The following is a 57671-nucleotide window of genomic DNA, read 5'->3' as shown; positions in this document are numbered from 1 at the left end:
AAAAAGTAAGGGATTGCGGTAACTTTGTACAGATTTTTAGCGTTACTCATTGCTGAAACCATTTCCGTGTTATGAAGCTATTCAAAATATTATCGCTGTTTTTGGCCGTTGGACTGTTCGTAAACGCGACAACGGACGCCCCGAAAGTGGCCGATCCTGCTAAGATTACCTGGGAGAATCTGAAGGATGTGAAATTTCAGAAGAAGTGGTATCCTGAAGAGAAAATGTATATTCTGTACCCGAACTTCGGTCCTGGCGTACAGAAACTCAGTAATAAGGAAGTCATCATCAAGGGCTACCTCGTACCGGTAGACATTACGACCAATACCTTCGTACTTTCGGCCTACCCGAATTCCATGTGTTTCTTCTGTACGGGTACGGGTCCGGAAACGATCATGGCTCTCAAAATGAAGAAAAACCGTCGGTTTAAAGTGGATGAAGTACAAACGTTCAAGGGTACGCTGAAACTTAATGCCAGCGACATCTACGAACTTAATTACATTCTGGACAATGCCGAGATTTACAACGGCGAATAAGTCCAGCTACGTTCCTTTCTATCTTTGCCCCACCCCTAGCGGTGGGGTTTTTTCTTTGCTTTAACGGATTGTTCATGAAGTTCCTACGCCTCATTACCAAGATTTCCCTGGCTCTTATTGTTCTCATTCTCCTGATTTTGGCGGTTACTATGACGACCGTTGACGAAACGCCCTATACCGCCACCGAAGCGTACCAGCAAACCCAGCAGAATCTTCAGCAGGTGGATCAGCAACTGGCCTTGCAGCGGGTGGATACGGCCGGACCTACCCTGAATGTTGGGTGGGCGAAGGCGAACATCACACCCAGCTACGCAACCCCGTTGGCGGGTTACGGCACCCGCCGGGGCAAAGTGTCTACGGGGGTACGGGATTCCCTATGGGTACGGGCGTTCGTCTTTGACAATGGGAAAACGCGTACGGCTCTGATTGCCTCCGATTTACTCATCGTCCCCCCCACGGTAGTAGCAGCCGTGCAGGCACAATGGCCGAAGAACCTGGGCTTCCCGGCGGATCGCATTTATTACGGAGCCATTCATAGCCACAATAGTGCGGGCGGCTGGCAGGCAGGCGTGGGTAGCGAACTGATTGCGGGAAACTACAATCCTGAAGTAGAAGCGTTTTTAGCTAAACAAATTATTACGGCTATTTCGGAGGCTACGCAACGACTGGCTCCTACCGAAATAGGGTACGGAGCAATCAGTGAGCCCGATCGCATTGAAAACCGTTTAGTAGGAAATGAAGGTACAGTCGATAGTCTCATCCGGATGCTTAAATTCAAGAAGGCTACGGGTGAAACGGCTCTGCTGGTGACGTATGCCGCTCATGCGACGCTGATCAATGACGATAACCTGGTGGTATCGCGGGATTACCCCGGCATTCTGGTGGATTCTCTGGAAAAGGAGACCGTGAATTTCGCAGCCTATATGGCCGGAGCCGTAGGTTCCATGCGACCCAAGACCGAGGGCCAGACCGACGATGAAGAAATGAACAACCAGGCCCGGGCCTTACTCAGCGATATTGAAAAAGCGTACGGGACCCTACCTACCCAAAAGGCTCGTGCACTGGAATTTGTCACCCTTCCCCTCGGATTACGCCAACCCCAGCTTCAAATTGCCAAAGGCTGGAAACTTCGCCCGTGGGTTTTTAACTGGCTCTTTGGAAAGGCTGAAGCCGATCTGAAGGCCTTACGCATTGGTCAGACGGTATTGCTGGGAATGCCCTGCGATTTTTCCGGCGAACTGGTCACTGACTTTTCAGCAGTAGCTCGGCAGAAAAACCAGCACCTGATCGTTACCAGTTTCAACGGCTATTACATCGGTTACGTAACGCCCGACAAGTACTGGACCCGCGACACCTACGAGAGCGTAGCCATGAACTGGTTCGGCCCCAATACGGGTAGTTATTTTGTCGAAATGGGTCGTAAACTTTTAAATAAACTGTGAAAAAGTAGCAATTTCCTGTAGCGGGGTTAGAATAATCTAATATTATTTAGAAAGATTCTAAAATCCTCAGAAGATTGGGAAAGATGCCGGGAAATGCGATTTTTGTAAGTAAAGAAAGTACAATTTTAATATCGAGCCGGACATAGGCTTTACTTATAATCACCCGTACCTCGTTTCCTATGGCTTCACTTCCCGCGGATTTTGCACCCGTCGTAGTACAATTTATTGCGGCTTCCGGATTCATCGGAATGACGATGCTGGCGACTCACCTGCTTACGGGTCGTCGTAAAACCAGTAGTACACTTCGAAAAGAAGATCCCTGGGAGTGCGGTATCCCCGTTTACGGTGATGCCCGGGCTCCTATTTCCGTTAAATACTTTTTAACGGCTATTCTTTTCGTGCTTTTTGATGTAGAAATCATCTTCATGTACCCCTGGGCGGTCAATTTCCTCAAGTTTCGAAATGAAGGGTTAGGGATGCTGGTATTTGGAGAAATGATCGTTTTCATGCTCCTGCTGCTGGCGGGTTTCTATTACGTAATTAAAAAGGGCGTATTGAAGTGGGATCAGGACTAAGGTCTTGTCCCTGGGCTACGTCCCCTGAACAGTATTCCAACTATGAGCGATAGACCCAATACTATCAAAATTGTAGATGCTCCGGACGGCTACGGCGGTTCGGGTTTCTTTGCTACTTCGTTTGAAAAAGTAATTGCTCTGGCCCGCAGCAACTCGCTCTGGCCGCTTCCTTTTGCTACCTCCTGCTGCGGAATCGAGTTCATGGCTACGATGGGTGCTACGTATGATCTGGCCCGCTTTGGGTCGGAACGTCCGAGCTTCTCACCCCGGCAATCGGATATGCTGCTGGTGATGGGTACCATTGCCAAGAAAATGGCTCCGATTGTACGGCAAACGTACATTCAGATGGCCGAACCTCGCTGGGTCATTGCCGTGGGAGCCTGTGCCTCTTCGGGTGGCATTTTTGATACGTATTCGGTGCTACAGGGCATTGACCGTATTGTTCCCGTGGATGTCTACGTCCCGGGTTGCCCACCCCGGCCCGAGCAGATTCTGGATGGGGTTATGCAATTACAGGAGATTGTTAAAAACGAGCCGTTGCGTCGTCGGGATTCTGACGAGTATAAGGCACTGCTCGAATCGTACGGAATTATCAAATAGCTACGGCTTCATTCCCTCGTTGAAAACTACTTATGCTTAGTAATCAGGAAATTGCCGACGATCTGTTGGCTCAATACGGTGATAAGATTGCGGGGTTTGAAGAGCATCACGAAATCATGAGTGTCTTTACGACCGTCGAGACGGCCAAGCCCATGATTGCGTATTTGTATAACCATCCAACGTTTAAATTCCAATATCTTACCGATTTAGCCGGTATTCACTACCCGGATAATACAGGTGGTGAACTGAGCGTGGTCTATCACCTCCACAGCTGGACGCACAATCATCGCATTATGATCCGGATTTTCGTTCCCATCGAAGCTCCAGACGTTCCTACGATTGTTGACCTGCATAAGAGTGCCAACTGGATGGAGCGGGAAGCGTATGATTTCTTCGGTATCAATTTCGTGGGTCACCCGAACCTGATTCGGATTCTGAACATCGAGGAAATGGATTACTTCCCCATGCGGAAAGAATTTCCGCTGGAAGACGCGACCCGTCAGGACAAAATCGACGCCCTTTTTGGCCGCTAGGCGGATTCCCACGGGGGATGCTCCCCTGGAACTCCACTGACCTCACTGCAGCGAACTGCTAAAAAGCCTAATCCGATGAGCGAAACCAACACAAATAATACATTAACCCAGCGGGATCAGCCGGCCGTTATGGGTCCGCAGGTAGGAAACCTGGCCCTCAAGGATGGTGTACCCCTAATTGCGGAAGATGGTCGCGAACTTACCACCCTCAACCTCGGGCCAACGCACCCTTCCACGCACGGGATTTTCCAGAATATTCTAACGATGGACGGTGAGAAGATCGTTTCGGGCGTACCGACGATTGGCTACATTCACCGGGCTTTCGAAAAAATAGCCGAACGCCGCCCCCTGTACCAGATTACCACGCTGACCGACCGGATGAACTACTGTTCCAGTCCCATCAACAACATGGGCTGGCACATGACGGTTGAGAAATTACTCGGCATCGAAGTTCCCAAACGGGCCCAGTATATCCGGGTAATTATGATGGAACTGGCCCGCATTGCCGATCACCTCATTTGTAACTCCATTCTGGGCGTAGATTCCGGAGCCTTTACGGGCTTTCTGTACGTGATGCAGAAACGCGAGGAAATTTACGAGATCTACGAAGAAATGTGTGGAGCCCGTCTGACGACCAATATGGGTCGTTTCGGGGGAATGGAGCGGGATTTGTCCAACGAAGCCATTCGTAAAATCCGTGAATTCATTCGCAGCTTCCCACCCGTGATGCAGGAGTTTGAGAAGATGCTGAATCGCAACCGTATTTTCATTGATCGTACGGTGGGTGTAGGTCCGGTATCGCAGGAGATGGCCCTTCAGTACGGCTTCAGCGGGCCGAACCTGCGGGCCGCGGGCATCGATTACGACGTGCGGGTGATGAGTCCGTATTCTTCTTACCAGGATTTTGACTTTGATATTCCGGTTGGTTACTCTGGCGATACCTACGATCGCTTCATGGTACGCAACGGAGAAATCTGGGAGAGCTTTAAAATCATCCAGCAGGCCGTAGAAAACCTGCCTGAAGGCCCCTTCCACGCCGATGCTCCGGAGTACTACTTGCCTCCTAAACAAGAAGTATACCGCAACATGGAAGCTCTCATCTATCACTTCAAAATTGTCATGGGTGAAATTCCGATTCCCGTGGGCGAGGTGTACCATGCCGTTGAAGGCGGCAATGGAGAGCTGGGCTTCCACCTGATTTCGGACGGTGGCCGGAGTCCTTACCGACTGAAAATGAGGCGACCCTGCTTCATTTTTTATCAGTCTTACCCTGAATTATGCAAGGGCGTTACGTTGTCCGATGCCATCATTATCATGAGTAGCATGAACGTAATTGCCGGTGAATTAGACGCTTAACCTCCCATGCTTGAAACAAAACCCCGCATCGAATTCACGCCGGAACGGCTGGAACGAGCTAAAGAAATACTAACCCATTACCCCGAAGGTCGGCAAAAATCGGCCCTACTCCCGCTCCTGCACCTGTTACAGGAACAGGAAGGCTGGACGCCCGCGGAAGGGATGGATTATGTTGCAGAATTGCTGGGTATACAACCCATCGAAGTATACGAAGTGGCGACGTTTTACACCATGTACCACCTCGAACCCGTCGGCAAGCACGTCATCGAATACTGCCGAACCGGTCCTTGTATGCTGATGGGGGGCGAAGAAGTCTACGCCCATTTGAAGCAGAAAATCGGTGCTCAGGATGGTGAAACTTCGGCCGATAAGCTGTTCACGATCAAGCCCGTGGAATGCCTGGCCGCCTGCGGCTGGGGCCCCTGCTTCCAGATCCGCGAAAAGTACTACACGCACCTGACGATTGAGAAAGTAGACGAAATTATTGATGAACTCAAGAAATAGTTTTCAGTCTTCAGTTTACCGTTTTCAGTGCAAACGCACACTTCATCGAAAACTAACAACTGAAAACCGAAAACTGAAAACTATGCATTATGTCGCTTCCTAAGATACTTACGGCTCATACCCACCTTCCGGGGATTGAGACCTTTGATGTATACCGCAAAAACGGAGGTTATGCCGCCGTAGAAAAAGCCATCCAAACCATGACGCCCGACGAAGTGGTGGAGGAAGTAAAGAAATCGGGCGTTCGTGGTCGCGGCGGGGCGGGTTTCCCGATGGGTATGAAGTGGTCGTTTCTGGCGAAACCCGAAGGCGTTCCCCGCTATCTGGTTTGCAACGCCGACGAATCAGAACCCGGTACCTTTAAGGACCACTGGCTGATGAAAACCATTCCGCATTTGCTGATTGAGGGCATGATCGTCTCCAGCTACGCTCTGGGGGCCAATGCCAGCTACATCTACGTGCGGGGCGAGCTGATGTACGTGGTTCGCATTCTGGAAAAAGCCATTGCAGAAGCCAAAGCGGCCGGTTTTCTTGGAAAAAATATTCTGGGTTCGGGCTACGATCTCGAACTCTACGTGCAGCCCGGCGGTGGGGCGTATATCTGCGGCGAAGAAACGGCCTTGCTCGAATCGCTGGAAGGTAAACGGGGAAATCCACGGAATAAACCGCCCTTTCCGGCAGTCAAAGGTCTGTACCAATGCCCAACGGTAGTTAATAACGTCGAGTCCATTTCGACGACATCCTGGATTGTCAATAACGGAGGCGATGCTTACGCCGCCATTGGCATTGGCCGTTCAACGGGTACGAAACTGATTTCGGCTTCCGGTCACCTCAAAAAACCGGGCGTTTACGAAATCCCACTGGGTCTGCCCGTACAGGAATTCATCTACTCCGACGAATGGTGCGGCGGGATTCGCGACGGTCACCATTTAAAAGCGGTGGTAGCGGGAGGTTCGTCCGTACCCATTCTTCCCGCCGCAATGTTACTAAAAACGGCGAACGGTGAAGATCGCCTGATGTCCTACGAATCGCTGGCCGACGGTGGCTTTGCTACGGGTACGATGATGGGTTCAGGTGGATTTATTGCTATGGACGAAACGACCTGTATTGTGCGGAATACCTGGAATTTCAGCCGTTTCTATCACCACGAATCCTGCGGGCAGTGTTCACCCTGCCGGGAAGGTACGGGCTGGATGGAAAAGGTCCTCCACCGGATTGAGCACGGCCACGGCTCCATGCACGACATTGACTTACTGGTGGATGTAGCCAAGAAGATTGAAGGCAATACCATTTGTCCGCTGGGGGATGCAGCAGCCTGGCCCATCGCCTCGGCCATCCGGCACTTCCGGGACGAATTTGAATGGCACATTACCAATCCGCAGGAAGCGACGCGTCCCGGTGCGGTATTCAAAGGCCACATGGAACTGGTTTAATGAATGAATGAGTGAGTGCCTTATCCTATCATTCGCTCATTCATTCATTCATTCATTCAAAATTGTAATGACATGAAAGTTACGATTGATAATATCACCATTGAAGTCGAACCGGGTACGACCATTCTTCAGGCGGCCCGGAAGATTGGTCCAGAAGTAGCTCCGCCGGCCATGTGTTACTACGAGCCATTAAAGGCTTCGGGTGGCAAGTGTCGGGCCTGTCTGGTGAAAGTAACAGCGGGCTCTGAAAAAGACCCCCGCCCGATGCCCAAGCTGGTGCCTTCCTGTATCACGCAGGTTCAGGATGGTATGATCGTGGAAAATACCGTGAACGAACAGGTTCTCGAAACGCGGAAAGGCATCGTTGAATTTCTGTTACTGAATCATCCCCTCGATTGTCCCATTTGCGATCAGGCGGGGGAATGCCACTTGCAGGACTTTTCCTTCCAGCACGGCGTTCAGCAAACGCGGTACGAAGAAGAACGCCGGACCTTTGAAAAACAGGATCTCGGGCCGAATATTCAGTTGCACATGACCCGCTGCATTCTGTGTTACCGTTGCGTATTCACGGCTGATCAGATTACCGGCAAACGCGTACACGGGGTACTGAATCGCGGCGATCATGCGGAGATTTCAACGTACATCGAAAAAGCGATTGACAATGATTTTTCCGGAAACGTAATCGATGTGTGTCCCGTAGGTGCATTGACGGACAAGACGTATCGCTTCAAAACCGGGTCTGGTTTACAAAACCCGTTGATGCTCACTGCGACTGCGAAAAGTGTTCGGGGAAAGTCACGCTCTGGTACCGGGGCGATGAGGTGATTCGGGTGACGGCTCGTAAAAACCAGTGGGGTGAAGTACTGGATTTCATCTGCAACACCTGCCGATTCGAACGCAAAAACACGGCGGACTGGACCATTGAAGGCCCTACGAAGGTAGCCCGCCATTCGGTAATTTCTGCCAACAAGTACGGAGCCAACAAGATCGTTCCGGAGTTTGCCCGTCGTCTGGCGGCTTCGCAGTACAAAGACGTTCACGAAGCACGTGATACCAGCCAACTGAACATCAAGCAGTTGCCGGAAGAACGTTTCAAAGCATTAATTCCACCCGCGGGCGAATCCGCCGTCGCAGGTATACGGTCAATTCAAAACTGGGCAGAGGACAAGTAATGTTGTTCGTTGATTGTTTTTAGTTGTTGGAAGTTGTACGTATGACAAAATCGTCATTGCCTCAAGAATCCTTAATGGATCACTCAACCAATAACAGTCAACCAATAACCATCAACTAGAAAAAAGATGGATATATTCTGGATCAAAGCAATCATCATTCTGGTCATTTTTGGGCTTTCGCTCTTTGTGGCTATGTATTCGACCTGGGCCGAGCGTAAAGTAGCCGGTTACATGCAGGATCGTCCGGGACCGAACCGGGCGGGTTGGGGTGGTTTGTTACAACCCCTCGCCGACGCCGGAAAGATGTTTTTCAAGGAAGATTTCATTCCCGCACAAGCCAACAAATGGCTCTTCATTGCGGGCCCCTGTCTGGCGATGTTGACCGCCCTGTTATCCTCTGCGGTCATTCCCTTTGGGGATACCCTCCGCATCGACGGTCAGGAAATTCAGGTGCAGGGTATCGAGGTGAACATTGGCATTCTCTGGGTGTTCGGTATTGTTTCGCTGGGCGTCTACGGCGTGATGGTGGGAGGTTGGGCTTCCAACAACAAATTCTCACTGCTGGGAGCTATTCGGGCTGCTTCACAAAACATCAGTTACGAGCTGGCCTTGGGCTTATCGCTCATTGCGGTCATCATGATGACGGGTAGTTTATCGGTTCGGGATATTGTTAATACTCAGCACGGCGGAGGCTGGAATATTCTGTTTCAGCCGCTGGGTTTCGTTATTTTCCTGACCTGTGCCTTTGCCGAATGTAACCGTACGCCCTTCGACTTACCCGAATGCGAGGCCGAGCTGATTGGCGGTTACCATACGGAGTATTCGTCGATGAAACTAGGTTTTTACCTCTTTGCCGAATACGTGAACATGTTCGTATCGTCCTGCGTGGTATCGGCTCTGTACTTCGGTGGTTTCAACTATCCGTTTATGGATAAAGTCGCGGAAGCTCTGGGCAACGACGCCACGGGTCATAACATCGCCACGGCTATTGGGTTCTTTGCCTTCATCGCCAAGGCTTTATTCTTCGTATTCTTCTTCATGTGGGTACGCTGGACCTTACCACGTTTCCGCTATGATCAACTCATGAATCTGGGCTGGAAGAGTTTGATTCCGCTTTCCATCCTTAACATCATCGTTACGGGTATCGGCCTGATGTTCAACCTTCGCTGGTTCAGCTGGGTAGCCGTCGTCATTATCGTAGCCGTCGTAGCCGTACAGGCTGCCATGAAGCCCAAAGCTGCCCGAGGTATTCTGGAAGCCGCACCTGTGCGATAGATCGAGTTTAGGGTTTTGAGTTTAGTGTTAAATGTTAACGCTCAGACAACTCTTAAAAACTCAAAACCCTAAACCCTAAACTCATTCCTCTCATGCAACTCACTAATCGAGCAAAGAAGATAGATAAGAGCGAAATGACGCTGGCCGAACGGATGTACCTTCCGGCCATTGCTGGCGGCATGGCTATTACGCTCAAACACTTTTTCAAGAAAAAACCGACCATTAATTACCCCGAACAGAAACGATATCTGGGTCCCGTATTTCGGGGACAGCACATTCTGAAAAAGGACGAAGCTGGTCGCGAACGCTGTACCGCCTGTGGCCTTTGTGCGGTAGCCTGTCCGGCGGAAGCCATTTCGATGGTAGCAGCCGAGCGGAAAGCCGGGGAAGAGAATCTGTACCGGGAAGAAAAATACGCGGCGGTTTATGAAATCAATATGCTCCGCTGTATTTTTTGCGGTTTCTGCGAAGAAGCCTGCCCCAAACAGGCCATCTACCTTCGTCACGACCAGTTTGTACCCGTATTCATGAGCCGGGATGAGGTGATTTACGGAAAAGATCGCCTGGTGGAAGATATGAGTAGCCGGTATTTGCGGGAAGGCTGGAAGTAATTTGTTTATTCGTTAAAAATCGATCCTTCGTTACGCTATGTCAGCTGATAAAATCTGGTACCTTCTGACGGCCCTGACCATCGTTTTTGCCTTGGCGGTCATTCTGGTCCGAAATCCCATGTACAGTGTACTTTGTCTGGTATTAACTTTTCTGTGCCTTTCCTGTCACTATATCTTACTCAATGCTCAGTTCCTGGCCGTAGTCAATCTAATTGTCTACGCTGGAGCCATTATGGTACTCTTTCTCTTCGTAGTCATGTTCCTGAATCTTCGGGAGTATAAGGAAGAAACCAAGAGTACTCTTCAGCGGGTGGCAGCCTTTGTAGTCGGCATCGCCATTTTGGGAGCGATTGTCATGGCGGTGCGTCGTCTGCAATATCCGATGCCCTCAGCCGAGAAGTTTGATATTCGCACTGGTTACGTAGAAGTCCTGGGGGAAACCTTATTCCTGGATTATCTACTTCCCTTTGAGCTGGTTACCATCCTGTTCTTTGTAGCGATGGTTGGAGCGGTCATGCTCGGCAAACGCGAAAAAGGCGAACGGCATTTTTAAAATTATACGGGAACCCTTCCCTAAAGACCTCGTAACCCCCATCGGATTACGGGGTTTTTCTTTTATTGCTCGGTCCTTTTTCGGTTTTTTGCGATTCCTTATTAGACAATACGTTAAGACTGAAAGTCTTGACCGCTAAACTTTCCAGCATTACGCATGAAATTGTGGCAAAAAGAAGGCGTTTCGACTTCTGAAAAAATAGAAAAATTTACCGTAGGCCGGGATCGGGAGATGGACTTGTACCTCGCTCCCTTTGATGTCCTGGGTAACCTGGCTCACGCCCGTATGCTGGCTTCCGTGAACCTGCTGGAACAAGCCGAGCTAGTAGATCTGGAGCGGGAGTTGAAAGTCATTTACGCTCAGGTTCAGGCCGGAAATTTTGAGATTGAAGACGGTATTGAAGATGTTCATTCGCAGGTGGAACTTATGCTGACGCGAAAGCTCGGTGACGTAGGAAAGAAAATTCACTCCGGTCGCAGTCGGAACGATCAGGTACTGGTGGATTTGAAACTCTTCACCCGGGACCGGCTGGAACTGATTACTAAGGAAACCAAACGCGTTTTCGACGTACTGATTCAGCGATCTGAACAGCATAAAAACGATCTGTTACCGGGCTATACGCACCTTCAGATTGCCATGCCTTCGTCCTTTGGGCTGTGGTTTGGGGCCTACGCCGAATCACTGACGGATGATGTGGCTTTACTCCAGACCGCGTACCATTTTGCCAACCGCAACCCGCTGGGCAGCGGAGCGGGGTACGGCTCTTCCTTTCCGCTGGATCGCCAACTGACGACTGATTTACTGGGATTTGAAGGCTTACATTACAACGTCGTGTACGCTCAGATGAGTCGCGGTAAAACGGAATGGATGGCTCTGACGGCGATTGCCAATCTCGCCCAGACGCTTTCCCGGCTGGCGATGGATGTGTGTCTGTATAACTCGCAGAACTTCGCTTTCCTGACGCTTCCCGACGCCCTTACGACGGGCAGCAGCATCATGCCGCACAAGAAAAATCCGGATGTGGCTGAACTGTTACGCGGGAAAACGAACCGATTGAAAGCACTACCGATGGAAATGACGCTGGTCCTGAGTAACCTGCCTTCGGGGTATCACCGCGATATGCAGTTGCTCAAAGAAATCCTGATGCCCGCCATTGAGGAAATTCTGGATTGCCTGGACATTACGGCTTACATGCTGGAAAACATTCAGGTGAAAACGGATTTGCTGGAAGACAAAAAATACGATCTGCTTTTCAGCGTAGAGCGGGTAAACGAACTGGTAATCGAAGGCATACCCTTCCGGGATGCCTACCGTCAGGTGGGTAAGGAAATTGGCGAGGGTTCGTACGCGGCTTCCCGGGATCTGAAGCATACACACCTGGGCAGCATCGGCAATCCGGCCAACGAGCAGATTACGGCTTTGATGGATGCTCAGTTACAAGGCTTTGGTTTTGAACGGGTACGAACGGCCCTGGATGCTCTCCTTCAGTAACCCTACGCTTTTGCTTATGAAACTTCCACCGTATCTGATCCTTCTTTTCTGGCTGCTTACTTCCGCAGGTGCCTACGCCCAGATCAGCGGCGATAGTTTGCAAACGGATTCGCTGACGCAGGCAGTAGTACTTCCGCTCTCGGAAGACTCCGCCCGCCGGTACGAGCCGGTAAAACCGAACTGGACTTACGTCAAAAGCTACTGGTACGACACCAAAGCGGTGGTGACGAGTCCCTTTCGCTGGAAGGGTCAGGACTGGGCTAAAGCCGGGACTATTATCGGCGTGGCGGCTTTGTCGTACGCCTTTGCGGACGGCCGAATTCAGAAGTTTTCCCAGGAACATAAATCACATTTTACCAATGCGGCTTCTGAAATCGTGGATCCTTTGGGCAATGGACGGTACTTGTGGATTACTTCGGGGTTGGTTTTCCTACACGGTCAGATTTTCCATAATGACAAAACGACGCGTGTCGGTCTGTTGATTCTGGAAAGTCAGCTGATCAATGGTGTACTCGGACAAGTGGTAAAACTCGCGGCCGGACGAAAACGGCCCTGGGATGGTGCTCGTCCGCACGAATGGGCGGGGCCGCAGTATCCGCCCTTCCATTCCTTCCCGAGTGGTCACGCCCAGACGTCTTTTGCTTTGGCGACGGTCATTGCGGAAGAATTTAAGGACATCAAAGCCGTACCGATCATTTCCTATTCGCTGGCAACCCTTACGTGCTTATCCAGACTCAATGCGAATGCTCACTGGTTTTCGGATTTGCTCGTCGGGGCGGCTATGGGCCATTTTATTTCCAAAACCATCGTCCGCCGCCATCCCGAACATCCGCTGAAAAAGCGTTCAAAAGTAGCTCTGGATTTTAATGGTCAGGGAGCTACGTTGCGGTTTTAATAGGGTTTCGTTTCTTGCTGGTTATACTCATTCAAAACCGATGAAATATGTACTTATGGGCCTGTTTATATTAGGCCCCTTTACGTCGTGGGGAGTCATGGATTTTGGTAACTGGCAGGAACAAACACCTTATGGAGATTTGATGGAAAATAACGAAGGGAAACGTCTTTGGGCTTGCGGAACTACTATTCAATATCTCGAAAAGTGGTATTTCTACAGAGGTTACACCATGGGAGCCTATCATAGGGAACGATGGAATCACAGCACTCCACCTGTTTATTTCATTATTCGCTCGCAGGATAAGCTTTTCCTTGAGTTTTCCAATGAGACCACCTGGCAAGCTGAACTAAGTAAGCAAAACCTGATTCCTTACTGGATTAGGTGGCATACTAATGACTGGCATAGCTTACCCTCTATTTTATTCTTCCTTTTCTTCGGTATCATTATCTGGCTACCCATTTCCTTAGTCCTAGGATTTCTTTTGTACGTGTATAGAAAAGACATTCCTGCCTTCGTTTACAAAGGCTTGTTGAGTATGGGTGTTATTTTGGTAGTTTATATCGTCATCCATGATACTTTTCCGCAAAGCTTTTTTTGAATCTCCTCTCTAGTATCAAGCTTTGAACAATGTTTGATAGCATTGTTGACGTTATTCTAAGAAAACCTGTTTAATTCTAGTATGGCTTTAATCTTACCCGTTCAGGATCATACGCCCCAATTGGGGCAAAACTGCTGGCTGGCTCCTAACGCCACCATCGTTGGTGACGTTAGTATGGGCGATGACTGCACCGTCTGGTTCAATGCCGTCATTCGCGGCGACGTCAACGCCATCCGCATTGGCAATCGTACCAATATCCAGGATGGAGCCGTTATCCATTGTACGTATCAGAAAACGCAAACCATCATTGGCGACTCCGTAAGCATCGCCCACAACGCCGTGGTGCACGGCTGTACCATCGAAGATCGCGTACTGGTGGGCATGGGGGCTATTATCATGGACGGAGCCGTGATTGGTACGGGTAGCATCATTGCCGCCGGAGCCATTGTTACGCAGAATACCGTCGTCCCCCCCGGCAGCATTTATGCGGGTAATCCGGCTAGATTCCTCAAACCCGTGTCGGAAGCGGCGGAAGAAGTGTTCGACCGTACGGCTAATAACTACGTCATGTACGCGGGCTGGTTCAAGGAGCAGGATTGGTAATCGTAGGCGGATTGAAAATCAGAAGTAAAGGACTTTGGATTTGTTCTGAAATTCTCCCCGAAAATCGCCAACTTTGCAGCCAAGTATCCGGCGATTCATTTTTGCCTGAAAACAATAAGAAAGTAATAGTCCGTTTTTCCGTTTCCAATGCCTTGATCGATAACTGTCCTTCACTGGTAACAAACCTGATTTTCACAGCCTACTACTTTCCTTCTTTACTTTTTAAGTAACATTTTAAAAGAGGCGTAACGTTTTTGGTGAATAAGTTATCCCCCGCTGGTACAGCTAACACGGAAACCTAACCTAAAACGGCCATTGCTACTACACACATGGAGTTGTATCTTGATTCTGCCGATTTAAAAGAAATCAAAGAGGCATTTCAACTCGGTTTTCTGACCGGTCTTACCACAACCCCCACGTTCATGCACCGCGAAGGTATTCGCGACCTGGATGCAACGATCGTGGAGCTTTCTAAAATTGTACCCGTTCTTCAGATTGAAGCACTGGGTGAAACCGCCGCCGATATTGTAGCCGACGCAGAACGCCAACTGGCTCTGGGTCTGGACCCTAAGCGTACGGTATTTAAAATCCCCGTGTCGCTGGAAGGTGTTAAGGCCTGCCGCACGTTGGTTGACAAAGGACTGAAAGTAAACGTTCACCTGGTATACACCATCCAACAGGCGTACATGGCAGCCGTAGCCGGTGCTACCTACATTTGCGTACTGGCCGGACGGATGCAGGATCAGGGATACGATGCCCTGACGCTGATCGGTGATGTAGTAGAACTGGTAGAAGCCTACGGTTTCGATTCAAAAGTAATGTTCTCGTCAGTACGGAATACCGAACACGTACGGAACGCCATCGATCTGGGTTGCCACACCATTACTGTGCCCTGGAAACTGATGAAAGCCCTGACGGAAAACAACTTCACGGCTATCGGTACGAACCAGTTCATCGAGCATACGCGTTTGATCACGGTCACGGTAGGTCAGGCGATCAATACCATCAACCCAACGGTTACGACGGATATTTCTCTGACGGAAGCCATCGTAAAAATGACTGAATACGGCTTTGGCTGCGTTACGGTTGTTGACGAAGCCGGTAACCTCAAGGGCGTATTTACTGACGGTGATCTTCGCCGGAAACTGGCTGACGGCGGTCGCGATGTACTGTCGAAGAAAATGGGAGATTTTGACTACGGAACGCCTATTTCTATCGAAAGTACCGAATTGCTGGACGCCGCTGCGGCTCTTTTCAAGAAAACCAGCGTAGACACGATTCTGGTAACGGAAAACGGCAAGCCCGTAGGGATGCTGGATATTCAGGATTTGAAGAACGATTAATTAAATTCAGTTTCTTGCTCCAGCAGGAAGTAACTGAACTATGCATATCCTTGTTGCCTCCTGAACGAATTTGTTCAGGAGGCAATTTTACTATTAGCCTTTAAACCAAACGAAGGTTTAGTAGTAAATTCAATCAATGGCTTCATTTTTGAATAGCCCGTAACCAAAACTATGGTATTAGGAATCATTCCCGCCCGTTATGCTTCGACCCGTTTTCCGGGTAAACCCCTGGCCTACATTCAGGGCAAAAGCATGATTCAACGCGTATACGAAGCCGCTCAGGCTTCGAAACTACTGGATGTTATTGTTGCTACGGATGATGTACGTATTGCCGAACACGTACAGAATTTCGGCGGCAAAGCCGTATTAACGCGTGAAGATCACCCCAGCGGTACGGATCGTTGCTGGGAAGCCTTCGCCAGCTGGAAGGAAACGCATCAGGATCCCGAATCCGTACAATATGTTTTGAATATTCAGGGAGACGAACCCTTCTTAAATCCCGTTCAGATCAATGAACTGGTGGACGTGCTGGATGGAGAAGTAGAATTGGCTACGCAGATGATTAAAGTTACGTCGGCGGAAACGCTGCACGATCCGGGCGAAGCGAAGATTGTACTCAACAACAAGGGCGAAGTGATGCTGTTTAGTCGTCAGGCGATTCCGTTCCTGCGTAACTATCCACCACAGGAATGGCATTTGCACCATACGTATTACCGGCACGTAGGCATGTACGCGTACCGTACGGATATTCTGCAGGCCATTACCCAACTTACGCTTTCATCCCTGGAAAAAGCCGAGTCGCTGGAGCAACTCCGATGGCTGGAAGCTGGCTATAAAATTCAGATGGTAGAAACGACCTACGATAGCCCCTGCGTAGATACACCCGAGGATCTGGAAAAGGCTTTGAAGTACTTAAATACCTAACCCGACAGTACATTACGGGTAAAAGCCGGGCGGATGCTTTCTATTTCCACGCAGTATTGTACCTTTGCAGCCCTATTAACATCGTTTCATACTGAATATCAATAGTCTCATGCTTAATTTGGTACTCTTTGGCCCTCCGGGAGCCGGGAAAGGAACCCAGAGCGAAAAGTTGATTGACAAATACAAGCTCGTCCATTTATCTACCGGCGATCTGCTTCGCTCTGAAATTAAAGCAGGTACGGAACTGGGACTGAGAGCCAAAGCTCTGATGGACCAGGGATTGCTGGTGCCTGATGAAGTGGTAATTGGCATGATTGACAATAAACTGAAAGAAAATAAACAGGCCGCTGGCTTTATTTTCGACGGTTTTCCCCGGACAGTCAACCAGGCCGAAGCTCTGGATACCCTACTCGAAGAAAACGGTACGGCGATCTCAGCGATGGTAGCACTGGAAGTAGAAGCCGAAGAATTAACGCGTCGTTTGCTCGAACGCGGAAAAACTTCTGGTCGTCCCGACGATCAGAACGAAGAACTGATTCGTAAACGGGTACAGGAATACAACGAGAAAACGTTGCCCGTAGCTAACTACTACCAGGGACAGGGTAAGTTCACCTCGGTCTACGGAATTGGAGCCATCGAGGAAATTTTTGAGAAGATCTGTACGGCTATCGAAAAAGCAGCCGTTTAGTACATACGTTCGCATTACTGAAATAGGCTATTTCGGAACGTCCGAAATGGCCTATTTTCATTCAGGCTTAGGCCTTAAATAGCCCGATTATCCGGGCCTTGCTTCGTCCGAATCCAGCCGTACTTGAGCGAATCGCTACTGGCTAGGCAAAACATTGCTTTACTTTGCATAAATTTAGGAGAAGGACGACCATACTCACTCAAGCTGTGTACTGACACGGATTAGATTACCTACTAGGGCTGTGACAACAAACTTCATTGATTACGTAAAAATTTGCTGCCGTTCAGGACCCGGAGGTGCCGGATCATCGCACTTCCGTCGGGAGAAACACGTTCCGCTGGGCGGACCGGATGGTGGCGACGGAGGCCGGGGAGGCCATATTATTCTGCGGGGTAGTACCAATGTCTGGACATTGCTCCACCTTAAATACCGGAAACACGTTATCGCCAGCAAAGGCCAACCCGGCGAGGGTGGCCGCCGTACCGGAGCCCGGGGCGAAGATGTGTATCTGGACGTACCGCTGGGTACCATTGCCAAAGACGCCGAAACGGGCGAAGTACTATTCGAAATTACGGAAAACGACCAGGAGATGATTCTGCTGGAAGGGGGCCGTGGTGGTCTGGGTAATTCCCACTTTAAAACCTCCACGAACCAGGCTCCGCACACCTCTCAGCCCGGCGAAGATGGTCAGGAGGTATGGTTTATTCTGGAGCTGAAAGTACTGGCCGATGTCGGTTTGGTAGGTTTTCCTAATGCCGGAAAATCCACGTTGCTTTCGGTAGTATCGGCTGCCAAACCCGAAATTGCGGATTATCCCTTTACGACGATTGTTCCGAACTTGGGCGTAGTCCCCTACCGCGACTTCCGCTCCTTTGTTATGGCCGATATTCCGGGCATTATTGAAGGAGCTTCGCAGGGTAAAGGCCTGGGTTTACGCTTCTTACGACATATTGAACGGAACTCTATTCTGCTTTTCCTCATTCCGGCTTCTTCCGAAAATCCGGGTGAAGAATACGCAGTTCTACTGAATGAGTTGCAGGAGTACAATCCTGAATTAATGGATAAATCCCGTTTATTAGCTATTTCTAAAGCTGATTTATTAACGGAAGAAGATAAGCAAACCTTTATTGAGCAATTACCCGCTGACGTTCCTCACTTGTTCTTTTCATCGGTTACGCGAGAAGGGCTAGATTCATTGCTTGATTTGATTTGGCAAGCGTTGAATCCGCCGACTCAAGCCTGATTTTAAAATACAGCCTCTTAACGGGGGCTGTATTGTTTTAAATGATTGCGTTCAACCAATTACTTTCAAAAAATGCCTTCTACTATTTCCAAGAATAGTATCTCCTCCACATGGATTGTCTTCGTTAGCCTGATTCCGATTAGTCTTTTCTTTTATACCTTCTTTGCGTACGTAACTAATATTCCTTTTCAGGATGACTACGACGCTCTACTAGAACCAGTTACCAAGCTTACGCAGCTTTCTCCTTTTTCCTGGAAAGAATTCGTTCATGTTATTTGGGTACAGGATGACGAACGGCGGATTGTGGTAGATCGGGTTGCGGCTACACTCATTTACCTGATTAACGGGCACCTGGACTTACGGATTCAAATGTTCGTTGGTCTTCTTTCGCTACTGGGCTTTTTATATCTTTTCTATACTATTATCAAAGAAGCCCAATTACCGCTATTGCTGGTTGTAGCCGCTTCCTTTCTGTTATTTCATATTCAGTACTACGAAGCGATTTACTGGGGAATGATTCCCCTGCAACATATTGTCGTTCACTTCTTTGCTTTACTTTCAGCTTACTACTTATACAAACCCAGGTTCAGTCACTTATTTTTAGCTTTGGTGATGGCCATTCTGGCCATTTTAAGTGATGTGAGCGGCACCTTTGTCCTGCCTACCGGCCTCGTGTTGTTACTGCTCCAGCACCGCTGGAAACACGCTGGAGTCTGGGTGCTGGTCATTGGAGCCATGATTGGGTTGTATTATTATCAGTTGGTGGTTCCGGCGTATCGTCCTAAACTCTCGGATAATTTACAACACCCCTGGCTCATTGTTTACAACTTTCTGTCTTTCAGTGGCCTGGCTGCTGATTTAAATACGGTCCTTCCCTTCAAACTACGTTCCGGTCTGATTATGGCTACGGGTTTGAGTTTCTGGTGTATTGTTATTTATTCGGCGTTCCTCTTTGTTCGGCCTTCCTTTCAACACGCAAAAGTTGTTTATCCCCGCTGGAAAATCACGCTCTGGGGAGGACTTATTCACTTTAGTATTACTATCCTTGCTTTCGCCGTAGGTCGAGCCATGGAGGGTACGCAGGCCGTGTTGATCAGCCGATACAAACACATGGGTTTTATTTGGTTGATTCTTATTTCTATCTTAGTATTCAGCCAGCTTCGTCCTCACCTACGCTGGGTTCGTCTGTGGACAATTTTGAGTGTATGCCTTTGCCTTTTTAGCTATTTCGAATATGTAGCTCCCCTGGATTACTATTACAAAGAACGAAATACGGACATGTACGGCTGGGAGCATAACCGGGCTCTGCCTAGTTCACCCATTTACCTAAGTTTACAGACAGCCGTAGATACCATTACTACGCAATCCGTTCGGGCCGGAGTCTATGAACTGCCCAGCGATTATTTTTTTGAAATGCCATATCAGGTCAGTGCCGACTTATTTAGCCTGGAAACAAAACAAATGGGTCATGCATTGGTCTTTACAAATGAGCAGTTCATTCGTTCGACTCACAAAAACGACGGAGCGTATATTCTATTGAAGAATGCCTCTCAGTCGCACTATATTCCAACCAAGCAGAAACGGTACTCGCTTAAATCTTTCGTTTTTTCCTTTGGTACACACTATTATGCCAATGGTTTTCATAGCAGTTTCCCCGTAGAATATTTACAACCAGATACGCAGTATCAGGTATGGGTGGTGGTCATCAATGGAGGAATGAAAGTGCTGCATCCTACGGTTTATCGACTGGATGCGTTGCCCAATTTTACCGTACGAATTAGCCGAATTTAAAAATGCATTTAAGAAACTATTAGATGAAGTCTATTTCGTTTGACCGTAACTCCTTGAGGCTCAAACATTGGGATTTCGTATTTAGCTTTTTATTTATATTTTTGCAAGTGGAGGTAACCGCCTGTACTTCCTATCTGTTATAAAAACCTTTGCCGCATGAGGTCTTATTTTAGTAAGCTTATATGCCTTCTGGGACTGGTGCTGAGTATCTCGGCCCAAGCTCAGATGACGATTACTTTTCCGGTAGAACGTATTGTTTTTCAACGGGATAACAATAACAGAGCTACCGTACAAATTGCGGGCAACTACTATCAGCCTGTTGATAAGATTGAAGCCAAACTTACTCCGCTTAATGGTGGTAACGGGATTGACTGGACGGCTCTTTCCTCTATTTCCAATGGTTTTTTTCGGGTACACTTTCCGTCACCGGCGGCTGGTATAAACTTGAAGTACGCGGCTCACTGGCTGGACAGGTAGTTGCTTCTGACGATCTGCAGCCCTTCGGCGTGGGTGAGGTATTCGTACTTGCGGGTCAGTCCAATGCTCAGGGGGTTTCTTATGAAGCCTCCGAGAACCAGCCTACCCCCGTTGATCCCAGCGATGACCGGGTAACGATTGCCAATCCTTCAAATTTCAGAACTGGAGCTCCCAGTAATGGACAGGATCCTCAATTCTATCGGTATGATGTGGTATCGGGAAAAGCAGCCAGTCCTCTGTATCCGATGCTGCCTACCTTCCGAAAAATGAGCGGTTCTCAGGATATAGCTCCGGTTGGTGTAGGATCTTATTACTGGGGTCGTTTGGGTGAATTGCTGACGCAAAATCTGAATGTGCCGGTTCTCTTCTACAACGGGGCTTTTGGCGGTACTACGATTCAAAACTGGCGGGAATCTTCGCAGGGACAACGTACCATCAGTCGCTATTGCACTACTTGTGCCGACGAGTTTAAATACTTTGCTCAGGGCTATCCTTATAATAACCTGAAAAATATTCTAACGTACTATTTGTCGATTACGGGTGCCCGTACGGTATTGTGGATGCAGGGAGAAGCGGATGATTCAGCGACGATCAATACGCCGATGGCGAATTACGTCAACGATTTAACCGCAGTCATTCAAAAGAGTCGTCAGGATCTGGGTTACGATCAGCTTAGCTGGGTAGTCGCTCGTACCAGCTATAACAATGGCGTATCCCCTAACATCATTGCGGCCCAGACCCAGGTAGCATCTTCCGTACCCAACGTATTTTTAGGGCCTAACACGGATAGCTACGGTATTCCTCGTTCGGGAGGTGTTCACTTTTACGTAAATGCTTACAATCAGGTAGCTCAGGGCTGGTATGATGCTCTGATGTCCAGTAGTGTCTTCAACCGTTCGATACCTAAGCTGGCTAATACGCTCACTGCTATTTCAGCCACTTGTGGTAACACCAATACGCTTACCCTGAGTGTTCCCAATCAAAATCCGTATGGATGGAGCAATGGACAAAACGGAGCAACGGTCACCGTAGGTCAGGGTGATCCTTACATGGCCAAGATGAAAAATGGGAACACCACGGTATTTTCATTGCCTTATAAAGTACCCGATCGTCCGGTGATTGGTGGTGATATTCTAAAAGATAATGGGGGCAGTACGTACTTCTGTGAAGGTGTTACCCCTACACTACAGTCCAATTACGGAGCGAATAACGTTTGGAATACCGGAGCTACTACGCCTTCTATTCAGGGGGCCGAAGGTGGCTCGTATTCGTTGACCTATAAGGATTTGCTGGGTTGTAGTTACAGTGCCGAGCCCATTGTCTTAGGCAGACGTTCACGTCCGTCCAAGCCCAGTATCACCGCCGATGGCCCGACTAGCTTCTGTGCAGGTACACCCCGCGTGTTGACGACTAACGAAACTGCCGTAGGATACGTCTGGAGTAATGGTTCTACCGGTAAAGCCATTCAGCCTACTACGAGCAGTAATTATTCCGTACAGGTACTCAACGCTGATCAGTGTCGTTCGGTAGCCTCTGATGCCGTTCAGATCACTGTAAATCCCATTCCCGCAAAGCCAACGATTCAGGCGAACCGGGCTATCGATGCGAACCGGAATGTAACTATTTGTGCCAACGAAACGGTTGAATTTACTTCGAGTCCATCGGATGGTACGTATTTGTGGAACTACAACAACGCGGCTACGCTGAGTATTTCGACGAATACAGCCCGTTCGTATACGGTTCAAACCATCAGCCAGGCTAATTGTCCTTCGCCCGTGTCTGATCCGGTAAGCTTACGAGTGAATCCTTTACCCGCTAAACCTACCGTCGCTTTGCTGCAAGGAAAACTGGCATTTTGTGAAGGCGAAACCGTTACGTTAAGGGCCATTACGTCAGAGCGACCCTCCTGGTTGCTCGCAAACCAGCAGGTTTCTAATACGGATCTATTGACGGCACGTATTAGCGGTGATTACTATGCCCAGGCAACGGATGCGAACGGCTGCAGAAACCAATCGGATAAAGTAACGGTATCAGCTCGCCCAAACCCCGAAACGCCAAAGATCGCTCAGGTAGGTCCTTATACGTTACAAGCTCAGGCAAATATCCCAGGTACGCGTAATTCGTGGATTATGGGTACGGATACGAGTACGTTCAACTCTGTTTACTTCAAACCGCTTAAAGAAGGAGTGTATACGGTTAGAAGTGTAATTGAGTACAACGTTGCACCCGTAGGAAGGTTTGAGTGCTCCTCTGCTGTATCACAGCCTTTCAATTATAGTTACGATCCCGCTCAGGATGGTTTTAGTGTTTACCCAAACCCTAGCCCAGACGGAGCCTTTACGCTCGAAACCAAAGAGAATTGGAAAGGGGCCGAAGTGAGTGTGGTGACTACTTCAGGCGTTGTTTTATACAGTGGGATTATCAATGAATTTAACGAACGGAAGTTTATCAACGTAGGCCGTATACCGGGCATTTTCATCATCCGCATCAGGGTAGATGGCTTTGAACGTACCAAGCGTTTAACGGTTCTACCTTAATCTTAGGATTTCAGATACAAAAAAGCCTGCGTCAATTTGACGCAGCTTTTTTGTATCTGAAATCTGTTATTCGTTTTTACCTGTATTCATTCCAGAGAGGCAGCCTTCTGTATCTATATAGGTTCTTTCAACTCATTGAATTTGTTATTACTAAACATTGCGATACAAGTTTTCACATCCTGGTTTTGAGCAAGTACAACCCATCCGCTGGACTTTCGCAATAGATGAAAGATATCTGTTCGGCTCTACGTACAATTTAAAGCTTTCACCAAACAATATCCTACTATCTATGCGTCTACTCTGTCTGGCAATAGCAATAAAAAAAGAGCCTCGTTTCCGAGACTCTTTTTTGGTAATGTAAAACTAAGCTTAGTTTTTAGCCGGAGCTGAACTAGCCTTAGCACCTGCCGTTTTTGGTTTAGCTGCACCTTTCTTAGGAGCAACAGCTGGAGCAGGCGGGTTCAGGATACGGTTTGCTTCTGCATTTTCAGGATCAAGAGCAAGAATTTTTCTCATGTAATCTTTACCCTTGTCATTATCCTTCGTTACCAGGAACTCGTAGTAAGCCTGATACTGATACGCCTCAATCAGTTCTTTCTGATTTTTAGCCGTATCTGCTACAGCGATGTACTGCTCATAGTAAGGCAACGCCTTCGCACGATCCGTAAACAAACGGTTTGAACGAGCCTGCCACAGCGGAGTCATTACTACGAATCCTTGCAGTGATTCTTTTTGTTCGGGTGTCAGCTGGGTATTTGCTTTTACCGTACTGTCAGCCATAGTTCCCATCCGAGCAAATGATTCGACCGCCTCGGGTACTACCGTCGTATCTTTAGCGGAGCTAATGTGCTGGTAGTAAGCGATACCTTTGCGGTAGAAATCTGCGTACGTTGGGCGTTTGTCAGGACGCTTATCTTTCCAGGCAATGGATTGATCGTATGCCTTCGCTGCATCAAGGTAACGTTTCTGAGCCTGACGAATTTTAGCGATTTCTTCGTAGTTATTGAACACCGTATCCCCTGCCGCAGCAGCTTTTTCGAAGTTCATTATCGCTAACGAATCCTGCTTCAATTCGCGGTAGTCAATACCTAAGTAACGATAATCGTCCGCGTAAACTTTTTTCGGATTAGATTTCAATAACGTTTCCAGGTTTTGAGCTCCTTGTTCGTATTGTCCTAATTCCGTCAAAGACCAACCTTTAATACGGGGAAGATCGGGGTCATTTACCTTTCCTTCAATTTTAGCCAGAGCATCCACTACTTTCTGATACTGTTGAGCCAGGAAGGCAAATTTCACGTAACGCAAAATTACGTCTGGAGACTCCTCACTATACTGGATGTATTTATCAAGGTTTTCGGCAGCATTTTTGTAGTTACCGGCGAACAACCATAATTCAGCAAATTCCCAATAGACAGGTGCAAATTTTTCATCTGCTTTGATCGCGTCATTATAGGAAGTCTGGGTACTTGAGTAGTTCTTACCGCGTTTCCAAACTCGTCCCATCCGCGTATAGGCCAAAGCAGCCATTTGCGTATCCTGCTGTAAACGAAGTGCTTCCTCGTAAGCCGAAATAGCCGGACCACCTTCGTTTTTAATCAGGTAAGCATCGCCTTTGACAATTTGATATTCAGGGCGATCTTTTTTCTTTTTCAAACCAGCAATCTGGTCAATCAGCGTAATTGCTTTGCCCGGATCGTTAGCCTGTCCTTTTTTGGTGAACAACGTATATACTTCAGCAGCTCGCCACAGTACATCTTCATCTCTGCTCTTCGTGTCAGCTAAAACCTGATCAATCAGAGCTGTTGCTTCAGCCAATTTACCCTGACCCAGCAATACGCCAGCCTGCCCTACTTTATTCAACGGAAATTTCGATTTTGCATCGTCCGCCACGCCTTTATCAAAAGCAGCTTTTGCTTTATCTAGATATTCAGCGATTTTCACACTGCCTTCGTCTTCGGCACTAGCCAGTCTTAAATAGTAATACCCTAAATAAAACTGATTTTCAGCCGATGGGGAGGAAGTCGCCGCCTTTTCCAAAGCCTCGCGGGCTGAACCAAGACGATCTGCTTCAAGAGCCTTTAATGCTCCTGTAACTTCTGGCGATTGTGCAAACGAGCTCGTTGCACCCAAGGCCAGCATCCCGGCTACCAGAATTAGCGATTTGAATTTCACTCTCATCGTAGAAGAAAATTGGGTTTTGGGAAGGTGATACCTTACGTTCAACAATATTGATTATAGGATTCGAAATTACTGTAATTCCAGCGATTATAAAAAAAATTAGAGAATTGTTAGAATTTCAATTCAAGTCTTTTTTTATGTCCCACTCTTGTATAACGGACTAACTAAATAAATAGTTGCACAATTTAAAGAAAAAAATGATTTATATCCAAATCGCCCCTAGCTTACATGTTACGGAGTTGTACCAAGCGAATAATCTGATTAGCCGGTAAGAGGCCGCTTTTCAGAACAATTCGTTGACCAGCGTCGGTCATTACATAGTTGATGAAGCCCGTACCCAAACCACGCTTAGCTTCTTTGGTGATCATGTAAACATTCCGATTGAGGGGGTATTTTTTCAAAGCTATCGCGTATTGGAAAGGCTGGTAATACTGTTCCAGATCCGTCGACGTCTTTTGAGCCACTCCCATCACCTTAATGCCTTTCATAAATCGGGGATGCTCGGGATCATCAATATCGCTGATCCAGTTTACACCGATAACTCCAATCGCTCCAGGTGTTTTCTGAATGTAATCTATGACTTCTTTATTAGATTTAACCGCGTAAATAGGCGTTTGTTTTTTATCGGCTATTCTGAGCGTATCTAATAAGTATTGCAAGTTGCTCGAATTGTCACTGTCAAAAACGAAGGAAATTTTTTGTGAAGATTTTCCGTGTTTTAATTGATTCCACTGGCTGATCCTTCCCTTCATAATCCCATCAATTTCATCTACGGAAATCAGGGTATCGCTGGTTTGGCCATTGGTGATAAAAGCCACAGCGTCGGTGGCCATGTGAATGGCCCGGTATTTCAGATTTTTTTCTTCAAATACTTTTTTCTCATCGGCTTTCAAATGCCGGGTCACTACTGCCACACGAGCGGAATCCTGTAACATCAGTTGGATGGCCGTCAGTTCAGGAACGTAGGACATATGCACGGTTGCATATTTGTTTTTGTCTGCAAAAGCTTCCTGTTCAGCCTGCAATATGGGCTGTAAGGATTCATCTACCGCTACTAAGATTTCGCCTCTTGATACCGTTTCCTCGGGATTATCCCCTGCTTTCTGCTGGCAACCTGTTAAGGCTAACATTGCCAGCATACTTATTCCGAAATAATTTAGTGCAGTTTTCATGGACGTTGATTTACTCTTCTTCTTGATTACGAAGCCATTTACGATAAGCCCAGTAAAGCTTCAAAAGACTGTACCCAATAAAAAGCCCGCCTAATACTTTCGCAATGTCTTCAGATAAGACTCCGCTAGCGGCTATCGTCGACGCAGCATCAATCAGGTAATAGCCCATGGCCGCATATCCTAGTGGGATAATCAGCCCAATCAGACCGTTTACTTGTTCACTAATGGGTTTTGGCATAGCTTTTAGAAAAAATGGGTCAGATCCGTGTAAGATGCTGACCCATTTTCATTAATTATTATTTCAGATTATTCGAGTACGAATGAAATCGGCAAGTTAAAGCGAGATTTCACGGCCCGACCTGACTGACGACCAGGTTTCCAGCGGGGCATTGACTTTACCACGCGGACTGCTTCCTCATCGCAACCAAAACCAAGACCTTTTTGTACCTGGATATCAGAAATGCTTCCATCTGGAGAAACTACGAAGCTTAAAAATACTTTCCCCTGTACGTTAGCCCGTTGAGCTGCAGGTGGGTACTTGATATTTTTATTCAGGTATTTGTACATTTCTGAATCACCGCCGGGGAACTGAGCAGCTTGCTCAACGACCGTAAAGACTTCTTCTTTAGCAGCCGGTTTCACCTCGATAACCTCTTCGCGTTTTTTACCAGTTCCTTCTTCGATGGCTACGATTTCAACCGCGTTAGGATCTCCTACTACGGTTTCTTTACCAGCCTGAGCATCTACCAGCTCGGTTTGCTTGGGAGGCTCAACATCGGGTGGAACTTCGGTATCTTCCTTGATTTCAGGAGGAAGGAACGCCGTCGTGCTCATCACCGGCACCTCTGGTGGTGGTGGTGGTGGTGGCGGTGGTGGTGGTGGCTGATTTGGTTGTTCCGGAGGAGGAGGAAGCTCTGACATGTTCGCCAGTTTTACTTCAACCTCTTTCTCTTCTTCACCGATCGTTGCAGCAAGCAAACGGGCAGCTAAGAAGGCCGCAACAATCAAAAGAGCAATACCAGTAGCAATCAGGGCATTACGGGACGTCCGGCGACGGAGGTCGTATGCACCATACTCCTTATTACGACCCGCAAAAATCAGATCTTCTAAGGTGGTATCGTTGGTTATTTTGATTGTTTCTGCCATAAGAGTAGGCAACTAGTTAAACGTTCTAAAAGATTGATTCAAAGTTAAAACTAAAAATTTAGTTTTACAACTATACTCTTAGTTTTATTTTGACTATTTACCTTCTGCCTTATCGATAATCTTGTTATCGTTCAGGTTGATGTCGGTAATACCGTACTTGTCGATTCCGGAAATAGCCATTTCATCGAGTACATCAACCAAGGATTTGTACGAAGCATCATCCTTAGATTTGATTACGACGAAGAATTTCTCACCTACTTCCTTCTTCTTCCGACGAAGCACATCGCGAAGACCGCCACTGGCTGCAAATGAGGTTTTCTCTACCTGCGTCGAAGCGACATCCTTGCCCGTACCCTGGTACCAGTATACGACATCTGATCCATCTTTCTTGCCCAGCAATACAGTGATTGCCTCAGACTCTTTAATAGGAGATGTCTCTTGTTTTTCTTTCTCTTTGTCCTTAGCCGGCATACCCAAGAACATGGTAACCGGTTTTTGAAGCGTAGTAGTCAGCAGGAAGAAAGTAATCAATAAAAAGCCCAAGTCTACCATGGGGGTCATATCTACACGGGTAGACACCTTTTTACTGCGGACTTTACCACCTTTGTCATTCCCACCACCTTGTGCTATCTCTGCCATTGCGTTGTTAGTTTAAAGAATTTGAAAGTGAACTTTCAAGTTCTACATGGAAGTGGGTTTCGTCTCCTGACCTGTAATCAAATTAAAGTTGTTCACGTCCTGCTCCTGCATGGTAGCAATTACTTGCTTCACCGTTTTATAAGGAGCATTCTGATCCGCTTTAATTAATACCTTGTATTTAGCTCCCTGGCTACCAAAGTACTGACGAGCCGTTGCTACCCAGTAGAAAAGTTCGTTACGAACGGAATCACTAGGAATACCAGGCTGTACGCCGGGCTTGTTACGCTCTGCAGGGTCCATGTCCAGGATCTGTTTCATGTTGGCCATCGGAGCCCCGAAGTTTTCAGACAAGCGGAAAGCTTCTTTTTCGGGATCCGTGAAGGCCACATTGTAACGCTTGGACATCTGCTCCAGCATTCCTAAACGTACCTGGTGGTTATCCACCCCCATGAAGATTTTGCCATCCGAAGAAACCAATACCGTGATGACATCAGTCGCGGCAAGGGGTTCCTGGGCTACAGAATTTGGAGTAGTGACCTGCACAGCCTCCTGAGGACGCATCTTTGCCGTTAAGATAAAGAATGTTAACAGCAAGAAAGCTACGTCGCACATGGCCGTCATGTCCATCGATACTCCATGACGTTTTACTTTAACCTTTGCCATCGCTACCTGTTTTGATTTTATAACTAAACGTTTCGTTGATCAAAATTATTCGTTTTCAAACTAAAAACTTAATAATTCCGACAATCTTTTAAAGAAGCTCATTGCTGAGCCTCTTTAGGAACGCCTAGTAATGAGCAGCAAAGTTGTTCGTGATGCTCAAACCAATTTCATCGATGTTGTACGTGATACCGTCGATGATGCTGGTGAAGTAGTTATAAGCGATCAAGCAGATAGCTGAAGTACCGATACCCAAAGCCGTATTTACCAGAGCTTCAGAGATACCAGCAGCCAGAGCAGCTGAATCCGCAGAACCTGACTGACCCATGGCAGCGAATGAACGAAGCATACCTAATACCGTTCCGAGCAGACCGATCAGCGTAGCCACAGATGCCAGCGTAGCGATGATCGTCAGGTTTTTCTCCAGCGAAGGCATTTCCAAGCTCGTAGCTTCTTCGATTTCTTTGCTCAGGGCAACCAGTTTTTGTTCTTTGTCCAATTGCGTATCAGTCGTCAGTTGCTGATATCTTTTCAGAGCAGCGTTTACTACGTTACCGATAGAACCTTTTTGTTTGTCGCACTCTTTCAGGGCTCCGTTGATATCGTTTTGGTTCAACAGAACTTGTACTTTACGAACGAATTCGTCGATGCTGCTCGTTCCTTTTGCTTTACCCAGCGTAAACAGACGCTCGATAGTGAACGTCAAAGACGTCAGGAAACAGGTAAACAGAATGGGTACAATAAAACCTCCCTTGTAAACGATACCAAAGAAATCGCCTGGCAGCGGTTCGTTGTTGTGATCTCCTCCTTCGAAGTGACTACCGTCACCTAAGTAAAAGTGATAGAACAGCTCAGCAACGATAAACAAAATCAGAATAATAAGACCAGACGGAATGCCCCCCGACTTCTTCTTCGGAGCAGCAGCAGGCTTGGCAGCGGGAGTAGGGGTCTTGGTAGTGTTACTCATTAGTTTGGTAATTTTAGGGTTTAGTGAAACTTTGGTTTGTTGGTGTAAAGAAAAATAAAATTTGACGTCCTAAGCAACTACGAAAGAAAATTTTGTTTTTGTCCCTCGAAACCGAGTAAACGATTCAGCAAATCTACTGTATTTTTTCCCATTCCCGACGTTAAGGTTTTGTGAAAATTTTTGTAAGAATTCTAAAAAATTGTATTAATTTAAGAATATCCCGTAGATAAATCGACCAAATCAGTACTTTTCTGAGACGTTAATTCATCCGATTTTAACACATTTTTTACTGGTCCGAAGGTCTTTCGGTGCCAAGGCGTCGTTCCGTACTCTAGTAAAGCTTTGCAATGTTTAGGGGTTGGGTAGCCCACGTTCTGCTCCCATCCATACATGGGATAATCCAGAGCCAACTGTTCCATGAGTTCATCCCGGTACGTTTTTGCCAAAATTGAGGCAGCGGCGATGGAAGCAAACAGGCTATCCCCTTTCACAATACACGTATGCGGAATCATTGGATAAGGAACAAACCGATTGCCATCGACCAACAGATGTTCTGGCTGAACGGTTAGTTGCTCCACCGCTCGATGCATGGCTAAAAAACTTGCTTTTGCAATATTGATCCGGTCAATTTCTTCCGTGCTGGCTTCGGCGATTTTCCAGCTTAAGGCTTCTCGTTCAATCTCTACTCGCAATTTCTGTCGTTCCAGACGGCTAAGCTGTTTCGAATCATTGAGCAAAGGATTCATATAGTCTTTCGGAAGGATCACCGCAGCAGCCACTACCGGCCCCGCCAGACACCCTCTACCCACTTCATCTAACCCCGCTTCTATACTTTGCAAATGATAGAATTGTTTCAGCATTATTCTATAATTTGAATGCTCCCTTCCGTTCAAATGGTGTAGGAACATTTAAAATAGCCAACAATATTATCATAAACTTTACAAATAGAGTGCAAATTTTTACTAAAACTATTTAATTTATTTATAATAAATTGACTGTCAGCGGCTATCTGCTTAGAAAATTTTTCGAAAAAATAGTTCGTAAAACTACCTGTCTTTCTCAATCTTCTAAAATATTACCAATAAAGGTACATTTCAAGGCTAATGCTCCCAATAGACAGCAAATTGCCCATTTCAGGTAGATATGATAAAAATCTTTAATATCCTGATAATAAGATACTTTGACATTTGTTTTCTCCAGACGATTGATCCGGTCAAACACGCTTTTCAGTGCTCGTGTGTCTTGTACCTGAAAAAACTGTCCTTTGCTCCGCTGGGCGATATCTTTCAGTACCTCCGTGTCAAGCGTTTCCAGGGACATGTCCGTTGAATCCTGGGTGACAACGGCATCTTCTTTCCCAATCGCAATGGTATACACCCGAATCCCGTACGCATTCGCTAACTGAGCTGCCGTAATGGGATCTAGGTTACCAGCGGTATTATCACCATCGCTTAGCAAAATGGCTACTTTGCTTTTGGCTTCACTGTCCCGCATCAAGTTGATACAATTCGCCAGAGCCGAACCAATCGCCGTACCTGCCGTTGCAATGATGTCGGGTTTAATGGAAACAATCTGCTGCTTGAGTAACGTATAATCAGTAGTAAGTGGACATAGAAAAAAAGCCTGCCCTGCGAAGACGACAAGTCCAATTTTATCCTGAAAACGACCGTCTACAAACTCCGTAGCCACTTTTTTAGCTGATTCAAGACGATTTGGAGCTAAATCTTTCATCAGCATGGAATCCGATACATCCAAGGCTAATACAATTTCAATTCCCTCAGAGAAACGTTCTTCTGTTTCCTTAATCAATTGTGGACGGGCTAAGGCCACTAATACTAACATAATCCCTAGAGCACTCAGAACGGCGGGAAGGTAGCGTAGGTATTGTACCCAACTGGTTTTGACTTGCTTAGCCAGAAAAGCTACGTTGAGTCGCTGGCGGGATTTTCCGTAGAAAATTCGCCGTAGAAAGAAGAGAAAGGGTACCGCCGCGATTCCGTACAGGTAATACGGCTGAGCCCAGTGAAAGCCTCCCAGGGTACCGATTCCAAACCACTTTAACGAAAACCACTCACCCATAATTAAGCTCAGACAGGCAATCCGGTTGCCTTTTTTTAATCAGGAATTTTTAGCTAGAATAATTTGCCGATGCCGAAGATACGTTCGTCCAGCCAAATCCCGCAGAATACGTAGGGATTCCTGCGTTTGGGGCGAAGCTACCCCACCATATACAACGGCGTCGGTCTCACGAAGGGCTTGTTCGAGTTGCGGGTTCTGCGGGAATTGACTAACGGCCTCTTTCGTGGTGAAGGTCGTGAAGGGTTTGCTTTCCAAGCGTTCCAGATAACGTTTCCAGAGGAATACGGCCCTTTCTACGTTCATCACGCCTTGCTTAGGATCGGCCGCTCCCCGCAGATAGCGTTGAAAAGAGCCCCGAAATTCCAGATGCCTTCGCCAGAGCTGAAACTGTCGCCAGCGACGCTGAATCGCGGCTCCAAACAACCAGTAGATCAATCCACCCAGCACCGCTGCCATGAGCAGGATAATAAAGAATAGTGGGTAATTTATCTGTGTATCCAATACAACCAGATTCGTACTTGATTTCAGTAGCACGGATTTTGCACGCGGGTCTACCAACCGCTGGAGTCGAATCGTTTGCATCGGAGCATAGACCGCCGTACAATCCTGTTTACGCAGCAGGTACACCGGTAGCTTCAGGGGTTGCACGGAATCGATTTCAAAAGACACTAGCGTATAGACCACACTGTCGACACTGCCAGCAGCGTTGGTACGCGTGGGGAAATACTCCCGTTTCAGAAAGCGGAACGGCGTAAAATCATGGGTGGAATCCGGAAAGAACACTTCGTCGCCCGGATTGTGACGATAACTAAGAGCATACTGAACCGGACTACCTACTTTAAATTTCGGAGACAAAAACTTTCCTTCCGGCTGAGCCAGAGCCGATTGAAATGAAAAAAAGGTAAGAATCAGAACAATGGTACCAACCCAGCTTCTCACGTATTCCTAATATTAAGCGTTTGACAGACGGCTGAAATCTTACCGCCGATCCACTGAATTTTCTTTCGTTACTTATTTTACCCGGAACAGTTTAATGAGTTTGGGTACGTAATCTTCCTGCGTATCGACGGATAAATAATTGGCATTGTACTGCTTACAAAGCGTCTCCAGTCGCTGCTGATTCTCTTCAAATACCCGACGGGTGGTTTTGCGATACTGCGACGACGACGTATTGATCCACAAGGTACGGCGGGTTTCTTTATCATAGACTGGAATAATACCCAGCGAGGGCATATTTACCTCCCGTTCATCATACAGGTGTACCACTACCAGGTCGTGCTTTTTGGCAAGAGCTTTCAGGTTTTGTTCGTAGCCTGTATCAATGAAATCGGAGATAAGAATGACTACGCTTTTCCGCCGCAGGATATTCAGGGCAAATAAAATGGCTTCGGATAAGTTGGTTTTAAGCGATTCGGGTTTGAGTCGAAACAGCTCCAGAATCATTTGGTACCCGTGTTTGAGACTATTCGCCGGACGAATGTATTTTTCCTTCTGATCCGAAAAGCAGTACAAGCCCACGTGGCTGGCTTCGTGCATGGCCGACAGAGCCAGTACACCACAGATTTCCTTGGTGGCATCCAGCTTCGAACGATCCTCCCGACCAATGTCCTGGGAGGCACTTACGTCCACCATAAAAAACACCGTCTGCTCTTTTTCTTCCTTAAATATCTTTAAAAACAGACCATGACCCTTCGAAGATGCGTTCCAGTCAATAAGACGAATGTCGTCACCATACTGGTATTGCCGCAGGTCTGTGAACTCCAGTCCAGAACCTTTAAATACGGATTTAAAATTGCCGTGCATCTGAGAATCAACGGCTTTCCGTATCCGAATTTCGTAATTACGAAGTTTTGAAAGCAGATCATTCATACGACGGTCCGTTTAAGGCAGCCTTCTTAAAGGCAGTTGTTTACGCAGGTTTTGTAGCTGCCTTCTGCCAAAACTACCTAACTTTGCTAAAATAAAACATGAAAACGCGTCTTTTGCTCCCATTATTGGCCTGGCTTACGGCCTGTTCCAATGCTCCTTCCCCTCCGGAACACCTCGTACCGGAACAGCAAATGGTGCAGATTCTGAAAGACATTCATCTGGCCGAACAACGCATCACCCGGCTTCGGTTAGGTTCCCAGGATTCTTCGCTGGTGGCTTTTCAGGTACTGGAAAAAGACATTCTGAAAAAGTACGGAGCCGATACCGGTTCGTACCGGGCCAGTTACCGTTACTACATTGCTCAACCCAATCGATTCAAGGAAATTTATCAGGGCGTCGTGGATAGTCTGACGGCTATTGACGAACGGAGTAAAAAGGAGGCCCGTGCTCAGTCTGCTCCAGCCCAACCCGATAGCTCAAAAGCGGATACGGCTCGCAACCTCCGTCTCAAAAAGATACTCAAACGCAAATGATTTCTGATTTTGGCTCCATACTGCTTTTCCTCATTGCGGGCATTCTGTTTCTGGCCGTAATGCTGGCCATTGCCCGTTTTATTCGTCCGGCCCGGCCTAACGAAGAAAAGCTCAGCACGTACGAATCCGGTGAGGAACCCGTAGGGAATGCCAATGTGCAGTTTAACATTCGTTTCTACAGTATTGCCCTGATCTTTTTACTTTTCGACGTAGAACTCGTCTTTCTATTTCCCTGGGCTACGGTTTTTGGACAAGAATCCTTGATCCAGGAAACGAATGGCCGCTGGGGAATGTTTGCTTTACTGGAGATGTTCCTCTTCATCGGCATTCTGGCGTTAGGCTTAGCGTATGCCTGGCGAAAAGGACACCTCGACTGGGTACGCCCCCAAGCTAAGGTTACGCACATACCTTCCAAGGTTCCGACGGACCTGTATGGAAAAGTAAATAAGAAATATCAATGAAAAGTTTTCTCGATAGTCGGTTCAAAACCGGAGAGGGCGGCGTGGTACTGACCACCGCTGAGGATCTGCTCAACTGGGCTCGTCTGAACTCCCTCTGGCCCATGGGCTTCGGACTGGCCTGCTGTGCCATTGAGATGATGCAGACCTTCGCTTCCAGCTATGATCTGGAGCGTTTTGGTATCTTTCCCCGGCCTTCCCCCCGCCAGTCGGATGTGATGATTGTAGCCGGAACCGTTACGTTTAAAATGGCCGACCGGATTCGCCGCTTATACGAACAAATGGCTGAACCTCGTTATGTGATCTCCATGGGAAGCTGCTCCAACTGTGGCGGCCCGTACTGGGAACATGGGTATCACGTCGTGAAAGGGGTAGATCGGATTATTCCGGTGGATGTGTACGTACCGGGTTGCCCACCCCGCCCCGAAGCATTAATTGGGGCCATTATGAAGCTGCAGGATAAAATCCGGCATGAAAGTGTCCAGGAACCTACAGCTGCTTTGAGTTTGCTTGAAAAATTTGAACAACCAACATTCGCATGACTTTCTCCGAACTTAAATCCCTGTTGACTCAGGAATTCGGTATGGAAGCTCTGGTAGCCGAAGAAGAGTTGGGATTAATGCCGAATTTGACGATCGCTAAAGAGTTTCTCGTACCCATTTGTGATTTCCTGCGGAATGATGAACGAACGTATTTCGATTCACTTTCCTGCCTGACTGCTCTTGATAACGGCCCCTCAGCGGATACGCTGGAAGTAGCCTACAATTTGTTTTCGATTCCTTACGAACATTCGCTGTGCCTGAAAGTAAAAGTATCCCGTCAGACGCAGGATGAAACGCTGCCCGAAGTACCCAGCGTGAGCCGAATCTGGCGAACGGCGGACTGGCACGAACGTGAAGCTTATGATTTGATGGGCGTATACTTCCACGGTCACGCGGACTTACGCCGGATTTTATTACCCGAAGATTGGGAAGGTCATCCGTTGCGGAAAGATTATTCGGAACAGGAGCTGTACCACGGCATTGAAGTAAAGTACGGCGTTAATGCCGAAGGCATGGCTCAGAATACGGATTTATCCTAGTCTCCTGGGCTCACAAAAAAACCGTCTTCAAAGAAGACGGTTTTTTTGTGCCCTAACCCTGCCTTTTCCACCACTCCCGGCTCCAGATGCGTTGATACCGCCACCCTTTCCGTTCCAGACTCAGGGGGAAGTACGCGTGAGCTTCCTTCGCACTCAAACTTTGATAATATACATCATCGTCGGTCAAAATCAGCCGTTTATAGTATTCCTGCTCTTTCTCGACCAGATCGGCAAAGGGCAATTCGTTCTTCCACTGGGGCTGCTGTCTTTGCAGTTGATCTTTCAGTAATTGATTGGACTGTAGCTCTGCCCTGATGAGCGGTTTCGGTTTATACGCACCCTGTGACACCTGGCGGGCAAAGTTCAGGTATTGTTTCAGCAGTTTAGGTCCGGCATTTACGGTCTCTTCCACGTGTAGCTGTTCCGGCCAGAGGCTCGTCACCACATAAATGCGTTCGCGAGCCCGCGTGATGGCTACATTCAGCCGGTTTTCGCCCCCCGCCTGATTGAGTGCACCAAATTGCAGAGCTACCCTACCCCGCTCATCAGGAGCATAGCCGATGGAGAAAATGATAATATCCCGTTCGTCTCCCTGTACATTTTCCAGGTTTTTAATGAATAATGAATCAGGCTTGGGGGAAAGGCCCTCAAGCGTATCTTCCAGCAGGCGTTGTTGGGGAGCATTGAACGTCACCACCCCGATGGACCGCTCGGGTTCCTGCCGTACCAAGTCTTCCACCAGCGAGCGGATGGCTTCGGCCTCAACGAGGTTATTCTGATTTTTCCATTCGCCTTCTACTTTCCAATATCGGATAGCTCCTTCGCGGCGGTTCATTTCCTGAAAGTCCGGCAGTAACTTCAGGCGATTCTGGTAAAAATGCTGGTTGGAAAAATCGATCAAATCCAGCGATCGGCTGCGATAATGCCCCTGCAGGATCACTTGCGGCAAGTCACGGGCCATCAGTTCCAGCAAACTACTGACTTCCAGTTCAGGTACGTCTTCCGTTTCTTCTTCAAACCGAACACGGTATAAATCCGAGGGTTGAAGTTGCTGACTATCGCCCGCAATCACAACCTGCTTACCCCGAAACATGGCTGGTAAGCCCTGCTCAGCAAAGCACTGGGAAGCTTCATCAAAAATGACCAGATCAAATAAGGGTTCTGCCCCCCGACGAAACGGAAAAACGGCCGATACCGTTTCGGGCGAGGCCAGCCAGCAAGGTACCAACGAAAAAATCTCTTCCGCAAACGTAGCCAGTACCTGTCGCACGGGCCAAATCAGCCGCTTCTTGGTTACCTGGTGACGTAAGTCACGATACGTAATCGTATTTCCCAGCCGATTGGTTTCGAGCGACTGGTAGGTTTGTTCACGCAATCGCATTCGGCCAATCTCCCCGGCCAGCTCCTGTTTCCGAATGACGGCTGCCCGTAATTCCTCTTCCCGTTGGCTCATGCCCAGCCCCGATACGCTTCGTAAAATGGGATGCTGTACTTCCAGGTGATCGAGCCAGGCTAGTCGTAATGAATTATCGAAAGCGGCTACGAGCGTTTGCCCCTCATACCGCTGAAGTATCTCCCGTTCGGCGGTACTAAGGTGATTTTTAAGCGTATCCCACTCGTGCAGCCATTCAAAATCGTCCGTAAGGCTCGTCGTTAAAACGGGAACGGCAATATCGGGCTGTTGGATCAGCTGTTCGATTTGACTGTCGGTCAGGTACACTCGCCAGGACTGATACGCCTTCTGGAACTGGTCCGCTAGTTGCAAAGCCGTTTCCAGTTGATTACGAAAGGACCGTAAGCCTTCAAAATGTAGCTCTTTTAGTAACGAAGGCCCCCGTTGTATCTGTTGATATAATTCACTGGCTTGCTTGAGTTGCATTGATACGCGTTCCCAGTGTTCCCTGGAAACCGACCAATCTTCCACAACTACCGTCACCTCCGCTTGCTCCGTCCATCTTCGCATGTATTGCTCGGCTTCGATCCGGCGATCCAGTCGGGTTTTCAATTCTTGCAAATCAGCCAATTCCAGCGATAGCCCTTGTTGTTCGGCATCGGCCCGAATGATCTCTTTTTCCTTGAAAAATAACCACTTGACCATAGAAGTACGGGCTTGCAGAGCCGTTTCCAGGCGGACACGGAGTTCGGTCAGTTCTGAACTTCTCCGCGTCGTGTGAAGCAAGCCGGCTTGTTCAATTCGTTCGAGGGCCCGTCGTTCGGGCCAGCTTTCCCAATCGGGAATTTGCTGCCGGTGTACTTTCTGTAGCCAGGGTTCTAATCCTGGAGTAAGTTGACGCTGAAAGGTCTGTAAAGCTTCAACCGGAAGGGTACGCATCTCCGTCCAGGAAAGTTTTCGCCCCATCAGTTGTTCCCACTGTCGGCTCAATTCTTCTACCTGATTCGGCACTTGCTGCATCAGGGTTCGTATCTGCGGTACTGCCTGAAAACTCAGCCCACTAAAACTCACCCGGTCCGCCCAGGGATGATCGGTTCCTAAACGGGTCGCATACGACTCGTAGCGTTTGAACCGCCGTAGCGTTTCGGCGTAGGTATCAAAGTGAAAGGATTGGTACGATTCGCCCAGTTCAAAATGATCTTCCTGCGGCTGGGAAGTCAGATATAATTCTTTCGGGGAAAGCCCACAAACACGGGTATCAAACAGGGCGGTTTTGAAATCCTCTAACTCCTGCTGAATACGGTCAATCTGGTGGGCATTTTGTGTAAACTCCCGTTCGAGTAAGATCGCATCCAGACTGGTATTCAGGCGTCGGTACTCGTCAATTCGATCAATTTGTCCGGCAATCTGATCGTACAGGCTTTTCCGATCGTGCTGAAAATCGTGCAGATTTGCCACAAAAGGTTGCCAGCCCGCCAGCGAAAGCCGCTCGTAAACGGTATCCAACGCCGCCCGTTTCTGACTCACAACCAACACCCGTTTTCCCTGAGCCGTGAAGTCGGCAATGAGATTACAGATTAACTGGGATTTTCCCGTTCCTGGCGGTCCCTGAATCACCAAGGATTCGCCCTTTTTAATTCGCCGGAAAGCTGCCTCCTGCGAAGCATCCAGCAAAAATGGGGTCAGCATATCCGCTTCCCGTAATTTCTGGTATTGCGTAGGGGCTGATTCCACAGGAGAATACTCTTCCGTTTCGTCCACCAGCAGGGCTTCGTAATCCCGAACCAGATACGAACCGGCCTGCGGAAAAATCCCCAGTACCGCATGCGGCAATAGCTGAAGCTCGCCATTGCGTTCGGTACGTTCGAGGTCGCTCTTTAAAAGTTTTGGAAAAAACTGAAGCTGATTTTCAAACAGGTCGGAATTATAATTGAGGTTTAGGGCCGTTTCTTTCAGCCATTCGTACAAAGCCGTCCGAAAGGCCAGGGAATCTTTGGGAAAGTCTTCGAAATCTTTTTCATACAATTCTTCCGACAGCCGTAGCCCGTTAAAATGAGCGTAGGCCATGACTAGCGATCGATTCAGCGAAAGCGGTTCATCCCGGCGATCAAGCACCCAGCGATTTTGCGGGGTCATCCGTAGATTGACGGGCCAGAACAGTAAGGGAGCCCGTACTACCGTGCCATCCGAAAACTTTCCTTGCACCAGCGGCCAGCCTAGATACAAATCTTCAGTACCCCGTTCAGCCTCGATAAATGCGGCGGTACGGGCCATGCGTCGGAGGCGTTTGGAAACTTCATTGACCTTTTCGTACCGGGCATCAAGTACATCGCAGAGTAATACGTTGCTTTTACCCGCAATGCAGGCCGTAATGACCTCAAACGAAGAGGTGCCGGACAGAAAGTCCAGGTCATGCACATCCAGAAACTGTTCCTGCGGTAAGTTTAGGAGCAAAAGCGATCGGTTCCGGGGACTCAGATTGGCCAGTCTTCGCTGAAATACCCGAATGCTTGATTTATCAAACTTCTTCATAGTAAGGACGCCGCCTGTGAGGGAGCGAATCTCTGACAATCTACGTTAAAAACGCGTCAACCTGTTTTCATAACCTTTTTTCGCCAGGCTAACCGCTACTCATTTCAGGCTACTATCTGATCCTTTTGTATAGATGAACCCTGGGTTTCTTTGTAGGAATTGGTTGCTTATACCAATAATACCAACGGGTAGACGTAAATTTGGGGTTTATTTCAATTCCCCTGCAAACTCCTCTTGTTTACCCGTGCCAAGTTTGACTGACCAGGGCGAGGTATGGATCATTACAATCTATGTACAATAATAAAAAAGTCGTTGTGGTTATGCCCGCGTACCGGGCCGCTCTTACGGTAGAACGCACGTACCGGGAAATTCCCTTTGATTTGGTTGATGAAGTGGTACTCGTTGACGATCATAGTCCGGATAATACCGTGGAAGTCGCTCGAGCCCTGGGCATTCAGCATGTCATCCGCCACGACGTAAACAAAGGATACGGAGGGAATCAGAAAACCTGTTATAAAAAGGCTCTGGAACTGGGCGGTGACATTGTGATTATGCTGCACCCGGATTATCAGTATACGCCTCTGCTGCTGACGGCCATGATTTCCATCATCGGAAATGATTTGTATCCGGTCGTATTTGGCTCACGTATTCTGGGCAAGGGAGCCTTGAAAGGCGGAATGCCCATGTACAAGTACATTGCCAATCGCTTTCTGACGTTTGTACAGAATGTGTTACTCAACGAGAAATTATCCGAATACCACACGGGCTACCGGGCCTTCTCGCGGGAAGTACTGGAAAAAGTCCCCTTCGACAAGTGCGATGACGACTTTGTATTTGATAACGAAATGATTGCCCAGATTTTCTGGAAAGGCTTTGAAATTGCGGAAGTAACCTGCCCGACCAAGTATTTTGACGAAGCTTCTTCCATCAACTTCCTTCGCAGTTCCAAGTACGGACTAGGCGTACTGCGAACATCCCTTTTGTATCGCCTGTCGAAATGGGGTCTGGGTAAGTGGAAAATTCTTGATTAACTCATCCGGTTACTGACCAGATTTACTGTTATAAAAGGAAAGCCCGTCAAGTGATTGACGGGCTTTCCTTTTATAACGTACGGACGGGTTTAGCTCCGCTGGGGTTCCAGCTTAATTGCTTCAAACGTCTCTACGGATTCGCGGATGTAACGTTTAAAGAAGCTGTCTACTTTCAACTGAATGACGCCCAGGAAAGCTTCCTTAAAAATCTTCGTGGACATTTTGGAAACGCCTTTCGTGCGATCGGTAAAAATGATCGGTACTTCCTTGAGTTTGAATCCATACTTCCAGGAAGTAAATTTCATTTCAATCTGGAAGGCGTACCCGACAAAACGAATGGAATCCAGATCAATCGCTTCGAGCACCCGGCGACGGTAGCACTTAAAACCCGCAGTCGCATCCATCACGGGCATTCCCGTAATGAAACGCACGTAGACACCGGCAAAATACGACATCAGTACCCGACCCATCGGCCAGTTCACCACATTTACGCCCTGAATGTACCGCGAACCGATGGCCAGATCGTTGCCTTCTTCGGCACAGGCCCGCCATAGTCGTACCAGATCGTCGGGATTGTGGGAAAAGTCCGCATCCATTTCGAAAATGTACTGATAGCCTTTTTTGAGGGCATATTTAAAAGCCGTCAGATAGGCCGTGCCCAGGCCCAGCTTACCCTTGCGTTCGAGCAGGTGAATGCGATTATCACCGAATTCATCCTGCAATTGTTTCACTTTAAGAGCCGTACCATCGGGGGAACCATCGTCCACGATCAGAACATCGAAAGTCGGCTCCAGGCTCATAACCTTGCGAAGAACCGTTTCAATATTTTCAATTTCATTGTAAGTCGGAATCACGACGATTCGCTCTTTCGACCCATTCATCAAAAGCGGTGTAGAGGTACCCGTAAAAACAGAAAGTGCTTCCATAAACCAAATCAGGTGGAAATCAGGGTATGGTTAGGTTAGCCGAAGCCAATCAAAAAATTCGAGGGAATTAATTTAGTAACGTCAAAACGACCTTACTCATTCATCTGGAGCGTTAAAATACTTTAAGGCAGCGTAGATCGTACAGCAAATTTCGTGGATTAATTCCAATAAAACTAACTCATTGTCAGAGGCTTTGAGCCGCTCTCAGAACCATCTGAATGAGTGGATGAACGGTTTCACCAAAAAATAATTCAAGGCTATTTGAAAGAACTTTAAGAAATTAGCCCCTGATTTTGAATGGAATCAGTAGTATTCACGGCTTCAAAGGACTGATTTATAGCTCACCCACAGCCTTTACTTTCCGTTCGTAAGTCATTAGAGTTAACTAGGCTCCTTTGGTTTATTTCAAAGGTTAGTCGGTGTTTGCTCGTTTTACCTGATTCTGTTCAACCGACCATAGCATACTGCGATATAAATTCATCGTTTCCATGTCAGCAACCCCGATAGATGTACCGAGAACCGCAATAAAACAGGAATCCTACTTCAAGCAACTGGACGGAATCCGCTTTATCGCTGTCTTTCTGGTTTTATACGATCACCTGCTGGCCGGGTTCAATACCCTTCCCATTGGTCCCATTGGGGTTACGATCTTTTTTGTACTGAGTGGCTTTCTCATTACCCGTATTCTGATTGAGAGCAAGCATCAGTACCAGCCCCGTGAAAATGGTCTAAGCACGTATCTGAAGAAATTCTTCATTCGCCGTACCATCCGGATTTTTCCGATTTATTACCTCGTTATTTTCCTACTGGTTCTGTTTAACGTACCGCCTGCCCGCGAAAAATTCCTCTGGCTGGCGTTGTATGCTACCAATATTTACATTGCCCATTATGAAACCTGGCTGGGGTCGATGGACCACTTGTGGTCGCTGGCCGTGGAAGAACAGTTTTACATCTTCTTCCCGTTCCTGGTCTTCTTCGTTCCGACCCGGCATTTGCCTAAAATACTCGTTGCGTTTATCGTTGGCAGTGTTTCCCTGCGGTTGTACTATTTTTTGAAAGGCGAACCCTGGTTTGTTTCCTACGTACTGATGCCTACCAGCCTGGATTCGTTCGGACTGGGTGGTTTTCTCGCCTATCTCTACATTTTCCAACTGAGCCATTTTCAGCGAATTTTCCGTCATACGGCCTTGGTCTGGTTGGGATTGATTATTCTGGGGGGCAGTTTGTACTGGTACCATATTTCTGCCGATCCGCATCAATCCCTCAACAGTGTATTCGAGCGACTAGCGGGTTCCATCTTTGCTTTTTTCCTGATTGGGAAAGCCATCTTAGGCTACGATGGGGTGATGAAGTGGATACTGGAAAACCCGGTCAGCATCTACCTGGGTCGTATCAGCTACGGTATTTATTTGTATCACAACTTTGTGTATAACCACTACCATACGCCGCCTACCCACCCCGTGTATCGCCTGATGCACCGTATTTACCGGGAGATCCCAGCCTTGGAAGAAAGCTATCTGTTCAACTTTGCTGCGTATACCTTGTTAACTATTCTAGTAGCTACGTTATCCTGGTACATCATTGAAAACCCATCAACAACCTTAAAAATCGCTTTCGTTATTAATGCCTTCCACGCTTTATGTCTGACTTTCTTTCGAAAAGGTACTGGATTCTACCAGCCTGGGTATTCCTCCTGCTCATTACGGTAGTTCCCATCATTGCCCTGAGTTTTTATAATCACCCCAGTGCTGCCGACGATTTCTGTTTTGCTTACATGGCCCGTGATTACGGCATCTGGTGGTCTACGCAGTTCTATTACGAACAGTGGAGCGGACGCTACCTGGCGAATGTCCTCTTCCACGTGACGCCTTTGTTTGCCAATGGTTTCTGGTATTTCAAAGTACTGCCGATTGTCTATCTGCTAACGACCTTCTGGTCGCTGTATGCTTTGGTCGGCGTTTTATTCAAGGTTTCGTCCGCTCATAAATTCATGATTACGGCGGCTCTGGTCATTGCCTATGTCCTGCAAATGGCGAGTCTGGCTGAAGGTTTTTACTGGGCTACGGTTTCGTATACCTACATTTTGCCCCAGATCCTGACGACTTTCCTGCTGGTCATTCTAAGTAAAGTGTACGAAAGTCGTTCTTCTACAGCAGCCAATGCCTGGTTAGTACTGGCAGCCGTATTCATTGTGGGTATTGTAGGGCTTTGTGAAATGTTCGTCATTTTACTGGGCGGTCTGCTGGGCAGTTTTCTGTTGTACCAACTGCTTTTCAACCGTAAGCTCGACCTGCGTTTAGTGTTTTTGCTAGGGGTCACGCTGGTCAGTAGCTACTTCATTCTGCAATCGCCGGGTTCGAAAGTGCGTCAGCACGCGAATCCACTGGGTGGTAATCTGGTCTTCTCGCTTCCCATGTCGTTCCGTACGACGGCTGAACTGGCCCTGCACTGGATGCCACTGATTTTAATTTTTGTGGTATTCTGGCTGGTATGGCTGGCTCACCGGGAAGATCGGGCGTTCCGTTCGTACCTGCGGATTCGTCCCTGGGCGGGTTGGCTGGTCTGGGCGGGACTGACGCCTCTCCTCTTCTTCCCGTATTTTTACGGGGTTGGTATGGATGAAGTGCCGGTACGCATCACTAATACGGTCTATTATTTCTACCTGACGGGTCTGTTTTATAACCTGACGGTAAGCGTACTCTGGCTTCGGGAAACGAAAAGCCTTGAAGTAGCCCAACCCGCCATTCTGAAGGCCTTGCTGGTGCTGGCCTTGCTGGCCGTACCCGTGGCGTACGCGTTCAACAAGAACTTCCGGATGATGACCCGCGACTTAACCACAGGAACGGCCGCTCAGTACGATCGGGAATTAACAGAGCGTTATGCGTACATCCGGCAGTCGAAGCAGGATACCGTGACCATTGCACCGCTTCAGCATGTCCCAGCATCTTTGTTTACGGAAGACATCAAGGAAAATACAACCCACCTTTGGAATAAGTGTGAATCGCAGTTTTTCGGTAAAAAAGCATTGATTTTACAAACCAAAGAGTAACCTTTTCGCTCTTTGACTGATGAGTAGATAGGCCGGCTTACTACCCGTTTCGAAGGCATGTACGGTTATATACTTCTGCTTTACGTAGTAGAATCCATCATTTAATCCTTATTACCTTGAATCCTGAAGAGATTTATCTTTCGGTTATTGTCCCCTGTTTTAATGAGGAAGAAGTCATTGGTGAAACCTATCGGCGACTCACCCAGGTAGTACAAAGCCAGGGCTGGCGTTACGAACTGGTTTTCATCAATGACGGCAGTCGTGATAAAACCTTAACCCTGTTAAAGCAGTTAGCTGTACAGGACCCCAGGGTACGGGTACTCTCGTTTTCGCGAAATTTTGGTCACCAACCGGCAGTATCGGCGGGAATCCGGTACTGCTCGGGCACTATTGCCATCATCATCGATGCCGATTTGCAGGATCCACCAGAGCTTTTCCCGGCGATGGTAGACCTGTACCAGAAAGAACAGGCTAACGTAGTGTATGCCGTACGGAAAGAGCGGAAGGGGGAAAGCTTTTTCAAACTCTGGTCGGCTCGTACCTTTTACCGGCTTATTAATTCATTATCGGAAGTTCCCCTACCCTTGGATACGGGCGATTTCCGCTTGATTGATGCCAAAGTGATCCGGGAGTTTAAAAAACTTCAGGAACGCAATAAATACATCCGGGGCCTGATTAGCTGGATGGGTTTCAAGCAGGTACCCATCGAGTATTCCCGGGAGGAGCGGTTTGCCGGAGCAACGAAGTATCCGCTTTCGAAGATGCTGAAATTCGCTCAGACCGGCCTGTTGTATTTTAGCAAAAAACCCCTGACAGTAGCTCTTTCACTGGGATTTATTAGTATTCTGGTGGGGCTTGGTTTGGCCGTATGGGTGTTTGCCAGCAGCGTGTTGCGTCCGCAAAGTCTGGTGCCGGGGTGGGCTTCCACGGTTATCATGGTCATTTTCTTCGGCGGCATCCAACTGCTGACCATCGGCGTACTGGGTGAATACATCGGCAGTATTTTCGATGAATTAAAAAAACGCCCGGAGTTCATTGTTTCCGAATCAATTAATTTCGATGAAGACGTCCAGTAATTCGTTCCTATCTCAGCTTATCGTTGGCTTACCGCTTGCTGTTTTTATCGTTTTTTTCTTCTCCTATGTATTAAACGTAGCCTGGTTTGACGATTACGAATCGCTTTCCGGCTTCTTCCTGGAATTTCAGAACGCTTCAACCTGGTCCGAAAAAGCGTACTGGCTTTTCCTGCCCAATAACGAGCACCGGATGGTTACGGCCAAGCTACTCGTACTGGCTACCTACTACCTGACGGGCGAGCTGCAATACGTCTGGATGCAGGCCCTGGCGAACCTGACTGAGGTATTTATCTGGGTATTGTTCCTACTGGCATTTCGGCAAATGCGGCTGTCGCTGTGGTATTTCCTGCCGGTTACCCTCTTCATGTTTCAGCCGCAACATTACCTGTTGACGTTCCTGACCAACGCCGGCTTGCAACATGAACCGCTGCTCTTTTTTGCCTTTGCTACGCTTTTTGTGCTGGCGAAAGGAACACCCGCTTCGGCTGCCGGAGCCCTGGTACTGGCCTTCATCACGACGTTCACGATGAGCAATGGAATGTTTGTCTGGATTGCGGGCGGTGTTATTCTGGTTTTACGCAAACGGTACTCTTTTCTCCTCATCTGGGGTTTAGCTATGGCTCTGGCTATTGCTGGCTATTATTACCACTATCCCTCGACGGCAAACGGGAAGAGTTTCAGTAAATTTCTTGAAGCTCCGCAATTATCCCTGCTGGGCTTCTTCACCTACCTGGGAGCGGCTTTTGATTTTTTCCCGAATGCTTCCGCCCCCTGGCGTTACATCCTGCCGACCCTGGCCGGTGTTGGATTAATGACGATTGCGGTCCTGTGGTTCCGGAAAAACATCTGGCCGGTATTACTTGGTTACTTCCGTACAACGGGCGTATCATCCGTACCGGATCAGGACCGTTTCGTGCAGGATTTCCTGTTGGGTACGGCCCTGTTTCTACTGGCCAACAACACCATCATTGCCGTCTTACGACCGCATTTTGGTTACCACGTCATGCTCATCAGTAACTACAAGCTTTACCCTACGCTTTTCCTTTGCGTAGCGTATATGGCCTGGCTGAGCATGCGACGCGATTACGCCCGGACACCGAAGTGGCTCATCCCCGCCAGCGTATTGATCTATCTGGGACTTTATCTGGCGTACTTCCCGATTGTCGAAGACCGACGGAAGAACTTACTGACGGCTACCTTCAACCAATACCATGCGGGCATCGGTCTGGGAGCCACGCGTGGATCGTTTCTGGAGCCGTATATTCAGCGTAACTTCATGACGCCACTCGAACAGGGAATTTACAACCCACCGATTCACTTTTTCGATCCAGTGCTGGCTCAGTCCGCCGAAAGCCAGGTTTTATCTTTACAGACGCAGGAAACTGCCACGCATTACCTGCTTACCCAACCGGAGCTTACCGTTCCCAGAGGTCGTAACAGCTTGTTGCTCCTGCACGTTAAATCGACGGAACGCTCCGAGCAGTACCTGATTCCGTTCCAGCCATTACCTAATACGGGCCGCAATCCGTTCCGGCAGGGCGTAGGAGGTCAGGCGGAGCTTCCGAAAGACATGCTACGACCCGGAGTTTACGAGCTTCAGGTTCTGTATCAGGACGGTACGACGCTAAAACGGTATCCAACCTTGAATAAGTTATCAATTTGAGTATATTTTTGTCAGTAAATTTTGGCGGCAACCTTCTTAGCAACTTTCCCATTGAATAATCCACAAATTTCGATAGTCGCCCCCCTGTATAACGAGAGTGAGACGTTTCCTCACCTGGTGGAGCGTTTAAATAGTCTGATGGACCGCCTCCCGCTTACGATTGAGGTGGTACTCATCGACGACGGCAGCCGCGACAATACGGCTACGCTCATGCAGGCACTGGCTCTTTCCGATCCGCGTTATCATTGTGTGTTTTTGGCTCGTAATCACGGTCACCAACTGGCTCTTTCGGCCGGTATGAACGAAGCACGGGGCACGGAAGCCATCATGGTGATTGATGGTGATTTACAGGATCCTCCTGAATTACTCGAAGACTTTTACAAACTTTATAAAGAAGGGTACGACGTGGTATACGCCGTACGGCGGAAACGGAAAGAAGGCTGGATCAAACGGCTGGCGTACCATTCCTTCTACCGGATTCTACGTTCTATTTCTTACATTGATATTCCGCTCGATAGCGGCGATTTCGCTCTGGTTTCGCGTCGGGTTGTAGACGTCATGAATGCGATGCCCGAAGAGAGCCGGTATTTGCGGGGGATGCGTACCTGGGTGGGTTTCAAGCAGACGGGCGTAGAATACGAACGCGACGAACGAATAGCGGGTGAATCGAAATATTCGTTTGCTCTGTTGTTTAAACTGGCTTACAACGGGATTTTCAACTTCAGCGAGTTTCCCATTAAACTGCTCACCCGACTAGGAGGTACGGCTATTGCCTTCTCGATGATGTATTTCATTTACAACCTCATCAAGAAATATGTACTAGGCATGGACGTTCCGCAAGGCTTTCCAGCGACGCTATTTGCCATTATCTTCTTCGGTGGACTGAATTTGTTCGGCCTCGGAATTATCGGTGAATACGTACTGCGGATCTTTTTTCAGTCGAAAGGCCGACCGCTTTTTATCATTAAATCCAAAATTCTCAATAAGCAGTGGGAAAAATAGCCTTCGCGGGCTTTCCGTTCATCACTAAATAGCCGGATCGACCATCCGGCTATTTTCATTTCATCCCAAAATCGTATACAAGTCTGGCCGAAAAAACTAGCTTTGGCCCAACAATTTTAAATAGTCAGCCAAAACCCGAATTAAAACCTTTCATAGAATATGTCACGCGGAATCATCGCTACCATTGCTATCATTGTTTTAGTTGTACTGATGGGCGGTTGCTCGTACAACGGTTTAGTACAACAGGACGAAAATGTAAACACCGCTTGGGGTAAGGTGCAATCCGATTACCAACGGCGGGCCGACCTGATCCCGAACCTGGTTGCCACGGTTAAGGGAGCAGCCAACTTTGAACAGAAGACGCTTACGGATGTAGTGAATGCCCGGGCCAATGCAACATCCATTAAATTCACCGCCGATCAGCTTACACCCGAAAATATTCAGCGTTTTCAAGAGGCTCAGTCGCAACTGAATGGTTCGCTGTCCCGATTACTGGCCGTTGCTGAAAATTATCCCCAACTGCGGGCGAGTGATAGTTTCCGGGATTTGCAGGCTCAGATCGAAGGTACGGAAAACCGAATCAAAGTGTCCCGTAACGATTTCAACGACGCCGTTAAGCAGTATAACCAGAAGGTTCGCTCATTCCCGACCAATCTGCTCAGCGGTATGTTTGGTTTCCCTGCTAAAGCGTACTTCGAATCCGATCCAGGAACGGAAAAAGCTCCAAAAGTTCAATTCTAATTCGCTTGAGGGCCAGCGTACGTGTACGTTGGTCCTCGAAGCTTATCAGCCATCACATATGCTTAGCGAGGCTCAGCAACAGGAAATCATTGCGGCTATCAAGCAGGCCGAAACGCGAACTTCCGGTGAGATTCGGGTACACATTGAAGAGAAATCACCTTCACCCCTGGACCCCATTGCACGAGCGAAGGAAGTATTCGCCAAGCTGGAAATGCATAAAACAGCCCAGCGAAATGCCGTCCTATTTTTCATCGCTCTGGAAGCCCGGAAATTTGCCATCTGGGGGGATGATGGGATCAATAAGGTGGTACCGGCTGATTTTTGGGATACTACCCGCGATGCCATGCGGCAACACTTCCGGCAGGATGATCTGGTAGCGGGGTTGCGAACGGGTATCGAAATGGCAGGGAAGCAGTTAAAGGCGTATTTCCCTTACCAGTCAGAGGATCGCAATGAGCTTCCCGATGACATTTCATTCCAGTAACTATCTATTTATTTATGGGATTGGCTACAGCTTGGCCTTAGTACGATCCATTTTTTATTTATTACAGTCATGACCCACATGCCATTTTTGCAAGTGCTACGGAAGGGACTCTGGCTGGTCTTTGCAATTCTGAGTTTCGTTGTTGCTTTTGCCCAGGATATTCCCGAGCGTCCGGTTCCAGCCCGTTTTGTTAATGATTACGTAGGGATGTTAGCGGGCGGCGAAAAAGACCAGCTCGAGCGAAAGCTAAAAGGTTTTATGGATTCCACGTCCAATCAGATTGTGATTGTGATCGTGAAAACGACGGGTGATTATCCACCCGGCGACTATGCCTTTCAGATCGGACGTAAATGGGGTATTGGACAGAAAGACAAAGACAATGGTCTCGTGTTACTGTGGGCCACGGAAACGCGTAAACTATACATTGCTTCCGGAGATGGTCTGGAAGGAGCCATTCCGGATGCCGTAGCCAAACGTATCATTTCCGATCGGATTGCTCCGGCGTTTAAGCAGCAACAATACTTCAAAGGGCTGGATGACGCGACCAGCGAAATCATTCGCCGGGCCAGTGGAGAATACAAGAACGATCAGGCCAGTGACGATACGGAGCTTCCGATGAGCGGCGTAATCATCTTTTTGGTCATTGCCGTCGTAGGCTTCATTGTTATTTCCCGTTTGATGGGACGCGGTTGCCGAAATTCGGGCGGTCCCGGGGGTGGTATGCCCTGGTTCGTGCCTTACGCGACGATGTCGAGTTGGGGAAGCTCCTCCGGTAGTTGGGGGGGCAGCAGTGGCGGTGGTGGTGGCGGCTGGGACTTTGGTGGTGGTAGTTTTGGTGGCGGAGGTGCCGGAGGTGATTACTAAAAATGAAGAAAGGCCCCCGTACAGGGGCCTTTTCTACTGCTCTTTCAAGGTAACAAGTATGACTCCATGTTTTGCCTTTTCTCCGTACTGCTCCGTCGACTTCGCATCTTTTAGAACGTTAATACTCTCGATCTGGTCGGGTTTGATTGCATCTAAATTTTCAACCTCTTCCCCATTGACCAGATATAGCGGTTTAGCAGTAGCGTTGACCTTCATTTGTACCGGAACAGGTTCTCTGGTGTAAATTCGAAGTTCTTTCCGAGTGGGCTCAGCTTCCGATTTTACGATCTGCATTTCTTTAATCTCATCAGGATTTAAGCCGTCTATTCCTTCACGGGTCGTTTTACGATCGTCGAGGAAATACGCGTATGTAGCTGGCGTAGTCGAAGTTGTTTTGGGCGAATTCGCAGATTTCGTTCGAGGCGTTTGTTTCTTCGTCAGGATTATTTTTGCGGGCAGAACCGGAGGAATCGTATCCGTGGCTACCGGTTGCTGTTGCCTGGCGGGTAGTATTACGATTTTTTCCATGACTCGCCGGGGCGTAAACGCCATAATCCAGAAGCCCAGCAAGGGCACTAGAAGCAATAACTTGATTCCCTTCCAGGGGGCCGACGAAGGGGTATTGATTTGACGAATCCGGTTTTTGAGTTCAGAAACGCTAAAGTGCGTACGTACGGGCACGGCCAGACCGCTTTGCCGTAACAAATGGTATTGATAATGCCGGGCGTTCAGGCCGCTAGCCAGTACCGTATAATCGGCCAGATATTCCAGATTCTGACGGACCGTTTTATTCCACCACCAAATCAGGGGATTAAACCAAAATACGATTTGCAGGATCTCCCCCATCAGTACATCCCAGGAATGACCTTGCCGGGCGTGTATCTGTTCGTGCAAGAGTACTTCCTTGAGTTCCAGAGGAGTAAACAGGGTTGGATTCATAAAGATCCAGTGAAAAAAGGAGAAAGGAGCCGTTTCGGACGCCGGTACCTGCACCTTCTGCTCCCCTACATACTGCATGTGGGAATTTCGGTAGAGTTGATACACACTCCTCAACTGGCGTACCAGGCGAACACTCATGACCAATACGCCCATCAACCAAAGCCCTAGTACCATGGACTCCGCTGACGGATACGGCGAGTCGGCTACCTGTTGAGCAGCATACTGAAAACTCAAATCCGGTACGTATGTGGTTACTTGCTGGATGCTTTCCCGCTGCGAAAACCACTCGTTCCAGGCCGGAACCAGTAGCGAGGCTATTCCGGCAACCCAGAAATACCAGCGGTTCCACTGGTAGTAGGTCTCTTTTTTCAGTAACAAAGCGTATAAACCCGCGAAACCCGCCAAGCTTAAACTCACCTGTAAGAGATACACCAGCGTTTGCATATTATTGGCCTTTTTCGATCATGGATAAAATTTCCCGCAGGTCCTCCGCCGATATCTTTTGCTCCTTGGCAAAATGCGTAACTAGGTTCTTGTACGAATCATCGAAGTACTCTTCCACCATCCGATCCGCCACTTGTTCGCGACTTACGGCCGGATAGTACTCGTATACATTCCCGTATCGGCGAAATAGCACGTACCCTTTCTTCTCCAGGTTTTTAAAAGCAGAAGCCAGGGTGTTGTAATGCGGTTTGGGCTCGGGCATTTCTTCCAGAATGACGCCTAAGGTACCGCGTTCTAATCGCCAGAGCGTCAGCATGGCCGTTTCTTCAGCGGGAGTCAATTTTTCCATAACCATACATCCGAAATTTTCGGAAATCTACGAAAATAGTTAATTCACTAGTTATAGCATTGATAAATAAATCCGAAGAAAGGTCCAACAATTGGCTTTTCTTCGGATTTGTGAGGCATCATTTTCTAATTCACCACGTTGATTGGTGTACCGTTCATGAAGGCACGGATGTTATCGGCTGCCATTTGAAGCAACCGCCGCCGGGCTTCGAAAGCCAGCCAGGCTACGTGTGGCGTAATGAGGCAGTTTTTAGCTTCAGTGAGTGGATTATCCAGACTGGGTGGCTCGACGGAGAGTACGTCCAGACCCGCTCCGGCAATTGTACCCGCGTTGAGAGCATCCGCCAGGTCCTGCTCTACGATTAACGGACCGCGACCGGTATTGATCAACAAAGCCGTGTGCTTCATCCAGCTCAGGCGTTCGGCGTTCACCAGCCCCTGCGTTTCCGACGTGAGCGGGCAATGCAGCGATACGAAATCGCTTTCCCGAAACACGTCCTCCAGACTGGCCATTTCCACGTAGGGGTGGGTTAATTCGGGTTTCGCGTGCCGACGATGGGCCAGAATACGCATGCCAAACGCATGACCAATCTGAGCAACCTGTTTGGCAATACTTCCAAAACCCACCAGCCGAGCGTTTTTCCGGAAAGCTCCGTCAACGGCTGAAAGGAATAGCAGAAATCCGGGCTCTGAGCCCAGGCCTTGGCTCGCACTGATTCACCCAGACGAGCCACGTCATTCGTGAAATGCAGCATCAGGGCAAAGGTGTGCTGGGCTACGGCCCGGGAGCTGTAATCACTCACATTGGTCACCGGAATGCCCCGTTCCCGGGCGGCTTCGGTATCGACGATGTTGTACCCCGTGGCGGTCACGCCAATGTATTTTACGTTGGGCAATTGCTCCAGCACTTCCCGGGTAATCTTTGCTTTATTGGTCAGCAGAATATCGGCTTCCTTCGCCTTTTCAACTACTTCTTCGGACTTCACGCGGTCATAGACCTGGAAAGAACCCAGCTGCTCCAGCGGAGCCCAGTCCAGATCACCCGGATTGAGCGTATAGCCGTCTAATAAGACAATGTTCATAAAAATCTGAGTTTGGGGTTTAGGGTTGATCGTTTTGAGTTAGGTTTTGAATGTCTATCGCATCTTTTCCAAGGTCCGTCCACTCAAAACGCTAAACAGCAACAGCGGTTGCTCAAAACCCAAAACGCTTTAATCTACTAACAAAGGTTTCAGTACTTCGGTCCAGCGGCGGTAGCCTTCAGGAGTCATGTGCAGACTGTCGGCTTTGAACAGGATGGGTTCGGGACGCAAACTTTCATTCAACATTACGGGCCATACATCCAGGTAATCGGCATCCTCTTCGCCATCCAAGAAAGAGCTGACAAGTCGGTTGAATTCCTGCATGGCATCCCGTTTGTCCCAGCGGGAAGGAGCCGGTTTTGCTGAGATGAAAATCACGGGTACTCGGGGCATATCCTTGCGGATTTTTCCGTACAATCTGAAAAATTCCAGGTAGGTATTCTTAGCGTTCTTACCCGTAGCGATGTCGTTTTCACCACAGTAAATGACGATCTGTTTCGGCTTATACTTGGGAATCAATCGATCGTAGTAGTATACGACGTCCGTCAGTGTAGAACCGCCAAAGCCCCGGTTGATAATGGGCTGCTCGGGAAAGGCCTCCTGCATATCCGACCACAGCCGAAAGGTAGAACTCCCCACAAACAGAATCGGATTTTTCGGCGGCGGCGTGGTCTGGTCCTGCGTTTCAAATGCCTGAATTTCCTTCTCAAATTGCTGTTGAGCGTAGGATTGAATCGTCACCAGAAGGGTTAAGACCAATCCGTACCATAACTTGCTTTTCATGCAAAAGGGTTTTTAATACGAAAAAGGCGAATGAAAGATCTTTCATTCGCCTTCAAAAAAGCCGGAAAATACTGGCTTATGCAACTTAAAGTTTTACCTCTTCCATTTTGGGAGCGAAGATGTGCATGGCACCCCAGGCCACCAGATAGGCAAAACCGCAAATGATAAATACCACGTTGTACCCAGCGACAATGTTACCCTGTCCTTTGTAGTAATCCAGCAGATAGCCAATCAGAATCGGGAAAAGCATACCGCCGATGGAACCGGCCATACCACCCATGCCGACCACTGAACTAACGGCTCGTTTGGGGAACATATCCGAAGCAGTGGTGAAGATGTTTGCACTCCAGGCCTGGTGAGCGGCGGCGGCCAGACCAATCAGGGCCACGGCTACCCAAATATCGTTGATGTATTTAGCACTGATGATGGGGACGACGGCCAGAGCAAAAATGAGCATCGCCGTTTTACGAGCCTTGAATACGGGGAAACCTCGTTTGATAAAATAGCCCGACAGATAGCCGCCACCAATACTACCAATCGTCGTAGCCGTATATACGATGATCAGTGGCAGACTCGGCTTTTTCAGATCTAACTGGAAGCGTTCAGCAAAGTACGAAGGCAACCAGAACAGGAAAAACCACCAGATGGGATCGGTGAGCATTTTACCGAAAATGAAAGCCCAGGTTTGTCGAATGCCCAACAGCCGACCCCAGGATACGGAACCACCTTCGGTTTCAGCCGTAGCTGCCGCCAGATCGCTATCACTGTGAATGTGAGCGTACTCGGTGGGATCCATGTTTTTCTTACGAGCGGGTACTTCGTATAATACCAACCAGAACACCAGCCATACAAAACCAATAGCTCCGGTCGCCAGAAACGCAGCTTCCCAACCGTATACACCCAAAATCCAGGGTACCAGAATGGGAGCTACCACGGCTCCGATGTTTGCTCCGGAGTTAAAAATTCCCGTGGCCAGTGCCCGTTCTTTTTTAGGAAACCACTCGGCTACGGATTTGATGGCGGTGGGAAAGTTTCCGGCTTCGCCTAAACCTAATAATACCCGTACGGTGATGAAACCGGCCGTACTACTCACCAAGGCGTGTAACATGGCGGCAATACTCCAGAATATGATGGAAATAGTATATCCCATCTTCGTACCTACTTTATCGACAATTCGTCCAAACAACAGCAAGCCCACGGCATACGCGGCCGAAAAGAAGGTTACAATCAGACTGTAATCAGATTCCGTCCAGTTGAACTCTTTTTCCAGCGTTGGCTTGAGTAACCCAATAATCTGACGGTCAACGTAATTGATGGTAGTAGCGAAGAAGAGTAAAGCCACGACCGTCCAGCGGAAATTTCCCATTTTCGTAGACGCCAGGGGATCGCTTACCTGTGTAGGATTCATATTCATACCATTGGGTGCGTAAAGAGGTAATTAGGTTTAGAAGAACAACCCGCATGTTTCGAATAGACGGTCTCCGGCAGGATTTACCCTCTAGTTTCTATAAAATTTAAGAGAAAAGCCGGACGAATGGTTACGCAATGCTTCCATTCATCCGGCTCTTTAGGGTGCTGAATTTTCCCTTATTTACTACTCGTGGCCTGCTTTTTCTCGGGCAGCAGTACGGCTTTAATCAGATTACCACCGAATACCTTGGCGGCCATTGCTTTTACCGAAGCGACGGTTACCTGATCGACCAGCTTCATTTCTTTCAGTACATCTTTAGGGTCTTCGCTCTTCTGGTAGCTCGACGACAGGGATCCCAGCCAGAAACGGTTCTCTTTCATCTGTACTTCCAGTTGCCGTTTGGTTTCGATTTTGTACTTGTCCAGATCGGCTTGTGAAGGACCATTTTTCTTCATGTCGTTCAGAATCGCCAGCGTTTTGGTGGCTAGTTCTTCAATACGACCCGGATTCGTACCGTAGCCGATGCTCAGCGTATAATGAGGCTTCGGTAATTTTTCGGCACTGGCCTGAGCGTAGATGTAGTACACGCCACTTTCCTTTTCCCGAATTTCGTCGATGAGCTTAATATTCAGAATCTCTTCGATGGCACTCAAATTGGTTTCGTTTTCGGGCGTATACACAAAATCGCCGGAGTATACGAGTTGAGCCGCCGCTTTGTCGTCAATCCCGCGATAGACGGTTTTGTTGACTTTACCTTTCAGCGGACGGATGTTCAGGTCTTTGTACGTTTCCTTTTTACCCGTACTCGGCAAACTACCCAGGTATTTTTCCAGCAGGGGTTTAAATTCGTCAACCTTGAAATTTCCGACGAAGAAGAACGTAAAATCCGACGCGTTGGCAAAGCGTTCTTTATAGATACGCATGGCTTTGTCCACGTTAATCTTATCCACATCGGCAGGTTTCATGGGTAACCGGCGGGGATTATAGCCACCCATTACTGCGGAAAGCGTATCGAAAAAGACGCCCTGCGGATCGGGGGTTGCGAATTTCTGCTCCAGCTCATCTTTCATATTTCCCAGATACCCTTTGATGACTTCTGGGTCTTTACGGGGCATTACAAAATTCGCGTAAATGAGTTGCAGAGCCGTTTCAGCATCTTTGGGTGAGAAAGAGCCGTTCATTCCCTCCGTCAGTTCACCCACGTAGGTAGAAACATTAGCCACTTTACCCGTCAGGTATTTTTTGAGTTGCGTAGCTGAGAACTCCGCTACCCCACCCTGGGCGGCAATCACATTCGACTGATCAGCGTCGATGTAATCCGCTAATGGATACAGCGAAGTTCCCCCGAAACTGTACGAGCTAAACACCACCTCGTCGTTTTTGAAATCCGTGGGTTTCAGTACTACTTTCAGTCCGTTGGAAAGCGTCAGCTCCGTTACACCAATTTCGGGAATCTGCTTTTCGGCGGTTACTTTACCCGCTTTGGGTGCTGCCGCCAGCAAAGGTTTCGAGATGACTTCATCCACGTAAGCCGTTACATTCTGCCCGGAGTTATCGATCCAGTCCAGCAATTGGGCTTCTTTTGGAAGCGTCGCCTTGTCCTTTTCGGGAGCCATTACAATAACGGCCCGGTTTTCCTTCGTCAGCAGTGTTTTAGGTAAGGCATTCACTTCTTCGAGCGTAATACCGGGCAATTCAGCTTTTACGAACTCAAAGTTTTTTTCTACGCCCATGGAAGGTACATCATTGATGAAGTCATTCATGTACTCCATCGCAAATGCTTCCGACTTGGTTTTATCTTTCTCCTTGAAGCGTTTTTCAGTACCCGTTAGCAGGTTTTGTTTCGCTCGCTCCAGCTCCGTAGCCGTAAAGCCAAATTTGGCCACGCGGGCATTTTCGTCCAGTACCGCTTTCAGCCCTTTTTCAATGCCGCCATTTTTC

The 57671-nt window shown here is 48.2% G+C and carries 55 protein-coding genes and 1 pseudogene; 36 read left to right on the top strand and 20 right to left on the bottom strand.

Features of this window, described 5'->3' with window-relative positions; translation table 11 throughout:
* Window positions 1-71: 71 nt before the first annotated feature.
* The 23 genes and pseudogenes from BWI93_RS08400 to BWI93_RS08285 all read left to right on the top strand — a co-directional run bounded on the left by BWI93_RS08400 (window position 72) and on the right by BWI93_RS08285 (window position 23180).
* Entirely contained in the window at window positions 72-536 is a 465-nt protein-coding gene (locus BWI93_RS08400) for a DUF3299 domain-containing protein (protein ID WP_094810155.1), read from the top strand.
* Window positions 537-610: 74 nt separating this feature from the next.
* Window positions 611-1978: a neutral/alkaline non-lysosomal ceramidase N-terminal domain-containing protein gene (locus tag BWI93_RS08395; RefSeq protein ID WP_094810153.1), complete on the top strand. Its 1368-nt coding sequence runs from the start codon at window positions 611-613 to the stop codon at window positions 1976-1978.
* Between the two features lie 179 nt (window positions 1979-2157).
* Window positions 2158-2553 carry an NADH-quinone oxidoreductase subunit A gene (locus BWI93_RS08390; RefSeq protein ID WP_094810151.1) on the top strand — a complete coding sequence of 132 codons (396 nt, stop codon included), beginning with the start codon at window positions 2158-2160 and terminating at the stop codon, window positions 2551-2553.
* 42 nt (window positions 2554-2595) lie between these two features.
* A complete protein-coding gene (locus tag BWI93_RS08385; protein WP_094810149.1) occupies window positions 2596-3153 on the top strand; it encodes an NADH-quinone oxidoreductase subunit B in 558 nt (185 codons plus the stop codon).
* A 32-nt stretch (window positions 3154-3185) separates the two neighbouring features.
* Window positions 3186-3686 carry an NADH-quinone oxidoreductase subunit C gene (locus BWI93_RS08380; protein WP_094810146.1) on the top strand — a complete coding sequence of 167 codons (501 nt, stop codon included), beginning with the start codon at window positions 3186-3188 and terminating at the stop codon, window positions 3684-3686.
* A 75-nt stretch (window positions 3687-3761) separates the two neighbouring features.
* A complete protein-coding gene (gene nuoD / locus BWI93_RS08375) occupies window positions 3762-5042 on the top strand; it encodes an NADH dehydrogenase (quinone) subunit D (protein WP_233207794.1) in 1281 nt (426 codons plus the stop codon).
* A gap of 6 nt (window positions 5043-5048) precedes the next feature.
* Window positions 5049-5546, top strand: a complete 498-nt coding sequence (gene nuoE, locus BWI93_RS08370) for an NAD(P)H-dependent oxidoreductase subunit E (protein WP_094810144.1) — start codon at window positions 5049-5051, stop codon at window positions 5544-5546.
* A gap of 89 nt (window positions 5547-5635) precedes the next feature.
* On the top strand, window positions 5636-6979 hold the full coding sequence (gene nuoF / locus BWI93_RS08365; protein WP_094810142.1) for an NADH-quinone oxidoreductase subunit NuoF: 1344 nt from the start codon (window positions 5636-5638) through the stop codon (window positions 6977-6979).
* Between the two features lie 72 nt (window positions 6980-7051).
* A pseudogene (locus BWI93_RS08360) lies at window positions 7052-8151 on the top strand (2Fe-2S iron-sulfur cluster-binding protein).
* Window positions 8152-8277: 126 nt separating this feature from the next.
* Window positions 8278-9426, top strand: coding sequence for an NADH-quinone oxidoreductase subunit NuoH (nuoH, locus tag BWI93_RS08355; protein WP_094810140.1), 1149 nt, complete (start codon window positions 8278-8280; stop codon window positions 9424-9426).
* Between the two features lie 92 nt (window positions 9427-9518).
* A complete protein-coding gene (locus tag BWI93_RS08350) occupies window positions 9519-10037 on the top strand; it encodes an NADH-quinone oxidoreductase subunit I (RefSeq protein ID WP_094810138.1) in 519 nt (172 codons plus the stop codon).
* Window positions 10038-10074: 37 nt separating this feature from the next.
* Complete coding sequence (locus tag BWI93_RS08345; RefSeq protein WP_094810136.1) at window positions 10075-10590, top strand: NADH-quinone oxidoreductase subunit J; 516 nt, start codon at window positions 10075-10077, stop codon at window positions 10588-10590.
* Between the two features lie 156 nt (window positions 10591-10746).
* Window positions 10747-12081 carry an argininosuccinate lyase gene (argH, locus tag BWI93_RS08340; RefSeq protein WP_094810134.1) on the top strand — a complete coding sequence of 445 codons (1335 nt, stop codon included), beginning with the start codon at window positions 10747-10749 and terminating at the stop codon, window positions 12079-12081.
* A gap of 16 nt (window positions 12082-12097) precedes the next feature.
* Complete coding sequence (locus BWI93_RS08335) at window positions 12098-12976, top strand: phosphatase PAP2 family protein (protein ID WP_176454168.1); 879 nt, start codon at window positions 12098-12100, stop codon at window positions 12974-12976.
* A 40-nt stretch (window positions 12977-13016) separates the two neighbouring features.
* Entirely contained in the window at window positions 13017-13574 is a 558-nt protein-coding gene (locus BWI93_RS08330) for a hypothetical protein (RefSeq protein WP_094810130.1), read from the top strand.
* Window positions 13575-13655: 81 nt separating this feature from the next.
* Window positions 13656-14177 (top strand): gamma carbonic anhydrase family protein, encoded by a 522-nt coding sequence (locus BWI93_RS08325; RefSeq protein WP_094810128.1) that lies wholly within the window; start codon window positions 13656-13658, stop codon window positions 14175-14177.
* 329 nt (window positions 14178-14506) lie between these two features.
* A complete protein-coding gene (locus tag BWI93_RS08315) occupies window positions 14507-15520 on the top strand; it encodes a transaldolase family protein (RefSeq protein WP_094810124.1) in 1014 nt (337 codons plus the stop codon).
* A gap of 171 nt (window positions 15521-15691) precedes the next feature.
* Complete coding sequence (kdsB, locus tag BWI93_RS08310; protein ID WP_094810122.1) at window positions 15692-16444, top strand: 3-deoxy-manno-octulosonate cytidylyltransferase; 753 nt, start codon at window positions 15692-15694, stop codon at window positions 16442-16444.
* A gap of 109 nt (window positions 16445-16553) precedes the next feature.
* Entirely contained in the window at window positions 16554-17132 is a 579-nt protein-coding gene (locus BWI93_RS08305; protein ID WP_094810120.1) for an adenylate kinase, read from the top strand.
* A gap of 241 nt (window positions 17133-17373) precedes the next feature.
* Window positions 17374-18375 carry a GTPase ObgE gene (gene obgE, locus BWI93_RS08300; protein ID WP_094810118.1) on the top strand — a complete coding sequence of 334 codons (1002 nt, stop codon included), beginning with the start codon at window positions 17374-17376 and terminating at the stop codon, window positions 18373-18375.
* Window positions 18376-18447: 72 nt separating this feature from the next.
* A complete protein-coding gene (locus BWI93_RS08295) occupies window positions 18448-20166 on the top strand; it encodes a hypothetical protein (protein WP_094810116.1) in 1719 nt (572 codons plus the stop codon).
* 156 nt (window positions 20167-20322) lie between these two features.
* A complete protein-coding gene (locus BWI93_RS08290) occupies window positions 20323-20643 on the top strand; it encodes a hypothetical protein (RefSeq protein WP_141217395.1) in 321 nt (106 codons plus the stop codon).
* A gap of 29 nt (window positions 20644-20672) precedes the next feature.
* Window positions 20673-23180, top strand: coding sequence for a sialate O-acetylesterase (locus BWI93_RS08285; RefSeq protein ID WP_094810112.1), 2508 nt, complete (start codon window positions 20673-20675; stop codon window positions 23178-23180).
* A 369-nt stretch (window positions 23181-23549) separates the two neighbouring features.
* On the opposite strand, the gene BWI93_RS08280 is transcribed toward BWI93_RS08285, so the two are convergent.
* From BWI93_RS08280 to BWI93_RS08230, 11 genes are all read right to left on the bottom strand, one after another.
* On the bottom strand, window positions 23550-25358 hold the full coding sequence (locus BWI93_RS08280; protein WP_094810110.1) for a hypothetical protein: 1809 nt from the start codon (window positions 25356-25358) through the stop codon (window positions 23550-23552).
* A 224-nt stretch (window positions 25359-25582) separates the two neighbouring features.
* A complete protein-coding gene (locus BWI93_RS08275) occupies window positions 25583-26530 on the bottom strand; it encodes a PstS family phosphate ABC transporter substrate-binding protein (protein WP_094810108.1) in 948 nt (315 codons plus the stop codon).
* A gap of 10 nt (window positions 26531-26540) precedes the next feature.
* The gene (locus BWI93_RS08270; RefSeq protein WP_094810106.1) at window positions 26541-26768 is read right to left on the bottom strand and encodes a hypothetical protein; all 228 of its coding nucleotides are present in this window, start codon (window positions 26766-26768) and stop codon (window positions 26541-26543) included.
* Between the two features lie 68 nt (window positions 26769-26836).
* Complete coding sequence (locus BWI93_RS08265) at window positions 26837-27676, bottom strand: energy transducer TonB (RefSeq protein ID WP_094810104.1); 840 nt, start codon at window positions 27674-27676, stop codon at window positions 26837-26839.
* 93 nt (window positions 27677-27769) lie between these two features.
* On the bottom strand, window positions 27770-28315 hold the full coding sequence (locus tag BWI93_RS08260; RefSeq protein ID WP_094810102.1) for a biopolymer transporter ExbD: 546 nt from the start codon (window positions 28313-28315) through the stop codon (window positions 27770-27772).
* A 42-nt stretch (window positions 28316-28357) separates the two neighbouring features.
* Entirely contained in the window at window positions 28358-28978 is a 621-nt protein-coding gene (locus tag BWI93_RS08255; protein WP_094810100.1) for a biopolymer transporter ExbD, read from the bottom strand.
* Window positions 28979-29102: 124 nt separating this feature from the next.
* A complete protein-coding gene (locus BWI93_RS08250; protein ID WP_094810098.1) occupies window positions 29103-29942 on the bottom strand; it encodes a MotA/TolQ/ExbB proton channel family protein in 840 nt (279 codons plus the stop codon).
* Between the two features lie 209 nt (window positions 29943-30151).
* Window positions 30152-30802: a ribonuclease HII gene (locus tag BWI93_RS08245; RefSeq protein WP_094810096.1), complete on the bottom strand. Its 651-nt coding sequence runs from the start codon at window positions 30800-30802 to the stop codon at window positions 30152-30154.
* Window positions 30803-31001: 199 nt separating this feature from the next.
* The gene (locus tag BWI93_RS08240) at window positions 31002-32021 is read right to left on the bottom strand and encodes a VWA domain-containing protein (protein ID WP_094810094.1); all 1020 of its coding nucleotides are present in this window, start codon (window positions 32019-32021) and stop codon (window positions 31002-31004) included.
* Window positions 32022-32060: 39 nt separating this feature from the next.
* The gene (locus BWI93_RS08235) at window positions 32061-32960 is read right to left on the bottom strand and encodes a hypothetical protein (RefSeq protein ID WP_094810092.1); all 900 of its coding nucleotides are present in this window, start codon (window positions 32958-32960) and stop codon (window positions 32061-32063) included.
* A gap of 72 nt (window positions 32961-33032) precedes the next feature.
* On the bottom strand, window positions 33033-33890 hold the full coding sequence (locus BWI93_RS08230) for a DUF58 domain-containing protein (protein WP_094810090.1): 858 nt from the start codon (window positions 33888-33890) through the stop codon (window positions 33033-33035).
* A gap of 98 nt (window positions 33891-33988) precedes the next feature.
* Here BWI93_RS08230 and BWI93_RS08225 point away from each other — a divergent pair, with 98 nt between their 5' ends.
* From BWI93_RS08225 to BWI93_RS08210, 4 genes are read left to right on the top strand one after another with little or no spacing between them, the layout of a single operon-like run.
* Complete coding sequence (locus tag BWI93_RS08225) at window positions 33989-34423, top strand: DUF4296 domain-containing protein (protein ID WP_094810088.1); 435 nt, start codon at window positions 33989-33991, stop codon at window positions 34421-34423.
* On the top strand, window positions 34420-34884 hold the full coding sequence (locus BWI93_RS08220; protein ID WP_094810086.1) for an NADH-quinone oxidoreductase subunit A: 465 nt from the start codon (window positions 34420-34422) through the stop codon (window positions 34882-34884). The genes BWI93_RS08225 and BWI93_RS08220 overlap by 4 nt, the downstream gene beginning before the upstream one ends.
* Window positions 34881-35423: an NADH-quinone oxidoreductase subunit B family protein gene (locus BWI93_RS08215; RefSeq protein WP_094810084.1), complete on the top strand. Its 543-nt coding sequence runs from the start codon at window positions 34881-34883 to the stop codon at window positions 35421-35423. Before BWI93_RS08220 ends, BWI93_RS08215 begins: the two co-directional genes overlap by 4 nt.
* Window positions 35420-35962: an NADH-quinone oxidoreductase subunit C gene (locus tag BWI93_RS08210; RefSeq protein WP_094810082.1), complete on the top strand. Its 543-nt coding sequence runs from the start codon at window positions 35420-35422 to the stop codon at window positions 35960-35962. Before BWI93_RS08215 ends, BWI93_RS08210 begins: the two co-directional genes overlap by 4 nt.
* 52 nt (window positions 35963-36014) lie before the next feature.
* Here the strand turns inward: BWI93_RS08210 and BWI93_RS08205 are convergent, their stop codons facing one another.
* Window positions 36015-39887: an AAA domain-containing protein gene (locus BWI93_RS08205; RefSeq protein ID WP_094810080.1), complete on the bottom strand. Its 3873-nt coding sequence runs from the start codon at window positions 39885-39887 to the stop codon at window positions 36015-36017.
* Window positions 39888-40177: 290 nt separating this feature from the next.
* Between BWI93_RS08205 and BWI93_RS08200 the strand changes: the two genes are divergently transcribed.
* Entirely contained in the window at window positions 40178-40918 is a 741-nt protein-coding gene (locus BWI93_RS08200; RefSeq protein WP_094810078.1) for a glycosyltransferase family 2 protein, read from the top strand.
* 89 nt (window positions 40919-41007) lie between these two features.
* On the opposite strand, the gene BWI93_RS08195 is transcribed toward BWI93_RS08200, so the two are convergent.
* Window positions 41008-41799: a polyprenol monophosphomannose synthase gene (locus tag BWI93_RS08195; protein WP_094810175.1), complete on the bottom strand. Its 792-nt coding sequence runs from the start codon at window positions 41797-41799 to the stop codon at window positions 41008-41010.
* A gap of 533 nt (window positions 41800-42332) precedes the next feature.
* Here BWI93_RS08195 and BWI93_RS08190 point away from each other — a divergent pair.
* The 8 genes from BWI93_RS08190 (at window position 42333) to BWI93_RS08155 (ending at window position 50723) form a co-directional block, all read left to right on the top strand.
* Entirely contained in the window at window positions 42333-43553 is a 1221-nt protein-coding gene (locus BWI93_RS08190; RefSeq protein ID WP_094810076.1) for an acyltransferase, read from the top strand.
* Window positions 43484-44893: a hypothetical protein gene (locus BWI93_RS08185; RefSeq protein ID WP_094810074.1), complete on the top strand. Its 1410-nt coding sequence runs from the start codon at window positions 43484-43486 to the stop codon at window positions 44891-44893. Before BWI93_RS08190 ends, BWI93_RS08185 begins: the two co-directional genes overlap by 70 nt.
* Window positions 44894-45009: 116 nt before the next feature.
* Window positions 45010-45969 carry a glycosyltransferase family 2 protein gene (locus BWI93_RS08180; protein ID WP_217902246.1) on the top strand — a complete coding sequence of 320 codons (960 nt, stop codon included), beginning with the start codon at window positions 45010-45012 and terminating at the stop codon, window positions 45967-45969.
* Window positions 45953-47632: a hypothetical protein gene (locus tag BWI93_RS08175; protein WP_094810072.1), complete on the top strand. Its 1680-nt coding sequence runs from the start codon at window positions 45953-45955 to the stop codon at window positions 47630-47632. The genes BWI93_RS08180 and BWI93_RS08175 overlap by 17 nt, the downstream gene beginning before the upstream one ends.
* A 51-nt stretch (window positions 47633-47683) precedes the next feature.
* The gene (locus tag BWI93_RS08170) at window positions 47684-48634 is read left to right on the top strand and encodes a glycosyltransferase family 2 protein (RefSeq protein WP_094810070.1); all 951 of its coding nucleotides are present in this window, start codon (window positions 47684-47686) and stop codon (window positions 48632-48634) included.
* Window positions 48635-48793: 159 nt separating this feature from the next.
* Window positions 48794-49375 carry a LemA family protein gene (locus BWI93_RS08165; protein WP_094810068.1) on the top strand — a complete coding sequence of 194 codons (582 nt, stop codon included), beginning with the start codon at window positions 48794-48796 and terminating at the stop codon, window positions 49373-49375.
* Window positions 49376-49433: 58 nt separating this feature from the next.
* On the top strand, window positions 49434-49859 hold the full coding sequence (locus tag BWI93_RS08160) for a TPM domain-containing protein (RefSeq protein ID WP_094810066.1): 426 nt from the start codon (window positions 49434-49436) through the stop codon (window positions 49857-49859).
* A 78-nt stretch (window positions 49860-49937) separates the two neighbouring features.
* Window positions 49938-50723, top strand: coding sequence for a YgcG family protein (locus BWI93_RS08155; RefSeq protein ID WP_176454167.1), 786 nt, complete (start codon window positions 49938-49940; stop codon window positions 50721-50723).
* A gap of 33 nt (window positions 50724-50756) precedes the next feature.
* Here BWI93_RS08155 and BWI93_RS08150 read toward each other — a convergent pair whose 3' ends face one another.
* The 7 genes from BWI93_RS08150 to BWI93_RS08125 all read right to left on the bottom strand — a co-directional run.
* A complete protein-coding gene (locus BWI93_RS08150) occupies window positions 50757-52106 on the bottom strand; it encodes a M56 family metallopeptidase (protein ID WP_094810062.1) in 1350 nt (449 codons plus the stop codon).
* 1 nt (window position 52107) lies between these two features.
* Window positions 52108-52455 (bottom strand): BlaI/MecI/CopY family transcriptional regulator, encoded by a 348-nt coding sequence (locus BWI93_RS08145; RefSeq protein ID WP_094810171.1) that lies wholly within the window; start codon window positions 52453-52455, stop codon window positions 52108-52110.
* Window positions 52456-52580: 125 nt separating this feature from the next.
* Complete coding sequence (locus BWI93_RS29485) at window positions 52581-53081, bottom strand: NAD(P)-dependent oxidoreductase (RefSeq protein WP_369679124.1); 501 nt, start codon at window positions 53079-53081, stop codon at window positions 52581-52583.
* A complete protein-coding gene (locus BWI93_RS29480; protein WP_369679123.1) occupies window positions 52985-53536 on the bottom strand; it encodes a hypothetical protein in 552 nt (183 codons plus the stop codon). The genes BWI93_RS29485 and BWI93_RS29480 overlap by 97 nt, the downstream gene beginning before the upstream one ends.
* A 129-nt stretch (window positions 53537-53665) precedes the next feature.
* Window positions 53666-54319, bottom strand: a complete 654-nt coding sequence (locus tag BWI93_RS08135) for a GDSL-type esterase/lipase family protein (RefSeq protein ID WP_094810060.1) — start codon at window positions 54317-54319, stop codon at window positions 53666-53668.
* Between the two features lie 85 nt (window positions 54320-54404).
* Window positions 54405-55727, bottom strand: a complete 1323-nt coding sequence (locus BWI93_RS08130; protein ID WP_094810169.1) for an MFS transporter — start codon at window positions 55725-55727, stop codon at window positions 54405-54407.
* A 179-nt stretch (window positions 55728-55906) separates the two neighbouring features.
* Window positions 55907-57671, bottom strand: a 1765-nt coding sequence (locus BWI93_RS08125; RefSeq protein ID WP_176454166.1) for an insulinase family protein, incomplete at its 5' end; no start/stop codon positions are given.

This window comes from Siphonobacter sp. BAB-5385, assembly GCF_002261125.1.
GTDB lineage: Bacteria > Bacteroidota > Bacteroidia > Cytophagales > Spirosomataceae > Siphonobacter.
This window is presented reverse-complemented; position numbering and strand designations above follow the sequence as displayed.

What these genes read in the sequence shown, in the direction of transcription:
- BWI93_RS08400 (WP_094810155.1), top strand. Translation starts at nt 72, where the DNA reads ATGAAGCTATTCAAAATATTATCGCTGTTTTTGGCCGTTGGACTGTTC.
- BWI93_RS08395 (WP_094810153.1), top strand. Translation starts at nt 611, where the DNA reads ATGAAGTTCCTACGCCTCATTACCAAGATTTCCCTGGCTCTTATTGTT.
- BWI93_RS08390 (WP_094810151.1), top strand. Translation starts at nt 2,158, where the DNA reads ATGGCTTCACTTCCCGCGGATTTTGCACCCGTCGTAGTACAATTTATT.
- BWI93_RS08385 (WP_094810149.1), top strand. Translation starts at nt 2,596, where the DNA reads ATGAGCGATAGACCCAATACTATCAAAATTGTAGATGCTCCGGACGGC.
- BWI93_RS08380 (WP_094810146.1), top strand. Translation starts at nt 3,186, where the DNA reads ATGCTTAGTAATCAGGAAATTGCCGACGATCTGTTGGCTCAATACGGT.
- nuoD (WP_233207794.1), top strand. Translation starts at nt 3,762, where the DNA reads ATGAGCGAAACCAACACAAATAATACATTAACCCAGCGGGATCAGCCG.
- nuoE (WP_094810144.1), top strand. Translation starts at nt 5,049, where the DNA reads ATGCTTGAAACAAAACCCCGCATCGAATTCACGCCGGAACGGCTGGAA.
- nuoF (WP_094810142.1), top strand. Translation starts at nt 5,636, where the DNA reads ATGTCGCTTCCTAAGATACTTACGGCTCATACCCACCTTCCGGGGATT.
- nuoH (WP_094810140.1), top strand. Translation starts at nt 8,278, where the DNA reads ATGGATATATTCTGGATCAAAGCAATCATCATTCTGGTCATTTTTGGG.
- BWI93_RS08350 (WP_094810138.1), top strand. Translation starts at nt 9,519, where the DNA reads ATGCAACTCACTAATCGAGCAAAGAAGATAGATAAGAGCGAAATGACG.
- BWI93_RS08345 (WP_094810136.1), top strand. Translation starts at nt 10,075, where the DNA reads ATGTCAGCTGATAAAATCTGGTACCTTCTGACGGCCCTGACCATCGTT.
- argH (WP_094810134.1), top strand. Translation starts at nt 10,747, where the DNA reads ATGAAATTGTGGCAAAAAGAAGGCGTTTCGACTTCTGAAAAAATAGAA.
- BWI93_RS08335 (WP_176454168.1), top strand. Translation starts at nt 12,098, where the DNA reads ATGAAACTTCCACCGTATCTGATCCTTCTTTTCTGGCTGCTTACTTCC.
- BWI93_RS08330 (WP_094810130.1), top strand. Translation starts at nt 13,017, where the DNA reads ATGAAATATGTACTTATGGGCCTGTTTATATTAGGCCCCTTTACGTCG.
- BWI93_RS08325 (WP_094810128.1), top strand. Translation starts at nt 13,656, where the DNA reads ATGGCTTTAATCTTACCCGTTCAGGATCATACGCCCCAATTGGGGCAA.
- BWI93_RS08315 (WP_094810124.1), top strand. Translation starts at nt 14,507, where the DNA reads ATGGAGTTGTATCTTGATTCTGCCGATTTAAAAGAAATCAAAGAGGCA.
- kdsB (WP_094810122.1), top strand. Translation starts at nt 15,692, where the DNA reads ATGGTATTAGGAATCATTCCCGCCCGTTATGCTTCGACCCGTTTTCCG.
- BWI93_RS08305 (WP_094810120.1), top strand. Translation starts at nt 16,554, where the DNA reads ATGCTTAATTTGGTACTCTTTGGCCCTCCGGGAGCCGGGAAAGGAACC.
- BWI93_RS08295 (WP_094810116.1), top strand. Translation starts at nt 18,448, where the DNA reads ATGCCTTCTACTATTTCCAAGAATAGTATCTCCTCCACATGGATTGTC.
- BWI93_RS08290 (WP_141217395.1), top strand. Translation starts at nt 20,323, where the DNA reads ATGAGGTCTTATTTTAGTAAGCTTATATGCCTTCTGGGACTGGTGCTG.
- BWI93_RS08280 (WP_094810110.1), bottom strand. Translation starts at nt 25,358, where the DNA reads ATGAGAGTGAAATTCAAATCGCTAATTCTGGTAGCCGGGATGCTGGCC.
- BWI93_RS08275 (WP_094810108.1), bottom strand. Translation starts at nt 26,530, where the DNA reads ATGAAAACTGCACTAAATTATTTCGGAATAAGTATGCTGGCAATGTTA.
- BWI93_RS08270 (WP_094810106.1), bottom strand. Translation starts at nt 26,768, where the DNA reads ATGCCAAAACCCATTAGTGAACAAGTAAACGGTCTGATTGGGCTGATT.
- BWI93_RS08265 (WP_094810104.1), bottom strand. Translation starts at nt 27,676, where the DNA reads ATGGCAGAAACAATCAAAATAACCAACGATACCACCTTAGAAGATCTG.
- BWI93_RS08260 (WP_094810102.1), bottom strand. Translation starts at nt 28,315, where the DNA reads ATGGCAGAGATAGCACAAGGTGGTGGGAATGACAAAGGTGGTAAAGTC.
- BWI93_RS08255 (WP_094810100.1), bottom strand. Translation starts at nt 28,978, where the DNA reads ATGGCAAAGGTTAAAGTAAAACGTCATGGAGTATCGATGGACATGACG.
- BWI93_RS08250 (WP_094810098.1), bottom strand. Translation starts at nt 29,942, where the DNA reads ATGAGTAACACTACCAAGACCCCTACTCCCGCTGCCAAGCCTGCTGCT.
- BWI93_RS08245 (WP_094810096.1), bottom strand. Translation starts at nt 30,802, where the DNA reads ATGCTGAAACAATTCTATCATTTGCAAAGTATAGAAGCGGGGTTAGAT.
- BWI93_RS08240 (WP_094810094.1), bottom strand. Translation starts at nt 32,021, where the DNA reads ATGGGTGAGTGGTTTTCGTTAAAGTGGTTTGGAATCGGTACCCTGGGA.
- BWI93_RS08230 (WP_094810090.1), bottom strand. Translation starts at nt 33,890, where the DNA reads ATGAATGATCTGCTTTCAAAACTTCGTAATTACGAAATTCGGATACGG.
- BWI93_RS08225 (WP_094810088.1), top strand. Translation starts at nt 33,989, where the DNA reads ATGAAAACGCGTCTTTTGCTCCCATTATTGGCCTGGCTTACGGCCTGT.
- BWI93_RS08220 (WP_094810086.1), top strand. Translation starts at nt 34,420, where the DNA reads ATGATTTCTGATTTTGGCTCCATACTGCTTTTCCTCATTGCGGGCATT.
- BWI93_RS08215 (WP_094810084.1), top strand. Translation starts at nt 34,881, where the DNA reads ATGAAAAGTTTTCTCGATAGTCGGTTCAAAACCGGAGAGGGCGGCGTG.
- BWI93_RS08210 (WP_094810082.1), top strand. Translation starts at nt 35,420, where the DNA reads ATGACTTTCTCCGAACTTAAATCCCTGTTGACTCAGGAATTCGGTATG.
- BWI93_RS08205 (WP_094810080.1), bottom strand. Translation starts at nt 39,887, where the DNA reads ATGAAGAAGTTTGATAAATCAAGCATTCGGGTATTTCAGCGAAGACTG.
- BWI93_RS08200 (WP_094810078.1), top strand. Translation starts at nt 40,178, where the DNA reads ATGTACAATAATAAAAAAGTCGTTGTGGTTATGCCCGCGTACCGGGCC.
- BWI93_RS08195 (WP_094810175.1), bottom strand. Translation starts at nt 41,799, where the DNA reads ATGAATGGGTCGAAAGAGCGAATCGTCGTGATTCCGACTTACAATGAA.
- BWI93_RS08190 (WP_094810076.1), top strand. Translation starts at nt 42,333, where the DNA reads ATGTCAGCAACCCCGATAGATGTACCGAGAACCGCAATAAAACAGGAA.
- BWI93_RS08185 (WP_094810074.1), top strand. Translation starts at nt 43,484, where the DNA reads ATGTCTGACTTTCTTTCGAAAAGGTACTGGATTCTACCAGCCTGGGTA.
- BWI93_RS08175 (WP_094810072.1), top strand. Translation starts at nt 45,953, where the DNA reads ATGAAGACGTCCAGTAATTCGTTCCTATCTCAGCTTATCGTTGGCTTA.
- BWI93_RS08165 (WP_094810068.1), top strand. Translation starts at nt 48,794, where the DNA reads ATGTCACGCGGAATCATCGCTACCATTGCTATCATTGTTTTAGTTGTA.
- BWI93_RS08160 (WP_094810066.1), top strand. Translation starts at nt 49,434, where the DNA reads ATGCTTAGCGAGGCTCAGCAACAGGAAATCATTGCGGCTATCAAGCAG.
- BWI93_RS08155 (WP_176454167.1), top strand. Translation starts at nt 49,938, where the DNA reads ATGCCATTTTTGCAAGTGCTACGGAAGGGACTCTGGCTGGTCTTTGCA.
- BWI93_RS08150 (WP_094810062.1), bottom strand. Translation starts at nt 52,106, where the DNA reads ATGCAAACGCTGGTGTATCTCTTACAGGTGAGTTTAAGCTTGGCGGGT.
- BWI93_RS08145 (WP_094810171.1), bottom strand. Translation starts at nt 52,455, where the DNA reads ATGGAAAAATTGACTCCCGCTGAAGAAACGGCCATGCTGACGCTCTGG.
- BWI93_RS29480 (WP_369679123.1), bottom strand. Translation starts at nt 53,536, where the DNA reads ATGAACATTGTCTTATTAGACGGCTATACGCTCAATCCGGGTGATCTG.
- BWI93_RS08135 (WP_094810060.1), bottom strand. Translation starts at nt 54,319, where the DNA reads ATGAAAAGCAAGTTATGGTACGGATTGGTCTTAACCCTTCTGGTGACG.
- BWI93_RS08130 (WP_094810169.1), bottom strand. Translation starts at nt 55,727, where the DNA reads ATGAATCCTACACAGGTAAGCGATCCCCTGGCGTCTACGAAAATGGGA.